Below are 56,259 nucleotides of genomic sequence, written 5' to 3' on the forward strand. Positions count from 1 at the left end.
TCAGTGGCAGCGGAGACAACACAGTGCGCTTGTGGAACCGCCAGGGGGAACAGATTGGGGTACTGCGCGGCCATCAGAATTATGTCAGCGCCGTAGCCATCAGCACCGATGGAAAGACGATTGTCAGTGGCAGCGGAGACAACACAGTGCGCTTGTGGAACCGCCAGGGGGAACAGATTGGGGTACTGCGCGGCCATCAGTCTAGGGTCAATGCTCTTGCTTTTAGCCCAAACGGGAAGTATATTGTCAGTGGCAGTGAGGACAAAACCCTGCGTTTATGGTCAGTAGGTTGGAAAAATTGGCTGCAAGTGGGCTGCAATCAGTTGCAGTATCATCCTGTACTGGTAGCACCAGAAACCGATGTTGCCAGCAAAGCAGGGGAAACTTGTCAAAAATATGTGTGGAATCAAACCGACTCGGCACAGTTTCTCGTCCGTCAAGGCAAGGCTTTAGCCCGCGAGGGAGATATCGAGGGGGCAGTTGCCAAGTTTAAACAAGCCAAAAAACTTGATGCCACTCTCGACCTAGAACCCGAAGCCGAAGCGAAACGCATTGCTGTTCCGGTTTTGCTGGCGCGGGGAGAACAAGGGGTTAAGGACCAAGAGTATCAAGCAGCGCTTGAGGCTTATACTGCTGCCCAGAATATCGATGCCACGGTGGAAATTTCTGCCCAAACTTGGAACGAAATCTGTGCGTTTGGCAGTTTGCGCGGTGAGGCGGCGGCGGTGCTTGAAGCCTGCGAAAAAGCGGTAATTTTGGAACCCGGATCTGTAGGAAATCGCGGGTTAGCGAAGGCATTGGCTGGGGATAACGAGGGAGCAATCCAAGATTTTCAGACCTTTATCCAAGGGAATGGTAATCCAGAGGCAAACAGACAGGTGCAGAGTTATATTAATTCCCTTCGCGCTGGGGAAAATCCCTTTACCGAGGCAGAGATTAAGCGGTTGTTAAGCGAATGAGCTTGACCTCACCCCTAAGCTCTAAATTTGCTAAAATAGCCACTCAGTTAAAAAAACTTACCTAAATTTATCGAACTATGTCTCTACCCCTCGAACAGTACACCGTGAATTTGGCAGAAACCGGCGAGTTAGTTATCCCCGAAACCGTGCGGAAGCAACTTAACCTGCAACCGGGGGATTCCCTGACCCTAATTCTCGAAAATGATGGGAGTCTGCGCCTGTTCAGCTTACGCAAATCCGTCCAAAAAATCCAAGGAATTTTTAAAGATATTGCCCCGGGTATTAGCCTTGCAGACGAACTCATTCAAGAACGGCGTGAGGAAGTCCATCGGGAGCGCGAAGCATGACTCAAAATCCTATTGCAGTATTGGATGCCTCAGCCTTACTTGCTTACCTGCAAGGCGAACCGGGTGCCGATGACGTTGCCGATGCTTTGCTTCAAAAAGCAACCATTAGTGCTATAAACTGGGCAGGAACTCTCTCCAAACTGGCGGAACGCGGTCAAGATCCTGATACGGTTACCACTCAGTTGAGGGAAGGCGGTTTGCTCGATAAGGCATTAATTATCTATCCAGCAGACGAAGAACTCGCACGCGACATTGCTAACCTAAGAGTTTCCACTCGTTCGTTCGGTCTTTCTCTGGGAGATAGAGCCTGTCTTGCTCTAGCATTGAAGCTACAGTTGCCTGCATTGACTAGCGATATCGCGCCTGGGAAAGTCTCAGTTTAGGTTTAGAAATTCGAGTAATTCGGTAATTAGAGGACAAGGCATTGCCCTGTCCCTAGGTATATTTTAAAGAACTTTCCCTCGTGTCATGGCTCTGCCGTGACACGGGCATTTTGCGGCTCTGCCGCCTGTGCGTGGGGAGGAGGCAGAGCCTCCAAGAGCGCATTACTTGGCTGAAGCCCAGTAACGAGATGTATAATTTATGTTACAATAAACTTAGAAAAATTCCCCAACAGCATCATCAGGAGGAATCAGGGTGAATACCCCAAATGCCAATTACGACCAGCCTTGGAAAGAAGCCTTAGACGAGTATCTCGAACCCTTCTTAGCCTTCTTTTTCCCGGAAGTTCATCAAGTAGTAGACTGGAGCCGAGGATATGAATCCCTGGACAAAGAACTGCAACAAATTACCCCCACGGGTAGCAGTGGAGAACGGGAAGGGGATAAACTTTTCAAGGTTTGGCAAAAAAACGGAGAAGAAGCCTATATCTTGATTCATATCGAAGTCCAGAGTCAAGAAGACAGCGAATTTCCCGAACGGATGTACATCTACCATTATCGGTCTTTTGATATCCATAAAAAAGTGATTAGCCTTGCCATATTAGGATGCGATCGCCCGTCATGGCGGCCCCACTCCTATAGTTATAACCTCGCAGGCTGTTCCGTCACTTTTGAATTTCCCACCGCCAAACTCCTGGACTATGAAAGTCAATGGGAGACCCTTGAAACCAGTCTCAATCCCTTAGCCTTTTTAGTGATGGCCCATTTAAAAACCCAAGCCAGCACCGGAAAGGCCGAAGAACGAGAACAGTACAAATGGGAGTTAGTGCAGAACCTCTATGAACGAGGTTATACTGAAACCGACATCATCAACTTATTTCGATTACTCGATTGGATGATGACCCTACCCGAAAGCCTGCAACAAAGTTTTGATACCAAACTCAAAAACTATCAGGAGGAAAGAAAAATGCCGATTCTAAGCAATATTGAACGTCGCGCAATGGAAGCCGGTCGCAAAGAAGGTCGTCAGGAAGGTCACCAGGAAGGGAGCTTAGAAAATGCCCGGAGTGCGGTGCTGTTAGTATTGAGCGCACGGTTCAATTCTGTGTCACCGGAACTGAGTGCGCGAGTGAATCAAATTGCTGATATCTTGATGCTAAGTCAACTGCTGCAACAGGCCAGTGTAATCAGTTCGGTTGCGGAATTTGAGGCACTGATTCCCTCGGACGAACCGGGATAGTAAAGATTAACTAGACTTTTCGGGACAAGGAATTGCCTTGTCCCGAGGCTAGTTTAAATCGGTAAAATCTTAGATTAATTGCCGATTTAAAAACCCAAGCTATACCGGAAATATCTTCTCGCTAGAACCGGATAAGTGGAAGGCAATTGCCGAATTTTCATGAACGCGGTTATGGTGAAGGTAACTCTTGGATTATAGGCCCATAAGAGACTCTTGCGATCGCCTGACTGAAGATGCTAGAACTGAGATGAAAAGTTTGAGGTTTGACTCGAATGAGGCTGCTAAAGCGTTTATCGGTTGTTGTGGCTAGTTTGCTCTTGTTTTCTGGTCCGAGTTTGGCGGTTCCGGCTACGAATGCGGATGGGGATTATTTGTTCCCGGGAAGGCGGGGGAATCGTCAGTTTAATTGGGAGGTGAGCGATCGCGATCCGAATGGGTTAAATTGTCGGATGCCTCGACAATTTCAGGGCGTTTTTATGGATAGTCTGGAGGTCCCGGAACTCTTACGCACGAATAACCGCCATGAAATTTCTGAGTGGGCTCTTGTGAGACGGTTTCAACGGGGGGACCGATTGGAGGCGGTGACGGGAAATCTAGCTAATCAGATTGTGTTGCTGGATAAGCGGGGGAAACCTTGGATTCCTGTCTCTATTGAGGGGGGGAATTGTTTTGTTCGTGCTAATAGTCGGTTTATTGTGCCGATCGCAGAAGATCCAGTGACGTTAGAACCACTGGAATAATGGCTGATATCGCCGTCAGGGGTAAGTTTTGGGGAACATTTCTCGGGAAAAATTGGCTAAAGCTGAAGAGAGGAACCCGGTTTCTAATTCAGGGTAAGAAACCGGGTTTCTTCAAAAGATTTTGCGTCAGTAGATGCAACGTTTACAATGTCATTGTGTTACAATTCGTCTATGGCATATTGTTTGAGTTCCTCTTCTGAGACATACTCTAAAGCCGATACATGAGTGGCAGACAGGACGACGGGGGGTGCGACTCCGGCATCGAGGGCTTCTTTCCAGCGAGAGGCGCACAAACACCAGCGATCGCCTGGTTTTAAGCCAGGAAAATTAAACAGGGGAACCGGGGAACTCAAATCATTTCCCCGCTGTTTGGTGAAGGTGAGAAACTCTTCTGTGACTTGTGCACAGACGACATGAGCACCGTAGTCTCCCCCTCCGGTGTTACATTTTCCATCCCGATAATATCCCGTCATGGGGGAGGTGCAGCAATTTTCCAGTTTTCCCCCCAGTACGTTGGTTGCTTCTGTCACGGCTGCCTATTCTCCAGTTGATTTGCATTGCTTCCTAGAATAGCTGGAACAACTAACCCTTGGCAAGGGTTCCGGTTATTCAAATTAGGAAACTTTACAAGTCTTCCAAGGAAGCTTGATAGATACTGTGCAGTAAATTTTCGAGTTTTTCCTCGGGACAGCATTCAATAAGGGCTTCATAAACGTCCCATAATTTAGCGGCGGTTTCTCCGAGGGTGGGACTCATTTCCCAGACATCTTGCACCCACTCTCGGGGGTGTTCTTCGTCAAAAATTAGCCGTTCTAATAACTGTTTGGCTTCAGTTCTAGTAATTGCCATCGGTTCGAGGGATAAATAACAGTAGAGTATAAGTTTACCAGAGTTTAGGGTCGCGGGATAAGATGGCGGATGGCGTTTTCCACCCGCCGAACGGTTGATTTAGGAATGACCCACGAGTTTATCCCGCAGTTTTTTGATGCGATCGCGAAATTTGGCCGCTTCCTCAAATTCCAGCTTTTTGGCTGCTTCTTTCATTTGCAGTTCCAGCTTAGAAATTGCTTCGGGAATATCTTCTAAAGGCAATTCCTGAAGGGCGAGGGTGAGGGAATCTACTCCATCGGCTGCGGCGGCATTTAAGCGGCGGGAAACGTCTAAAAAGGCCAAAATTGCATTGCTGGATTTCTTAATAATGGTTGTGGGGGTAATCCCATGCATCTGATTGTAGGCCATCTGAATTCCGCGACGGCGATCGGTTTCTTCGATCGCCAAGGTCATGCTGTCAGTCATGTTATCTGCATAAATGATAGCTTGTCCTCGAATATGACGGGCGGCGCGTCCGATGGTTTGGACGAGGGACCGATGCGATCGCAAAAATCCTTCTTTATCCCCATCTAAAATCGCCACGAGAGACACCTCCGGCAAGTCTAACCCTTCCCGCAACAAGTTAACCCCAATCAACACATCAAATTCCCCTTCCCGCAAGTCCTGGAGAATTTCAATGCGTTGGATGGAATTAATATCGGAGTGCAGATACCGCACGCGAATTCCCCGGTCCTGGAAATACTCGGTGAGGTCTTCTGCCATGCGTTTGGTTAAGGTGGTGATTAAGACTCGTTCATTGCGTTTCACTCGGTCTTTAATCTCACCTAACAAGTCATCCACTTGACCCTCGGTGGGACGGACATAGATTTCCGGGTCTACCACTCCCGTGGGTCGGATAATCTGTTCGATGACTTCCCCGGCAGATTGTTCGATTTCCCAGTCCCCTGGGGTGGCGGAGACGAAGATACATTGATTCATCTTGTCCCAAAATTCCTCGGCTTTTAAGGGTCGGTTGTCCGCAGCAGAGGGGAGACGGAATCCATGTTCGATTAAGACCATTTTTCGGGCGCGATCGCCATTGTACATTCCCCGAATTTGCGGGACAGTGACGTGAGATTCATCTACCACTAATAACCAATCTTTGGGGAAATAATCTAGTAAACATTCCGGGGGTTCTCCCGCTTGCCGTCCGGCCATGTGGCGGGAATAGTTTTCCACTCCGTTGCAATATCCCACTTCTCGCAGCAGTTCCAGGTCGTAGCGTGTGCGTTGTTCTATCCGTTGTGCTTCCACTAATTTTCCGGCTTTTTCCAGTTCCTGCAGGCGGTCTTCTAATTCCAGTTCGATCGCCTGACAAGCTGCTTCTAGGCGGTCATCGGGGGTAACAAAGTGACGCGCCGGATAGATACTTAGAGTATCCAGACTGGCGAGAATCCCTCCCGTGACCGGATCAACGTAGCGAATGGCCTCGATTTCATCCCCGAAGAACTCGACGCGGACGATCCGGTCTTCATAAGCGGGTCCGATTTCTAAAACATCCCCTTTGACTCGGAAGCGTCCTCGACCGATTTCTACGTCATTGCGATGATATTGGATACCGGCGAGGTCGCGCAAGAGTTGCCGGGGTTCGAGTTCCTGTCCGACTTGTAAAGGAATGGCGGCGTTGAGGTATTCTGAGGGCATTCCTAACCCGTAAATGCAGCTAATTGAGGCAACAACGATGACATCGCGCCGCTCAAAGAGCGATCGCGTTGCTGAATGTCGCAGCATATCGATTTCCTCGTTAATGGCTGAGGTTTTTTCGATATAGGTATCGGTGACGGCGATATAGGCTTCGGGTTGATAGTAGTCGTAATAGCTGATAAAGTATTCAACGGCATTATGGGGGAAAAATTGCCGCAATTCGTTACAAAGTTGGGCGGCGAGGGTTTTATTATGGGCGAGGACAAGGGTAGGTTTCCCCACTTGTGCGATCGTGGAGGCAATGGTAAAGGTTTTTCCGGTTCCCGTGGCACCTAAGAGGGTTTGATAGGGTTTTTCTCCTTGGATACCTTGGACCAGTTTGGCGATCGCTTGGGGTTGGTCCCCTGTCGGTTGATAGGGCGCTTCAAGACGAAAGGGTTGCATAGTCGGATTGAGGGTGAGTTCTTTCCTATTGTAGAAGGTTGTTGAGGCAAATATCTACTTAAAATTGCGATCGCTCTTGACATCTTTGGACTGGTGCAGGACTTAAACCCAGTTGGAGATGTCACCCGCCCCAATCTGTAGGTCCCATGAATGAAAGACATCGGGGTCTCTATTCCCGAGAATGAGTTAGACCGCTTCGGTTACTCCTTATTTTCTAGCTTTTTTTTTACATATATGTCGGAGGACAGAGGGCATTTTTGACACAGATTGCTACTATGAATTTAAGGCTAAGTATTTAATACTGTAACAATAGGTTAGCCCCTAAAAAACTAAAGATAAAGGGGAGACATTCAGATGAGTGTTGAAAATCGAATGAAAGCCACGGCTAAGAATATCGAAGGGAAAGCCCAAGAAGCCTTCGGTGATCTGACGGGCGACCCCAAGCAAAAAGCAGTGGGTATAGCCAAGCAAATCGAAGCGAATATTGAACATGGGGTCGAAAACTTAAAAGAAGAACTGGATATCAAGAAAGATCAAGTAGAAAAGTTGTAAGTTAGTCCCCAGCCAGGGCCAATGTATTGATACTCTGGCCCTTTTTTAGGAAAACAGAGAAGCTGGAAATTAGACAAAAGGGGATAGGAATTGGGGTAGATATCCGCGATCCCCGCTAGAAAGCCTTAAGGGGTAGGTGGAGAATATATCCAATGATAGATGCTCTTACTTCTTTATCCTTGCTAATCTTAATTCAGATAAAACAAGTTACATCACATCAAAACGGAGAATAAGATGAGCGCTGAAGATAGAGTTAATGCAACGATGAAGAATGTGGAAGGGAAAGCTCAAGAAGCGTTGGGAAACGTGACGGGAGACCCCAAGGATAAGGCTCAGGGCAAAATGAAGCAAGCTGAGGCTGAAACCCAACACGCCAAAGAAGATATCAAAGACAACTTAAAAGAGGCCCTCGACTAGAGGTTAATCTTTGAACCGAGGGAAGGGTGGGGATGCTCCCCGACCTTCCCTCAACTGTTACCACTTTTGCATGAGTGTGAAGGGAATCTTCACGATGCCCCTGGTTTAAGGGGGGAAGCGCAGAAGCAACCAATATTTTGTTTAAAGGTTTGTTGAAGGGGTCGGTTCAGAAATTGAAGAATGGGTCTATCAATTCACCCCTAAATAAACCGGCATTCCGTGATAACGGGCTGGTAAATTACTATAAATTTGGGAGGAAAATTCAGGTGAGTCTGTTTAAGCGAGTTCAGAAAGGGTTGACCGCTTTGGTTTTGGTATTAGTCCTGAGCGTGGTCACCGCTTGTAGTGGAGCAACACCGACGGCACAGCAACCCAACGGCCTCTCACCGTCGGTGACGACTTCGCACAATTACGCCCAACTGGAACGGGGTAATACTCAAACCGGGGAGAATTTTGGCAACTGGGTGGTGCGAAATGCCAAAGGACTGGTTCAAGATGCCTATGTGCGAGACAATGATAAACTCGGGGTGGTGATTACGCCGCAAGTTCGACCGAATGAAGTGCGAGAGTTAGCCCGATCGCTGGCTCAAGGATTTCATCACAACTTCCCCAATCGGAATTTAAAAGTGATGGTGTATGCACCGGATAAACAACTGATTCTGACAGCGGATTATGATGTGCAGTCCCAGCAGATTCAGTATAAAGCGGGATAGGGTGTGAGGCAAAATTGCACCCGTCTTGACGGTTTATCAATTTCAGTAAATTAGGAGAATAATATGGCGACGAGTGACGAATATAAACGGGAAATTATGGGCGATTTGGCAAGAGGCGATCGCGAGATGATGCCGAATGCTCCCCAGACCGACGATTATCAAAATTTTGATGATTTTGCCCAGCGCTCGACGCGGGAAGAGCGTAAGCGCTTATTTGGCGAGTCTCTGCAACACGATCGCATTCCTCCAGCCCAGATGGAACCGGAACTGAGGAAAGCGATCGCCCAAATTAAGCCGGATGAGCGGGATGATGTGGCGCAAGAGTTCTTCAAAGAACTGAAGAAACGCGGACTGAGCGATCGCGATTTAGAAAAACAACTGGGTCTTTCTAGTCATCATCCCAAGAAAATGTCGGCAGATGATGTTTCCAAATTAGCCTCATTTGCCTATCACTCTCATCCTGATATTTTCCGGGATGTTGTAGCCGATAAACCCTGGATGATGAAGTTTTTGAGTAATCCGTTAGTGGCGGCTATTTTAGGAATTGCTGCCGCCAAATGGCTGAGTAATCGCAAGTAAGGCGACGAACTTGCCCCGTTCATAAATTTAGGGCCAAGAGGTGATCCCAACCGATCGCCCCTTGGCCCTTTTGTCGGATCCCCCCCCTGCTGAATCGGCCCGAATCCTTGATTGACCGAGGAACGCCTATCCCCACTTATAATCCCGATAAGATTTTTTTTAAGATTTTTACAAAAATTTACAGTAATGTAGAGTGCGATCAACTCGTCTACAGATCCTTCAACCCGTATAATTAAGGCTTAAGTTAGAACCCTAAAAAAGATCTGACAGCGAAAGCTAGTCTCCGACTCATAAGATAAGGCCCCTATCGCCATCGATGAGGTAGAAATTTACCGATTCAACCGTGCTAAAACAGGGCGGAAACGAGACTGATTTTCAGGAGCAAAGGAAAACTAACCGAGTGTTTTTGGAGGAGAAGCCCGAGATGGCGGATAGCGCGATCGCTGAAGAGACTGAGAAAACCAACCCAGAAAACGAACCCCAAGATAGTATGAAGAAAATACAAGACAAATTACCTGAAGAAGCCACCCCTAAAGGCATTCAGCTTTATCGTCAAGGGGGTTTACCCGGAAACCGCCCCATCGGACTGAGCAACTTTGAGATTTCTGACAGTATCAACCTGTCCGGCAACCGTCCCGTGGAGGCGAGTAATTTTATCGTAGCTGATACCCTAAACTCCTCGGGAATTCGTCCCATTGGGGCGAGTATGATTCATGTAGCCCACTCCATGCAGGTGTCTGGAAATCGTCCGATTACAGAAAGCACCATCCTCATGAACTGCGATCATCTGATGGGAAATCGGCCCATTTCCTCAAATGAAGGGGATGACACCGATGGACTGATGGGTTTCCTGGATTAACCTTGATGGGCAAATCACGGCCTAATGCAGCTAACTAGGGCCGCTGTTTTCCCACCAGGAGTCCCCGGCGATCGCGTCCCAGGGACGGGGGAAAAATGGGGCATTCGCGGCGATCGCCCCCGTTGATAGGATCATTTAGATCGCACCATTGGTCGATTCTACCTGCCACAGGGCGATCGTCCGGTCCCAACTCCCCGAAACCAAAACCCGCCCATCGGGACTAAAGGCCAGCGATCGCACTGCATCAGAATGTCCCACCAGGGAAGCAATTTGTTCTCCCGTTTTCCCATTCCACAGGGCCAGGGTCTGATCCCAACTTCCAGAGGCGAGTCTCTCTCCATCGGGATGAAACCTCACCGCCGTCACCACATCGGAATGTCCCTCCAAAGAGGCCATTTGCTCTCCCGTCCTGGGATTCCACAGGGCCACGGTTTTATCCCAACTGCTAGAGGCCAAGACCCGTCCATCGGGACTAAATTCCACCCCCGTCACCCCCGCAGAATGGCCGGTGAGGGTCCGCACTTTTTCCCCAGTCTGCAAATTCCACAGGGCAATCTGACTATCGGTACTGCCACCGGCTAAAATTTTGTTATCGGGACTAATGGCCACGGACTGAATCTCCCCAAGTTTCTCCCCATTCAAGGTGAGCGTCCATTCATTTCTACCCGTCGCCATATTCCAGCCTTTGAGACGGCGATCGCCACTGGTACTCACCAGGGTTTTGCCATCGGGAGCCATTGCCAGGGCTAAAACAGGTTCCTGATGACCGCCAAACCATCGCCCCAACTGACGAATCGGCTTCAACTGTCCCAAATCCCAAACCTGAATCTTTTTATCTGTCCCGCAACTGACCAAACTTTGACCATCCGGGGAAAAACTCACCCCCAGAACTGCCCCAGAATGTCCGCAGAGGGTATGGAGTTTTTGACCCGTTCTGAGATCCCACAGGGCGATCGTCTGGTCCAAACTGCTGCTGGCGAGGGTTTTCCCGTCCGGGGTGACTGCGACGGAACTCACCCCTTCTAAATGGCCCGAGAGGGTCTCAACCCATTGCCATCTTTTAGGTTCAGGCATTATAATTTTTTGAATACAAGTGGTTTTGTTGATTATTTTACCGGCAATTGGAATCAGTGCCGACAATCAAGCTCAACCTTAAGCAGCCCGATTAATCTTAACCTTCCAGGCTGGTGTATTCTTGACCACCAAGGGTAAGGCAATCTCAAACACCGACCCTCGCCCCAGTTGGCTTTCCACCGCGATCGCCCCTCCCATCAGCTCGCAAAATTTTTTAACCAACGCTAAACCCAATCCCGTCCCGCCATACTTGCGCGTGGTCGAATCATCCCCCTGCACAAAGGGTTGAAACAGGTGGCCGATCTGGTCCGCACTCATGCCAATTCCCGTATCCCGGACTCGAAACAGAATCCAGGACGTTTCGCTTGGGGGGACAGGAGTAGAATTTAGCGTGACCTGTTCCCCGGGATTTTCTTCGGGATTGTTAATCCTCACCTCTAAAATAATGTGACCATTTTCTGTAAATTTAGCCGCATTACTCAGCAGGTTTAAGAGGATTTGTCGGACCTTAGTGAGATCTGCCGTCATCATTTCCATCTGTTCGGGATAATCTAAGCAGATAACATTACGATTCGCCACCATTAACGGTTCCAGGGTGGTGACTACCTCCTGAATCAACTGGGGGACATCGAAGGCATCCAGACATAGATCTAGTTTGCCTGCTTCAATTTTAGAAATATCTAAAATATCACTGACGATCGCCAAGAGATTTTTTCCAGCAATGTTAATTTTTTGGAGGTCACGGATCAACTTTTCATCGGCGAGAATCTCCTCTACCTCTTCTTGCAGCAGTTCGCTATAACCCACGATCGCATTCAGTGGCGTTCGCAATTCGTGACTCATATTGGCGAGAAAGGTACTTTTAGCCCGACTGGCTGCTTGTGCGGCATAAACCGCTGCCTGTAATTCTAAACTGTGTTCTTCCACCTGCCGCGAACGCACTTCTAACCCTTTGAGTAAGCAGTTTACCTGTTGTGCCATTGTATTCAGAGTGTTCGAGAGTACCCCGATTTCATCTCCAGAAACCAGAGGCGATCGCGCCGTTAAATCCCCAGACGCTAACCGTTGCGCGGTTTTAGTCACTCCATTTAATGCCCTTGTAATTCGGGAAATCACAAAAAAGGCCACGGCCATTGATACGATGCTCAACAGCAGCAGCATCACTAATAAATATTGACTGCGTTGCGCTGCCGCCATTACTGCATAGCCCCATTGCAACATTTCCTCCTGGGGTGTAGACATTTGCTCAACTCGCTCAATTAAGGCGGCGATATTCCTCTCAATTTCCGTTGCTGTCCGCCACTCTAAGCCGAAAGCAACCCAGGCACTCGCCACTAAAGTGCTAAATAAGCTCATCAGTTTGGCATTGATTCCCCAGCGGAATCCCCGTTGAGAGAGTCCTGCTGCCCAAGGATAGCGGGAGAGAAAGGGGTCTGGTGCCACAGCTTCCCGGGAGTTCCAAATTTCGGCGATCGCCCCATCGGGCTTGATTTGCCCAATACGGACCGTATTCCACAGATGCTGGGTTTTGGCATCCAGCTTGACTAATCCTTTTGGGGTGACCAATTCTATATTTTTCGCCGCTGCCTTCACCTTCGCTACTTGAGTAGACTGGGCTTTTTCCACCGCTTTCTTCCACAAATAGACCCCCAGATAGCCCGAAGCGATCGGGTCCGAGGTGACGCGATCGCTGCCATACTTGGCTTTATAGGCCCTCACGAATTTCTGGTTTTCCAGGGTATCGATGCTTTGAAAGTAATTCCACGCCACCAGATGTCCAGCGATCGCCTCTGGCCCTATTTCCCGGACTTCCGCCTCAGCAACACTCACGGACATCACCGGCAAGTTATCCGGGGTCAACCCCGCTTGCTTTAACTCTCGGAAAAATGCCACATTGGTATCGCCATTGAGGGTATTGAGCACCGCATCCGGTTGTACCGAAAGAATATGCGCGATCGCCGTACTCACCTCCCGGGAACCCAAGGGGATGTATTCTTCCCCGGCTAAAACCGCATCTTGGGCCACTAATTGCGCTTTAATAATTTGATTCGCCGTCCGGGGGAAAATATAATCTGACCCGAGTAAATAAATGTGGCGAAAGCCCCGATCCAGTAAATATTGCAGTGCTGGAACGATTTGCTGATTGGGTGCCGCACCCGTATAAAAAATATTGGGGGACTGTTCTAATCCTTCATATTGGACCGGATAAAACAATAATCCATTTAATTCCTCAAAGATGGGGAGTACCGCTTTGCGGGAGGCAGAGGTCCAACAGCCAAACACCACCTCAACTTGCTCCTGAGTGAGTAATTCTTTGGCTTTGTCCGCAAAGGTTTTTAAATTGCTTTCCCCGTCGGCAATCACCGCTTCTAGGGGGCGGCCCAGCACCCCACCGGCGGCATTAATTTCTTCAATCGCTAACAAGGTGGCATCTTTGACTGATACTTCTCCGATGGACATCGTACCTGTTAGGGAATGTAACACCCCAACTTTAATGGGTTTATTAGGGGATTTGACGCGATCATCCACTGAAAAATTCCGCTCATACATAGGGGATTGAGTAACGTTCGCGAGGGGTGGTTAGAGTCTAGTGATGGGTCAGATCCCCACAACAATGGTTCGCCATCAGCGCAATGCAACCGAGGGGCGATCGCCGTCCAGGGATAACCGGGGACCTCAACTTGGCATCCCTGCTTCCAGCTTGCTTCAAGGGCAAACGAAACACAGATGGGCCAAATTCGTTTGGATCTAATAACTGATAACTCCTTATCCCCAAACTGTACTGTAGGCTACCGAAATCTACCGACTTCCCCTGTTGCCCAGGGGCAGGGGAGTGCTGGAGATGATAGTAGCGTTACTCCTCTAATCTAGCAGCGATCGATATCACCAATGAAACCTGTCTTCTGCACCCCGGGGAAACTCGTCAAAATCCTGGGAAAGCGCCTATAGTAGTGATCTGCTGCTAATTTTTATCCCAGAGGTTATTCATGTCCCCGGTTCGCTTTTTTTCGTTGACTTTAGCCTGCTGTTTAATATTCGGTTTTGGATTGTTCGGTTGTACCAGTCCCCAGGGCACGAGTGCCAATTCCGACCTCGAAGCACAAGTTTTGGAGATTATTCGGAATAATCCCCAAGTCATTATTGAATCCGTACAAGCCTATCAGGAGGCTCAACAAAATGAGGTTCAGGAAGCAAGGCAGGCTTTCTTACAGCAGATGAGTACCAACCCGGGTGCAATTATCGGGAATTCTCCCGTTAAAGGTGCTCCCCAGAGAAATATCGTGATTGTCGAATTTTCCGACTTTCAATGTCCGTTTTGTGCCAAAGCTCACGAAACGGTGAATCAGTTTATGGCTAAACATCAGGCGGAGGTTACTTTGACCTACAAGCATTTGCCGTTGACTCAGATTCATACCCAAGCCCTTCCGGCAGCTAAAGCGGCTTGGGCCGCTGGACAACAGGGGAAATTCTGGGAATATCATGATTCCTTATTCCAACAGCAAGAGCAGTTGGCAGAATCGTTATATGGAACGATCGCCCAAAAGTTAAATTTAGATTTGGAGAAATTTAACAGTGATCGCCAGAGTGAAGCGGCTCAAGCTGCCATTGAGGAAGACCTCATCCTCGCCCGCAAATTAGGCATTAATGGAACCCCATTCTTTTTTATGAATGAAGAACCGTTCTCGGGGGCTGTAGAATTGTCGGAAATGGAAACAATTTTAGCTCGAATTAAAAGTGCCGGGAGATAAATTATTCCCCACTCCTATGGCGAGTCCCGTCAGTTTGTTCCCCAATTAGAACAACAACAATCCTCCAGGTCGCTTGCCAAATTGCTCCGCGATCGAGGCGACCTGGAACAAAATAACCCAACAGAGTGTCTTTAAGAATTTTTTGCCACAGATACTCGGTTTTATCCCTTCTAACCTTCCGTAAAATCTCCGGATCGGCTCTATGAAAGGTCAGCCACTGTTCAGATTTTCCCGCCGGTTGGGGTGATTTTTTGCACTCCCATTCCGGAACATCAGGGGGGTGAGGAGAATCCCAAATGTTTTCTAGGTGGCGTTCTCCGGAGGCAGGAAAGGGGCTGTTCCCGGGAAAGCGGGTGGGAAGATCTCCGCCCCAGAGAACCGGGGCAGCAGAGAAAACAGACCCCGGCGATCGCCGGGGCATCCCCCGCAATAGGGACAGTCCCGGGAACCCTCCCCCAGGGGCGATCGGCCTCTTTAAACAGCCAGTAGCCGCAGATCATCGGGCATGGCGATCGCTGTAGCGTTTCTCTACCATCCTATCCGCTGTGCTGTACTCCCGAGTCCAATGGCGATCGGATATCAACGTTTGGGGCAGTTTTTCCGCTATAATCCCATAACCTGAATTCTCTGTGGAGAGTGGGTTAAAGGCAGCATCCTACGAAATCGAGACCTGTCAATTATAATTGGAGATAATTCTCCGGTTGCCAAAAAATCTCCGGTGCGATCGCCAATCTTATAACCTGGAAAATCGATGAAATTGCCATTTATTCAGCTCAATCCACCCCCTAAAGTTGAGAATCTCCCCCTTGGGCAATGGCAACTTGCCCTTGCGCCAATTACCTCAACTCTTTAAAACTAGAGTCGTGGATATCGCCACCCCTAACCCCATGCACTGCCTGTGGAGTATCACCGAACCCCAAAGGAATACCCAGGCTTTCGGGGTCCGGTGATTTCGGCAGACTTGAACGGGTCAAAGGCGAGCGATCGGTTTAATCTCAACTTTAATTATTTCCCCCAATCCTTCCTCCTTAAACTCAATTTCAGCCGAGAATTCTAGTCTTTTTAACCCTATTCAAATCTGAAATAACATAACTTATGACCAGTGGCGCTTTACCCAATGGGCAGCAGCCAGATTCCCCCAATCTGGACGGGCAGCCCACACCCCTTTATAAAAATGAAGAAATTATTTATAGCTATTTCCTAGCCCTGGTGGCCACGACTTCTCCGGAAATCGTCACCATCGAGTTTAAAACCTTATTCATTGAATTTGTAAATACAGATAAAAACACCGATGCTTGGAATGTCCTATTTCGGATTATTTATGCTGAAGATGAAGACAAATTTCATAAAATCCTCAATCGCTGCTGTTACATTCTCGTCAATAATTGGCAATCGAGTCGCAACAATGCCGCCATTCAGGACCTGATCCAAATGTTTCAGGACAAAACGATTGGTTCCTATACGGCTTCGATGAGTTTGCACCGACTCCGCACGTGGTTAGGTAATTTTTCCAATAGCGACGATTACAAAGCCCTCGAACTTTTTGCCTCTCGGAGTGAAGACGGTCCTTGGAGCCATCGCTATTCTAGTTATTTATTAGCTCATCAATCCGTTTTTGGCAAGTCCAAGGAACAAAAAGAAGCCGCCAAAGCCCTCTCCCGCCAACTCAAAGAACGGTTTAAATTTGACCTAGCCATGTACACGGCGCGGTCCCAATCTCAACTGGTGTCTGCGGAAGTTCCGAACAAAAATCCCACGGGTTTGGGTAATGATGTTCTCCGACTGATTAAAACTGTGGTCGCTAAACGAGGCCCTTACAATTATCTCAATTTGGCCAATATTTTTATCAATCAAACTCAAGGAGTTACTTATAAATCTTTTAAAATTGCACTCAAAAAGTATTTAATATTTTCCGTAGAGCATCAGACTTTTGTTGATACGATTAATAACAAGCTTTCCCACAAGCTCTTAGAACTGGGCAAAAATCATGACTCAGAAATATTAAGTCCTATTTTACTGGAAAATACCTGTAAAAAAACGATTGATTTTTTAACCACTGAAACCGGCAAAGAGCCGTCGTTACTATTTATTCTATTATTGGCCAATGGCAATCCCATGACCTTAGCGATCGTCCTATTGAAGTTGGTTTTAATCTGTAAATCCTGTTCCCCTCACTTAGAAGCCTGTTTAGCTAATTTAATCCGCTACTATGAGGAACAGTCCCAAACTGAGTGCAAGTGGCTGATCAACTTTTTAGAAGTTGTGCGAATTACCTTCGCCATTTATGCCGACAACGTGGAATATAACGTAGTGAGATGGGATGGAGACTCTACCACGGGTTTCGCTGATAGTGAGAATGAAAGATACCGGATTTTTTCCTCGGTGAAGCGCCCGATCGCAGAAACCGAAGAGGAGCGATGAAGCACACTCCGGGAAGAAAAGCGTTACACTTTGGCGATACCTTGATGATTTAATATTCATGATTTCATCCGAAACCCAGATACCGAACCCGCCCTCACCTGTTGCCACCACTGCATTGGATGTGGGGGGCATGAAATGTGCCGGTTGTGTCCAAGCGGTAGAACGCCAACTCACACAACAACCCGGGGTAATTTCCGCCCGGGTCAATTTGGTCACGGAAGTGGCCGCAGTGGAGTATGAAGCGGACAAAATCGACCCGGAACAACTGGCCCAAAAGTTGACCGCATCGGGATTCCCCACGGAACTGCGTTGTACCACCCCCGATGGACAAGGAGAGAATGCCCAAACCACTCGCCACCGTGAATCCATTCGCGCCGCCATCTGGAATCTGGCAGTCGCCACCCTGTTAATCCTCCTCTCGGGTTTGGGACACCTCGGCCAACTGGGACTCCTCAACCACATCGGATTCCATTGGGCCTTAGCAACAGCGGCGATCGCCATTCCAGGCCGCCCCATCCTCGTCGAAGGGGTCCGCGCTTTATGGCGCAACAGTCCCAACATGAATACCTTAGTCGGATTAGGCGCACTCAGTGCCTATCTCGCCAGTTGCATTGCCTTGGTGTTTCCCCAACTCAAATGGGAATGCTTTTTCGATGAACCCGTGATGTTACTCGGATTTATCCTCCTCGGACGCACCTTAGAACAACTGGCAAGGCAGCGCGCTGCGGCATCCCTCCACGCCTTGATCTCCCTCAAACCCGCCACCGCCCGCTTAATTACAACCCCCATCTGTGCGGCAACTGATTCCGACTCCCCACCCTTCACCCTAGAAATCAGCGCCGATCGCGTCAAAGTCGGGGAATTTGTCCAAGTCCTCCCCGGAGAAAAAATCCCCGTGGATGGGGAAATCATCTCCGGCAGTACCACCATTGATCAGTCCATGTTGACCGGCGAATCCCTCCCGGTGCTCAAACAAAGCGGCGATCCCGTGGTTGGCGGAACCCTGAATCAGTCCGGCGTCATCGCCATCCGCGCCACCCGCATCGGTGGAGAAACCACCCTCGCACAAATTGTCGCCCTCGTGGAAGAGGCGCAAACCCGCAAAGCACCGATTCAACATCTCGCCGATACCGTTGCGGGATACTTTACCTACGGCGTCATTGCGATCGCCACCTTCACCTTTGCATTCTGGTACTTAATCGGCACTCACCTGTTCCCCCAAGTGCTACAACCGGCGATGCATTTGACCAACCTCTTACCGATGGGAGGTCACCTGCATTCCCTGATGGAACCGACTTCCCCCTTGTTACTCAGTTTGAAACTGGCGATCGCCGTCTTAGTCATTGCTTGTCCCTGTTCCCTGGGACTCGCCACCCCCACCGCCCTCCTCGTCGGCACCAGCATGGGTGCAGAACGGGGATTACTGATTCGTGGGGGAGACATTCTCGAAGGAGTGGCGCAAATTGATACAGTAATTTTTGATAAAACTGGCACTCTCACTACCGGGGAACCGGAAGTCACCGATTGTCTCTGCATTGACTCGGTTGATCCTGCCGAAATGCTGCAACTTGCCGCAACAGTGGAAAGCGGGACGAATCATCCCCTTGCTAAGGCAATTTTAATCGAGTCCAGAACCCGAAATCTCCCTCTTCTGCGTGGCGATTCCTTTCAGACGGAACCGGGATGCGGGGTTGCTGCAAGGGTGGAAAATGATTCTATCCTCTTGGGAACCGAGGACTGGTTTAGGCAACAGGGGATAGAGATTTCCCCAGACTGGAGTTCCCGGACCCGAGAACTTGCCGCAGCGGGAAAAACCGTGGTGTTAGTGGGGAAAGGGGGAGAATTGATTGGGTGCATCGCCGTGCGCGATCGCCTGCGAGAGGATGCTCAATCCACCTTGGATGCTTGCCGCAATATGGGATTACGGGTGATGATGGTGACTGGCGATCGCCCAGAAGCGGCCCAGGCGATCGGGCAATCCCTGGGACTCAACCCCACGGATATCCTCGCCGGAGTCTCCCCTGCCGGGAAAGCGGAGGCGATCGCTCACCTCCAATCCCAGGGTCAGTGCGTCGCAATGGTTGGAGATGGTATCAATGATGCCCCTGCCTTAGCGCAAGCGGATATTGGTATTAGTTTAAATGCCGCCACAGACGTCGCTGTAGAAACCGCAGGTATTGTTTTAATGCGGGATTCTCTCCTAGATGTGGTCAGTTCTATCCAACTGAGTCGCGCTACCTTTCGCAAAATTCGGCAAAACTTATTTTGGGCTTTCGCTTACAATATCCTGGGTATTCCCGTCGCTGCCGGTCTGCTATTGCCTCTATGGGGAATCTTATTAAATCCCGCCACTGCCGGTGCATTCATGGCCTTCAGTTCCGTGAGTGTCGTCACAAATTCCCTGCTGTTGCGGCGCACTCATTAGACTTTTGGCTGTCATTATAAAAAGCCCCCCTTCTTAAGGGGGGTTGGGGGGATCTCTCCGCAATTCTGCAAGCGGGCTATTCTAAATCGCTTCCCATTGCCCCTAATTGGGAACCGATACCCCGATTAACTCACGGCAGTTTCTAAAAGCTCCCAATAGCGATTTTCTGCGATCGCCTCCGATAACAGATTAAACATTTGCCGACAACGGTTATCTAAATGTAGGGGCAATTCTTCATTTTTCATTACCACATTCATCCGCACTTCATCTTCCACCCCAACTGTTTTATTTATTACCACTTCCACGGTCACTAATTTGGTAAATGGAACTTCTCCCGGTTGTTCCCGCGCCATAATATAGTCCAGGGTTTCATAAATAATATTCAAATTGGCAGCCTCTAAAATTTCTCCTAGCAAGGGCCGGAAATTTTCCAGGGGAACTGCAACGATAAATAAGCCAGTGTAGCGAGCCATTATGTAATTAGGGGCGTTCAAGGGTTTGATTCTCCTCATCATACTAAATCAAGACTCTGAATTCAGGATGATGAAGAGATGGACATTTTTAGGGGCTGTTTGCTCCCTTGCTCAACCGGACTGACCCCTTCTGTGCCTATTGGGTAGGGGCGATTCTCATATCACCTCAACCTTCAGAGTTAAATCGGCTTTCTTGGCATCAGTCCGGTCAATTCACCGCAGACAGCAATCTCCGGTGCTAATTTTGAGACCAATTCCCACTGATGACCCAAAGGCTCAACCGGATCAAGTCTCAAAAATTAGTTATTCGTGATGTTAAATGCTTTTTCCGATTTGGTCAACTGTACAGAGTCACGGGTCACAATCTTCACAACTGGGACCCGCAGTAACGGTTTATTCTTCCCCCTGGTATCCCTCCTCCTTGATGCTGATGGAGCGGGATTCTACTGATAAGATAGGGCTTAAAAAATTGGGGCTGACCGCAACGCCGTCTTACCTCAGCTTCTGACCTGGAAAAACCAGGTGGGCACCGCGGCTCATAGCTTAAGTTTCCGGATACAATGTCCGGTTTACGGCCACTAGAACTCTACGATTCCCTTATAAATTAAGGCATAGATCATAAAACACTATTGGCAGTCACCAACGTTGCAGTTCAGCTTCTTCATTGTAATCTATTTCACCGAAATGACAAGGGGTGGCTCGGGAATAATTTGGGGGAGATGGGGGAGATGGGGGAGATGGGGGAGATGGGGAGGATGGGGAGGATGGGGAGGATGGGGGAGATGGGGGAGATGGGGGAGATGGGGAGGATGGGGGAGATGCCTCAGTCCTGAATTTAAAGGGATCCGGGATACCAGATGGATTCTATCTGGTGGGCGAGTTCCTGACACTGCTGCTGTAAGGCATTTCCAGATACCCCCTGGACGATCGCCGTTACATGACCCATTTTTCGCCCCGGACGGGATTGAGTCTTGCCATACCAATACAGATGCACGCCGGGAATGGCCTGGAGTTGCTGCTGTTTGGCGCTATAGTCGTCCTCAGAGTCCTCATATCCCAGCAAATTGACCATGACGGCCCCCGCACAGTTGAGGGCGGGACTCGGCAAGGGTAAATCACAAACCGCCCTGAGATGCATTTCAAACTGAGAGGTGTTGCAGGCATTCAGGGTTAAGTGTCCGCTGTTGTGGGTCCGGGGGGCAATTTCATTGACTAGAACTTGACCCTGGGGAGTTAAAAACAGTTCGATGCCGAAGATGCCGACAACCTCTAAGGCGGATAAGAGACGCTGCGCGATCGCCTCCACTTGAGCATTCACCTCCGGGGTGACATCCCCAGGGGCGATCGCCCTGCGGCAAACTTGCGCTTCCTGCTGGGTTTCCACCACCGGATAAAAGACCACCTCACCGGCCTGATTTCGGGCTGCCATAACCGCCAATTCCCGCTCAAAGGGGATAAATTCTTCCAGGAGGACCGGAGGGCGACCCCAGCGTTCCCAGGTGGAGAGGAGGGTTTGGCGATCGCCACAAATAGCCGTTCCCTGACCATCATAGCCATGACGCCGCGCCTTCATGACCACCTTTTCCGTCGGCAGGTCCGGAGTCGGCGGCAGTTGGGTCCCATCAAAGGCCATAAATTTGGGTACTGGCAACCCCAGCGATCGCAAATAACACCGCTGTTCATACTTATCCAAAATTGGTGCTAAAACCGACAATTTCGGGCGGAAACAGACCCCTTGTCGTTCCAACTCCCCTAACGCAGTTAAATCCACAAACTCATTTTCAAACGTAATCACATCGCAGCGTTGAGCGAGTTGCGCCGTGGCCTGGGCATCATCAATCGGTGCTAAAATCACCTCAGAAGCTCGGGCCGCTGCCGGATCGCTATTTTTGGGGGTCTGAACCACGAGTTCGATCCCGAGTGCATCCGCCGCATCCGCCATCATCCAGGCCAGTTGACCCCCGCCTATTACCCCAACCCGGTTTATTTTTTCAGTGCGATCGATCTGGCTCATTGTCAAGTGCAGTTGTTCTGTTTCTGTTTATTTCTAGTGTTTCAGAAAAATTAGACATCTTGCAAAAAAATGGATTGATCCCCCCCAACCCCCCTTAGTAAGGGGGGCTTCAGAGAATTTTGCAAGATATCTATTCCTCTGGCCTCCCCCTTCTTAAGGGGGACGGGCGGGGGATCCCACGGGGAAAAAAGCGAATCAAACTGGTATTTTGTAAAAGGTCTATTGAATCCTAAACCCTTCCCCCGATTAATTTTATCGCCAAATGCTCAAACGTTTGTTTTTGTGGATATTGGGGACCCTTTTTACCCTCGGATTCATCCTCTGGGTGACCCCGGCCCGGTCTGAAAACAAGGTGGATGCGAACTGTACCTACAATGACATTTCCTTGTATGGCAAAGTGCAAATTGTCGAGAGTTTTCCCGACTTAAAGATTCAGATGGTGGCCTCATTTCCTGACCTCCGGGTAAAAATGGTTAATTCCTTTCCCGATGGTTGTGGCAAGTGGCAGGTGGTCGAGGCGTTCCCGGATTTTAAAATTCAGGTCGTGGACTCGTTTCCTGATCTCAAAATTAAATGGGTTGACTCATCTCCGGGACTTCCTTAACCGCTAGGGAATTGCAAAACATAAATCATCCAAACAAACGTTCAACGTCCCCCCTTCAGGGGTTTCTTTAAGATGACTCTTAAAGGAGTCACTACGAACGTTTTTGAAATTTTATGTTTTGGAGTTCCCTTACTTGTTTTCAATTCAGAATTTTCCCTCCCAAACCTACTGCGAACACTCCCCCTAAAACTGGGGAAATCCGCGTCCAGTGAGATCCCCTTCGGGAAAAAATAACCCGGATATCAGATAAAATCGGCCCCGGCAATGGCAAAATAAGAGCACGCGCAAGCGTATGGGGGCGCTTCAGCCATTGGTGCTGGTGCAATCCCGGTCATGAACTAAGGAGATTGCAGTGATGCTCAAACGAATTGCCACAATTATGGTGGTCATAGTTAGTCTGGTCCTCAGCAGTTGTGCGGTTTCAGCCGCCAGTGGACTCCAAAGCCATATCGATAGTACCGATGGGTATGAATTCCTGTATCCGAATGGATGGGTGCCGGTGAAGGTGAATAAGGGTCCCGATGTAGTCTATCACGATTTGATAGAAACCCGGGAAAATGTGAGCGTGGTGATTTCTCCAGTCCCGGATGGGAAAACGTTAAGCGAACTGGGGACACCGAGTGAGGTGGGTTATAAACTCTCCAAAAATGCGATCGCACCCCCAGGATCCGGGCGCGAAGCGGAATTAATTAATGCCGAACAGCGAGAAAAGGGTTCAAAGACTTACTATCTGTTAGAATATGCAGTAAAACTTCCCACCCAAGAGCGACATAATTTTGCCAGTGTTGCGATTAGTCGCGGGAAACTTTTTACTTTAAATGTATCAACCTCGGAAGCGCGCGCCCAAAAAATGAAACAGCAGTTTCAAACGGTGGTTAATAGTTTTTCGGTTTACTAAATCCGTAAACATCATCAAGCTGAAGATGGACCTCCCTCCCCCCAATTCTCTTTCCTAGGAATGGTGATTCCCCTTACTATTAATTGCACCTCCCTCCGGTCCCCTCCCCTTGCCAAGGGGAGGGTTAGGGTGGGGTTCTCTATGGTGATTCCCCCTACTATTAACTGCACCTCCGGTCCCCTCCCCTTGGCAAGGGGAGGGTTAGGGTGGGGTTCCCTCTTTGCGATCGCCAAGTCACGCACTCAAAAGAGGCGATCGCACCTCCCCGCCAACATCCTCCACCCACCGATTCCTAGTGAGGTGCGATCGCACCTCACTAAGACCCCACCCTAACCCTCCCCTTGCTAAGGGGAGGGGACCGGAAGTAAAAACCTACTCTTGTAAGGGAGGGCGGAAGGGGGTTAAGTCTTCTACTAACAAGCAAAAATAATAAGATTATGGGCATTCCTGCATTTGTATTAGCTTCAATTTCTCCGGCGCGTTTGCACCTGTTGCAAAGTGCGGGAATCGAACCGATTGTCTGTCGGAGTGACTTTGATGAATCAACGGTGACATCAACGGATCCGGTCACTCTGGTGAATACCCTGGCACAATGTAAGGCAGAGGCAGTGGTCGCTAAGTTTAGGAATCCGGGCGATCGCACTGTGACCCCAGAAAAACCCGACAACCCCTCCCGGGTGGTCGTCTTGGGGTGCGATTCAGTCTTGCAAGTGGATGGGGAAATCTATGGCAAACCAGAAACCCCAGCAGCAGCAATCCAACGATGGCAAAAAATGCGCGGCGGTGTGGGTGAACTTTATACAGGTCATGCTTTGTTTGATTTAAACAGCGATCGCCATGTAGTGCGCTGCCAAATGACGCGGGTGTACTTTGCCAATATTAGCGATCGGCAAATCGAAAACTATGTGGCAACAGAAGAACCCCTGCGCTGTGCCGGTTGCTTTGCGATCGATGGCCGAGGCGGACTCTTCGTGGAAAAATTGGAGGGATGTCATACCAATGTCATAGGCTTAAGTTTACCCTTATTGCGGAGTCTGCTGGAAGAATTGGGCTATGATGTCACCGACTTCTGGCCGGATTCAATTCATCGGTCCCTGTAATCCAGCAACCGCAGGGGGTTCAAACCCCCGCCGGGTGGGGATGAATCGCCCTCCAGAATTTCATCTAATTTAAAATTCCGGGTGAAATGACTGGAGAAAATTTATCCAGCGAGGAATCTTGTCCCCTGTAATATTCAAAATCGGAATTTCTTCAGTAGCTCGTGCACGATAATAGGTCATGTTCGTGGTTTCAGTTCTTCCTAATCCATATTCTCGTGCTATCTGACTTGCTAGACGGCAACTGATATCAAATGCCCCCATCTTAATGTCTCCATCCCCCGCTTCATAACGCCACATGATTCGTTGGTTTCCAGCCATTCCCCCATAAGGTCGGTTGCATTCAAAATGAGTGATTTCAAACATTTTGGCAAGATGAACGTCATATAGCCGTAGCTCTCCACCGTAAGCTGACTGAGTTGTGTCTGAATTGGGAACGATCAACACTCCAACACCCGCACTCATAAAAGTAATTCGAGTAATGGGTACTTCAGTTTGAGCGAGAAGAGTTTGGCGAGTATTTTGAGGAGTGGTAGAAACCATTGATAACGCCTGACGGGGTTTGAGCGGCAAGAAGCTATTCAACAGGATAAGACTAACTCCAGTGATTATCGAAAGCAAGTTAGCATTTTTCATATTTCTTGGCCTCATCGTTTGCAAACTATATGGGGGTTCTGAAAGTGTTAGGATGGAGAGTAGAGAAGATGATGCCAAGGTCGCCAGGTATCAAGGCTTCCGGATTCCGGATCAGTAATCAATTCCGCTAATTTCAATCCAAGCTTGCCGTGCTTCGCTAGAATCTCCTTGATCGGCCCATTTTTTAGCGACTTGAGCGGCTAAATATCCTCGATTAACTTGTCTTTGATAAGGCTCCGCGTCTTTAGGGGATATTGCTTCATTATAAAGGGCTTCGCTGGCTTCCTCAAAATGCAATAATGCCGAATTATAATCACCGGATCTTCCTGCCTCCATAGCCCTAACAACAATAGGCATAACATAAGGAGCTACATAACCTTTACCCCACGCATTTCCAGAAAAAATAGGAAAAGGAATACAACGCCCATCCGAGGCAGTTCTACCCTCAGTATCGGCTCTTTGATCATAGCAAGATTGGGCCATAACTCTGTCTGAGAGTAACAGATTAACACCGAGTAGCCCCGCAAGCAGAAGAACAAATATTATCTTTTTCATAACAAAAGAATATAGTCAATCTTTAAAAACACCCTTGTCATAGATACAAGTTTATGAATCAAGGATTTGATGGTGCGGTAAGCGCCGCTATGCCGAAGGCTTATCGCCTAACAGCATCCAGGGTCAGTCTGCCTCAAATAACTGTCGGTCCCGACACTTATCGGGTGGAAATCGCCTCCCAAGACTGGGTTAAAAAGGCTTAGGCAAAGGTCGAATCGGTCGGCATTGACGGTCTGGAACCACTCTTTCAAGCCAGGGGTAAAGTTCTCCAGAGAGAGGTTAAGGGGCTTACACAATGCCCGAATCAGTTATTAGGTCTGCAAGGTGGCTGGACTCATTGTTACTACAATAACCTGAACAAGGGATCTAAACATTCTGGAGATTTCCTTAAATTTCTGAATGTCTTGTTGTTGCAGCGTTTCAGCCCTTTCAGTCCCGTGGAACCCGGACAAGGGGCCTCGCTGAGATTGTCCAGGGATTGCAGTAGGAGGGTCAGAATAGGCACTCCAGCTTTTATGATGGGGCTGGGGTGAAGCGGCAAAGGGTGACCGTTTGGGGGCGTGATTTCTTCGAGGCGATCGCCTCTAAAACTTTGGTGATAGCTCTGCATCAATGCCTTCCCACATTTGTGAAAGGGGCATAATCTGTCCTGTCAAGGCTTCCCGTAAGCCCTGCCGAATACCTTCTATGGCGATTTCCGTAGGGGTCTCATCCGGGTCTTCCTCGCCTTCTTCAATCATCAAGACGATGACGCGGACTCGCTGAGGCTTGGTCACTTCCACAGAGCGATCGAGGGTGAGTTCTCCATTCTCGTTAATTGTGGCTGTGGTTTCAATTGCTTTCATAGTGGGTGATGGAGTTGTTGAATTGGGAGTTATTTCAAGCTATTTTTAGTTGAGTCTAGGGATTGACTTCACTCTTCGTTAAGTTTAGGGTCATTAAAAAGCCACCAAAGTAGGATATGAGTATCGAGGAGATAGCTTATTCCCATCGCTGCAATTCTTCTTCTGGTAAAGGTTCAAAAAAAGCGTCTGAGAGTTTTCCCGTGATTAAACCCGGGGTGCGCAATTCCACTTTGTTAACCGTCAGAGTTCCAGTTTTTTCTTGATTTAAACCTAAACGGAAGTAGTGAATCAGGTCATAAATTTCTGCAAGTTTCTCTTCTGGAATATCTTGTAATTCTTGGATGATTTTCTCTATTAACATAAATTCTCCTAGTTTTAAGGGTTGTACTAACTAAAAATATCAGAAATTCTTATGCGTTAATCTCCTTAGAATCATGTAAATTTTCGGTTAAGGCCACCACATCTAAAAGTTTCATCATTGCTGCCATGAAAATCCACTACAGAATCGATGCTTCATTTTTTCAGACTACCTCTAAAATTTGTGGTCGGGGTAAAGGTCTATTCTCGGCTTGATAACTTTCAATCAGCAGTTCCAGAACCTCCTGAGCATTTTTGAGGGCTTCCTCGTAGGTCTCTCCATCCGTAAAATAGCGCTGAATTTCTGTAGCAAATTCTGGCAATTCTACCAGATAAGCTCCATCTACTTCAGACCAAACAATATTAACCCGATACTTAAGTTGGTTCATCATCCGACTCCTGAGTTTCTAGCTGTTGCAAAGCATCCTTAACTAACTTTTCTAAATAGGGTTTAGCATCCTGACTATCTTTTCCGGCTAGGGTAATTGGCAATTCTGGTACATCTGGATGCATCCATCGCTCATGACTTCCTCGAATTCGGACACATTCAAAGCCTGCTTTACGCAGTATGGCCTTCAATTCTCTAATTTTCTTAGGCATCTTCTCTCTAACCGTTAGGGATTGGCAAGCCGAGGGTACAGCTTTGCTGGTTCCCGTTCATATCCTAACAGGACTTAGGCATAAACCCCTTATTAGGTTTAGCTCCATTTTTCACACCCTCCTAAGTTGGGATATTTCCGGAAAATCTCTCACTCATTCCTTGTAAAATTTGGGGTGGGGGTAAACATCTCATTAGTTCCAGCACCTATCGAGTATTGTTGAGTGCTTCATCAAGAGTCAGCCTGTTTATTCTTGAGTCGCCGATCGCAAAAACTCTCTCACTAAAATTATGCAATCAGGAAACGTAAGCGGCGCGATCGCATCTTGCTCGAATAGCTTTTGTTCCGAGCGATAGCCGTCTTGCTTTGGTTCTCGAAACACATACAGGCATCGTTCCTGCACATCCAAAATCCAATACTCTTGAATGCCAGAGCGGCCATACACCGGAACCTTGAGATCTCGGTCTCGCCGCAGGGTGCTATCTGCGACTTCTATTAACCAAAAGATTTCTGTTGGTGTTGGGTGATGGTCTTCATAGTCTAAAGGGTCAATGTGGGCGATCGCAATATCCGGCTCTGGCTCAGAAAAATCGCTCAACTGCACGGGGTCTTGAAACCGCAGCAGCGCCCGTCCGCTCAACCGTTGCGACAAAGCCCGAGCAATTCGGGTAACTGCCGCACTATGCGCCGTTCTATGCGCTGCCATTGTGTAAAGTTGCCCCTCAATCAATTCCACCCGCTCCGAAGCAGCCAAAATTCCTACTTCTACCATGCGGTGATAATCCCGCACGCTAAGGGATCGAAGTTCAGCGGCGATCGTCATAGCCTCAACCTCCTCAAATTTTCCCGAATCGTTACTTCTAGTTTGGCACTTTCGACTGTTTAAAAAACTAAATCTAGGCGATCGGCCTCGAATCCTGCACCTACTCGCTAAAATAAGCTGGACATCAAATCAGCAGAAAAGTTAAAGGGCTTACACCATGCCCGAATCAGTGATGAGGTCTGCAAGGTGGCTGGACTCATTGTTATATTACAATAACCTGAACAACGCAGCTAACATTGTGAATATTTTCTTAAATTTCTGAATGTCCTGTTGTTGAAACGTTTCAGCGCATTCAGTCCTGTGCAACTCAGACAAGCGACCTAGCTGAAATTGTCCAGGGATTGCCGTAGGGGGAGGTTGAAATTGGGGCGATATTAACCCGATACTTAAGGTGACTCATCATCCTGCTCCTGAGCTTCTAGCTGTTGCAAAGCACCCTTAACTAAAGTTTAGGTGAAGGGGAACAAGTCATGGCAGAAACCCGGTTTCTAGTCTCGTGAGCTAGAGAAACCGGGTTCCTTGGAAAAATTTAGATTAGTTGGCAAGCGTTATCAGGGGAGAGAGATAACTAGGGGACCGTTCTAATTGAGGTCAAGGTCAGGAGATTTATAAAACCCCTTGATTCAGAAAGCTATGAATTTTATTCTCAACCTCTAGGACATTTTTTTCTGCTTTCTCTTCATTGTAATTATTTCGGCGTGGGTCGTTTTGGGGATTCATTTTTCCAAATTTTTCTAGGCAATATTGGGATACTTCGGGAGAACCCAGACGGAGTAACATCCACTTTCCTAACAGCCTTTGAACTTTTTTATCTAATAAAATGGCCGGGTGCAATTGAATGGCTTTTTGCAAGTTTTCCCAGCCGGTTTTCAGTTTTTCGGCATCAGGAGTATGGGTGACGCAGATGCGAGCTAAATATTGATAGGTATTGGCTAAACTGTGTTTTTTCAATCGTTGGAGTTCTGCGGGTGCGTTGGCAAAGGCGCGATCGATGACCATGACGCTATATTTTTCCATGACATCAATTTTAGAGGCCATTGATGTTGCCGACTGTCGATACAGGATTTGATACTGGGGTACGACTACAAAGGGCCATTTTGCTGCAACTCGTAACCAATATTCCCAATCTTCAATGGATTTCAGGGTGCGATCGAACAGTCCCACGGATTCAATTGCGGATGCACGCAGCATCACATTAGACCCTGAGTTAATGAAATTACCGACTAACAATTGGGGATAAACATTCCCTTCAAGATAGGAAGGAAAATCTTTACTAAAGGATTTACCTTCGCTATCCATAAAGCAGGTCCAGCTATAAGCGAGTCCGGCTTTGGGGTTTTGTTGTAATGCCGCAAGCTGACTTTCTAATTTATCCGGCGTCCATAGATCGTCTGCATCGATAAAGGTAATAAATTCTCCGGTTGCGCGAGCAATTCCCCGATTTCGCGCTTCGGGTAATCCGCCATTTTCATAAGAAAAGACTTGGACTCTTGGGTCGCGGACCCCTTCGATAACCTGTAATGTATTATCGGTAGATCCGTCATTAATAATAATTAGTTCAAAATCGGAAAAAGTTTGTTTTAAAATCGAGTCGATGGTATCACGAATCGTTTTAGCAACATTGTAAGCCGGAACAACAACAGAAACTAATGGCATGGTCATTCACCCCTAATTAAAACTGAAATTCTCTTTAATTTATCCGTCTGGGAAACAAATAGGCAGGATTGATATTTTTATTATACATCCTTAGCCTATACAGGTTCTTCATGTTCTTTAGGTCTTAGACAATAGGACTGGATTAAGCCGTCAGCGGTATTTTCAGTAAGTGATTGTCTAAGCTAAAATGGCCTAATCCTATCAGATTTATTTGGTTAATTTTCAAATTTCTAACTCCTTTTATTACGAGAAGCCTAAGCCAAAACCTAATTCAATATTTGGCGCTTAATGAGGGTAGTGGGGGGTAAACCTGAGCTGGATGTTAGACGGAGGTTAGTTCCCACTGGTTTGACTTCCCTGGCCTTTTTTAACTGAGGCTCTATTCAGTAGACTTCTTGTAAAATAGGGGTTTTATCCCCCCCAACCCCCCTTATTAAGGGGGGATTTGTAGAATTTTGCAAGAAGTCTAGTTTGGCCTGTGCCAGGGGAGTGGAAAAGATGAAACGAGGCCATTGCCTAGGAGGTTTAAAGGCCAGTTTTTTAGCGAACCCCTGCCGGTTGATTAATTAAAGGTTTCCCTTGGCAAGAGTTGGGAATCGGGGCCTCTAATAATGCTAATAAAGTGGGGGCTAAATCTAAAGAATGGCCAAAAGGCAAGGTAGAACCGGGTTGAATATCGGGTCCTGCCAGGGCTAAAAAGCCATCTGAGCGGTGAGATCCGGTGCGATTAAATGGAATGGGTCCTATCCGGCCAATGGTAGGACTTTCTACGGTATCACTGGCGCATTTATCTTGCCAGATAATTACCAAATCGGCATCGGGTAGTTTGGGGTCGGAATCGGTAGCTTTTGTGCGAGTCCGCACTACAGTTTGTACCATTGTTTCCCCGGTGCGGGAATCTTTGAGTTGATACAATTGTTCGGTAATTTCATCACAAACGGCATCGTATTCCGAGGGGTCTACGATTCCATTGGGTTCCCGTCCTTTCAAGTTAATCCGGATGTATCCTTCAGAGAAACTCGGGAGGGCAAAGGCTTTCATGCGGGGCCATGCGGGTTGATACCAGCAGGGGGTTTGGAAGAATAAGCGATCGCCTTGTTTCTGCATTTCAAAGGGAGAAATCAAGTCCGGTTCAGGTTCGGACCCAAACAGGGGCTCAATCCGGCTAAAGATTTTAGTCGGGAGGGTTCGCCGCAAAAATCCTCGCAAGGGATTGCGATCGCCCTTCAGACTCCACAGGGTTCCCATAAAGCCCCGTTTCGCCCGTTCTCCCACCAGCGGTCCCCCAGGATTTTGACCCATTTTCCCCTCGGCTAATCCCACTTTTCCGGGGAAATTCCACCGATAGAGAAACTCGGGCAAAAATACCATACTCGGTAGATCCATATTGTTGAAGTCCATGCCATGTGCAGCAAAGACCACCACATTGGCATTGTCCGGCGCAGCGGTTAAAATCTCGCCAATGGCTACATCAATGGCTTCAAAAATCTCTAACAACGGGTCCCCCGGATAGCGATTCCCTATCACAGGATAGAGGGGATGATCTGGCTGACTTAAGTGCCAGAAATAATGTCCGGCAGAGTGGGTTTCTCCAAAAATGGTTAAGAAGAAATCCCAGTTATCCTGTTGGAGTAAATCTTTACAAATCTGACCGCGCCGCTCAATCCCGGTTTCTAATTTTTTCTGAAGTTCCTGGAGGGCAGGAATATCTAAGATACTAGCAAAATCTTTATGTAATGCGGGATGTTCCCCATGTTTGGCGATGATGTCTGATAGAAATGCTTCGGGTTTGGAATGGGTGGGGGTTTGGGGGGAATGTGCGCCCCAGGCTAATCCTTGGACTCCATTGACGCGATCGCTCAGGGGAGCTTGAGGCATATCAAAAACCGCTACTTTATAATCATCCCCAAGGGCATAGAAGGGTTCATATTCGGCAAAATCGTAGGCTTCTATGGGGTCTACATGATAGCTCCCTTCCCTGAGTTTCACGGGTGCCCAATAACCAGTTTTTTCCGGGGCGGCTCCGGTTAAAAAGGTGGTCCAAGGAGTTTCGGCTCGATAATAATCAAATGTTTTGAGTCGTCCGTAAGCTCCGCGATCGCGCAATTTTTTTAAGTTTTTTAAATGCCCTTGGGCCATCCATTTTTCCAGCAGATTCGGATCTCCGGCATCTAGTCCAATGGCGATAACAGGATTTCTCATGATTTTACCTTGATAGATACTACCTAAATTCGCACGACATCTGGCGATTGATTGAATCGCTGTTTTAAAAAGGAGTTTATTAATCTCCTGACGTTACTACATCCCAGGATTGTTAAAAGCTTCTGGGATTGGCTCAAGCTAAAATGCTCTAATTTGTTCTAAACTTCAATGCTCAATCTTCTGTATCTTTATAATGACTGTGTTTCACCCTTTGTAAATTAACGTGATTTCAGAACTCTGTGTTCCTCAATTCAGTGGCGATCGCCCAAGGTTCCTGATTTTAAAAACCGTTTGATGAGTCTCAGTCGAGTTCACCTAAAAACGGTTATCAATTTTAAGGGGACTATTTTGCGATCGCTCCTGCTTGACTTCAATCAGTCCGAAGGATAGCTGATTTATCCCAAGTTTATCATCGGTCAGAGTTAATTCCAGAAGTCTTATGTAAAGTTCTCTTAAAGATTTTCATCCCCCCTTACTTCATTCCCAGGTAGCCTTATGAGAGTTTTAAAATCTGTTCATTTCTTCCCTCAGAGTAAAACACTCCAGGAACCTGAGTCATATATCTTTAGGAGTACCTTAATCCAAATCAATCAAGGTTCTATAACTTAAGATACACCTAACATTATTTATTTAGTTTTACCTGTATCAGAAGACATAAAAGTTAAACTTACAATCTCTATCTATAGGCTTAGTCCGACTTAAAAAGCCTATTTCTACCCCATCTACCCCATCTACCCCATCTACCCCCTCTACCTCATCCCGCCTCCTTGAGAAGGAGTTCGCGAATAGCAGCAAGCAACATTACCGGATCGAAAGGTTTACTGAAATAGGCATTTGCACCTAATTCCATCCCTTTCTGAATATCCTCTGCACTGGCGCGGGAGGAAAGCATCACCATCGGGATGTGATGCCATTGGGGGTCCGATCGCACCGTCAGGAGTAATCCTAATCCGTCTAAATGGGGCATTTCCACATCGGAGAGGATGAGGTGGAATTGTCCCTGGGGCGATCGCGCCAGTTGAGTTAATGCCTCCCGTCCATCGGTACAGACTGTAGGTATAAATCCTGCACTCTCGAATAAATCCTGCAAAATCCGGCGCATGGTGAGGGAATCATCCACAATTAATAGATGAGGAGCAGAAGCATCGGAACTCAACAATGTATCCTGTGAGACATTGGCGACGGGTCTAAGGGGGGAACGGGGAAACAGTAACGGGTGAAAGTGATGCGGGGCGAGGACCGGCACTACTTCCCCGCTGCCTAGAACTGTACAACCGGCAACGTAGGGAGGAACCGGGACGGTGAGATCCAGGGGTTTGAGCATGACAGGACGTTCTTCGAGCACCGCATCCACCGCGATCGCCACCTGTTGACCCTTCACCTGCAAAATCAAACCAACTGAGGGCGGATTCACTTTTGAAACTGCTTCCCGAACCTGGGATCCGTAGGGAAGCAAATCCCATAATCTAAAGATGGGCAAGGGTTGCGTTTGTCCGCAAATTTCCTGATCGCGATCGCCAATTTCCCCCGCTGCGATCTGTGCCTCGGATAACTTCACCACAGCGATCGCCTTATCTGCGGGAATTGCTACCCGGTAGTCTTGACATTGGCACAAATAAATGGATAACCGGCTCAAGGTCAAGGGAACAGCAATGGTAAACTTAGTACCCTGCCCCAATACCGTCTCAACTTGCAAGGTTCCCCGTAGTCGCGCCACTTGATGTTGCACAATATCTAACCCCACCCCTCGCCCGGATAAATCCGTTACTTTCGAGGCAGTGGAAAATCCCGGAGTGAACAGAAATTGTAAAATCTCACTCGGGTTGGAATTCTCCGGGGATAGGGTTTTAGAAAACCCTTTTTCCGGATCAATCAGTCCCATTGCTAAGGCACGCTTATAAACCTTCTGCGGATCTATCCCTCGTCCATCATCTTCCACGGTAATCACCAGTTGCGACCCTTCGACGCTGGCAGAGAAGGTGATTTTAGCGGTGGGTGACTTGCCGAGTGCTTTGCGTTCCGTGGGTAATTCGATCCCGTGATCGAAGGCATTGCGAAACAGGTGGGTTAAGGGGGTTTGTAATTGTTCTAAAATCGGTTGATCCACCCGGCGATCTTTTCCCTGGATTACTAATTCGACTTGCTTGCCATACTGTCGTTGCAGGGTTTCCAAGGCGGTGAGAAATCGCTCGCCGATCGCCCCAAAGGGGATGAGTCGGGAATCGGTGAGGTCCTGGTTCAGTTGGTTTAAGGAGGTTTTGAGGCGATCGAGGGTTTGTTGGATGTCGGAGGCGATCGCCGCTAGGTTTGGGGAGGATGGGGGGGATGGGGTAGATGGGGAGAGGGTAGCGATCGCGGTTTGGAGTTTTTCTTGTTCCAGGGTGAGGCGATCGGATTCCATGATTAAATTCCCCAGGGTATCACTCATCCGATCTAAGCGACTGACGGGGACTCGTAGGGTGAGATTTGCTGGTGCGAGCTCAGGATTGGGATTGACAATCAGGTATTTTAAAAAGCGTTCCGGGATAGAGGACCGGGTTGCCTCCGACTGGGGAGATGGGGAGGATGGGGAGGATGGGAAAGATGGGGATTGGGGAGTGAGGGTTTCTGTTCGGAGGGTACGAATTCGGGCGATCGCCAGTTGTGCTAACTGTTCCGGTGGCGCTTGTTCCTGGCAGAAAAAGTCGGAAATTTCCCGACTGATGGTGGTTAACCCCTGCAACCCCAAGGTTTCCCCCAAGAGGGTGCATTCTTCTAAAAAAACGGTGAGACTCTTGCGGAGTGAGGGTTCTGCCGAGGCGGGATTATTGCTGAATTCAGCCAGCGATCGGCTTAGGCGTTGCAGACAATCCTCTAAATCAACCTCCAAGGCAGTTTTAACAAAAGAGTTCACCGGGGAATCGGTGACATTCGGGAATTCCTCCCCTGCGCTTTCTTCTTCCCAACTCTCCTGAAGCGCAGGGGGTAAATCTTGGACAAAGCGATCGAGAGTGACGATCAGGTTCTGGAGTCGGCGATCGGCGGTTTGGGAGTCGTTGCCATGCAAAGCTTGAACGAGTAAATCCCCGATGGGATCCAGACTCAGAGATAAGAGTTCGTAGGCGGAAGGTAAGTGAGGGACTCGTCCATCATTGAGGGCGATTAATAACTCTTCAATATAGTGTGCCAGATGGGAGAGTTGCTCTAACCCCACCATTCCCGCACCCCCTTTGAGGGTATGGGCGGCACGAATCAGCTCAGGGAAGGCAGCGCCGAGGTTCTCCTGAGTGGCGGCGTTGTTGCTTAAGCACTGGATACCTTGCTCTAAGGCGAGTAAGCATTCTGGTGCTTCTTCATGGAGGAAACCATAGCGAGCTTCTGGATCAATGTTGGCGATCGCAAGGGTGTCGAGGCGGCGATTTTCCCCCCCAGAGGTTTCGCGATTGGATACTATCATCGAAATTCTCCGGCAGTAGGGGTACTGTGCCGACTGAGGGCCTCAAATAGGGCGCTCACTTGGAGCAATCCCACGGGAAACCGACGCGGTGCAGCATCCCTGGGGGGTGAGATCCAGATTAAACCGGAAAATAGGGGACGGAGTAGGGCTCTCCAGGGATCGGGAATGGGGGTAACCTGGGTGGAGTTGAGAGTAAGGGTGACGAGGCGATCGCAAACGACACAAGCGAAGGGAGTAACGGTGGATTCTTCCTTCTCCGGGTCCGTTTCTGGCGTGGGGTCCTTGCGAATTACCACCAAGGTTAACTCATCCGAATGGGAGGGCGATCGGCGCATCAGTCCCAAAACCTCCGTCAGAAAATCAGCCAAATCAATCACCCATAGTAATTTCCCGGCGATATTCACCACCCCTAAAATAGCCTCGGGAACCCCAGGGATGGGACAAATTTGCCGTCGAGATAAGGTAATTTCCTCTACTACTTGCTCCATCGGGACCACGACTTGTACCTTGGGGCTTAATTGCAAACCTGCATACATTCTCAACATTTTCCCGGTTATCCTATCGCACTTTAGAATGGCTGGTTCCCATCCGCTTGCTATAGATAGGATAGTTTATTCCTCGGGGAAATGAGGTGAAATCAGCCGGTTTGCAGAATCGTTTCCCCTTCAGAATCCGCCGTGCCGAGTAACTGCATTTCGATCGCCTTTAAGAGTTGTTGGGCATCAAAAGGTTTGGTGATATAATCATTTGCCCCCACCATCCGCGATCGCATTTTGTCAATAATCCCATCCCGTCCCGTTAACATCACAATCGGGATTTCCTGCAACAAACTCGACTGACGCAACATCCGGCAGAGTTCATAGCCATTAATTTCAGGCATATTAATATCCATCAGCACCAACGCCGGTTTATGGCGCGCTAAAGTCGTTAAAGCTTTCGCCGGTTCCGTTAACATCAAGCAGCGGTATCCCGCCGCCTGCAAAATCGCACGAACGTGCCGCTGAGTGGTTTTACTATCATCAATACAGGCAATAATCGGCCCATTTTCTACCTTTTCCACCTGGTATGGCTTCACCCCTACCGCTTCCGCTTGCACCAAAGGTTGCAGTAACAGTGCCAAAGACAAGACATCAATTTTCAACCCTTGGGCTACTTCATACAGACATCCACCCCCATTTAAAACTTCAATCAGCCGTTTAATTCCTTCAACATTTTTAACCGTCGCCCAAAGCAGCTTAGGAATTTGCTCTAAATTCCTAATAAAAACTCTCTGAAACGGCGATGCAATTTCAGCCCTAATTTTTCCCCACTTCCCAATCGCTTCCCGCATCGGTAAAATTGTCTGCTTCAACGGCAGGGAAAGCAAAATTGGGTCTAATCCCACCGTCTTTTCAAATTGCAGTCCCGCTTGAGGTAAATTGAGGATCTGCACCAATGCTTCTTGGGTGAGTTTAAGTAACACTTCTCTAGCCTGTTGTAAGGAAAGTTTTCCGGCTTTCCAGTAATGGCAAATTGCCTGATAATCCGACTGAAACCCTTCTAGGGAAAGGTCTTTCAGTTCGGGGCAAAAGCGAGCCAGGTAATAACTGAGGCGCTCTTTGTATCCCGTTAAGCTGCTGGCAAAATGCACCTTGCCATTACCAAAATGGACTCGCCAAAAAACCGAAGGATCCGACGTATCTCGAATTGTCAGTCGCCCCGATAGATTGTTGGACACGATTTTTTGCAATGCCTTAGTCGGCGACCCGACAAGCTGTGCGGCTGCACTATGAACGTTCTCTTGTTTCTGCGCCTGACTGGTGGTATTGTCTACCATAACTCCCTCCTGTTTTTTCTATGTTTAAGATTAAAATTTGCCAAATTTTTTGACCTTCTCAGTCAATAGCCCCGTGAGTTTTTAATAAAAAAGTTATAATTTTCAAGATGTTTTAAAAATAAAATTTATCCGCTTATTCTAATTTTGATGAATTCTGATGGTAATTTTAAACGTTACTAGCCTCTATAGTTTATCAAACCCTTCAGCTTAAAGATGTTACCAGCATAACATTTAAGCCCCTCAGTCGCCGAATTTATCAGGATTTTTTAACAATTCGTGAGCGTGCATCCTCAGTACATTGGTATCTGAAATTACTTAATCCATGTCAATCTGCTCAGAGAGCATAGTTATATTCTGACCCTGTTACCTAGGGCGATCGCATCAGCCATCTAGCTGATTTTAAAATCAGTTCCTTCGGAGTTTACCAAACCAACTTTAAAAATAGGCCCCTCCTCTAACCTTGGCCTATTAAAGAGAAAATAAACTGTTTTTTTGATAAAATATCTGCAAAATAGTCGCCAACCACCACCCGGAAAACTAGGTTTCTTCTCCTATCAATTTACTTCCTACCCCGTCACCCTCAAATTCAGCCATTAACCAGGCTCACTAGACTCATTAAATGGACCAATCAGCGATATCCGATAAAATAATCAATGTTCTCAACTCCCTCTACAACTGAGGGGCGATTTCTGATGTTTTCACCCTATATAAAATCTAAGTTTCCCCATATCCTCTAGCTTAACGGTTCAACTGTTTTAGAACATCCGTATTTGTCATCAATCATTTCTCCGTAACGATACGGAGGGCTTTGGCGGTATTTATACGGAGGGATGGGGAGATGGGGAGGATGGGGAGGATGGGGGAGGTGGGGGAGATGGGGGAGATGGGGAGGGTGGGGAGGATGGGGGAGGTGGGGAGGATGGGGGAGGTGGGGAGGATGGGGGAGATGGGGAAGATGGGGAGGATGGGGAAGATGGGGGAGATGGGGAAGATGGGGAAGATGGGGAAGATGGGGGGAAACGGCAGCAAGTCGTGACGTTGAACATCTCCCCTATCTCCCTTATCTCCCTTATCTCCCCCATCCCCCCCATCTCCCCCATCTCCCCCATCCCCCCTATCCCCCCTATCTCCCCCATCCCCCCTATCTCCCCCATCCCCCCTATCTCCCCCATCCCCCCCATCTCCCCCATCCCCCCATCCCCCCACTCCCTGTAACCTAAGTCTTCTACAATCAAGAGAAAAGAAGCTAGGATTTCACGGCATGGACACTAAAGCTTTCAAACGCGCACTGCAAAAGTCTGATAACTACCATCGCAAGGGATTCGGTCACCAAGAAGAAGTCACTGGGGTGATGAACTCCGTTTACCAAAGTCCCCTGATTCAGCAAATCCGAGATAATAATTACACCTTGACTCGCGGCGAGGTGACGATTCGTCTGGCGCAAGCGTTTGGATTTTGCTGGGGGGTGGAACGCGCCGTGGCGATCGCCTACGAAACTCGTCAGCATTTTCCCACGGAACGCATCTGGATTACGAATGAAATTATCCATAATCCCAGTGTTAATCAACATATCCAAGAGATGAATGTTGAATTCATCCCGGTTGATGAAGGGAAAAAAGATTTTGAAGTGGTCCAAGCGGGAGATGTGGTGATTTTACCGGCCTTTGGGGCCACGGTTCAAGAAATGCAGTTGCTCAATGATAAAGGCTGCACAATTGTGGATACGACCTGCCCTTGGGTTTCTAAAGTTTGGAATAGTGTCGAGAAACACAAAAAAGGCAATTACACTTCGATTATTCATGGCAAATATAAGCATGAAGAAACTCTGGCAACCAGTTCTTTTGCTGGCACTTACTTAATTGTGCTAAATATGGCCGAGGCGGAATATGTGGCCAATTATATTCTCAATGGTGGAGATAAGGCGGAATTTATGGCTAAATTCAGTAAGGCTGTTTCCCCGGGATTTGACCCGGACCGGGATTTAGCACAAGTTGGCATTGCTAATCAGACGACGATGCTCAAAAGTGAGACGGAAGAAATGGGCAAGTTGTTTGAGCGGACGATGATGAAAAAATATGGTCCGGCAGAGTTAAATCAGCATTTCCTGGCTTTTAATACCATCTGCGATGCCACTCAAGAGCGGCAAGATGCTATGTTAGATTTGGTGGAGGATCAAGTGGATGTGATTGTGGTGATTGGGGGGTATAATTCCTCGAATACGACTCAGTTACAACAAATTGCGATCGACCGAGGCATTCCTTCTTATCATATTGATAGTGCTAGTCGGATTCTCCCCGGAAATCGCATCGAACATAAACCTTTGCATCAAGAGTTGGAAATCGCGGAAAATTGGCTACCTTCAGGACCCTTGGTGATTGGAGTGACGTCTGGTGCTTCAACGCCAGATAAGGTGGTGGAAGAGGCGATCGAGAAGATTTTTGCCAGTAAAGCTATGGCAGTGGTTTAAGAATCGGGAGCTTTCGGAAGTCGGGTTTAACCAGTGGAACCGTTAATTTGTGGGTTCCACTGGTTATCGGTTTGAACTGCATCTGACAACCGAGTTTGGCCCTCTTGTCGAATCTTCTAACTTTTGCCAGAATGAGAACATCAAACATTAAGTTCAAAATAGGGCTAATCCTGTATTAGACCCAATTTTTTTATATTATGATTCCCCGAAAAACGATTGTTGCGGATGCCGCTACGAGTATTGCTCAAATTGCTACCGATACTCTATTGGAAGATAAGAGCAAATTATTGGGGATTTTTCCCCGAACTCCGGATAAAAAAACCAAGGAAGCGATCGCTGCTGCGGCAGAAACTTATGTTAACCTCTACCTCCAACGGTATGCCACGGTTGATTTGTTAGGAACTGGCGATCCAGTGCCGTTAGAATCCCTCTATGTGGAGATGCAGGTGAGGGAGATGGAGACGCCTGGAATGACGAATCTGAATGCTTCTCCAGGCGAGTCTCCTCCCAAATCTCCGATCGCGGTTGTCAATGAGCGGGATGGGGTGATGTTCTGGGGTGCACCCGGTTCCGGAAAGTCTCTCTTACTGAGGAAAATCGGCCTAGAAGCCCTACGGGGAACCCGGTTCGGGGGGGTGGTTAGGCGCGGCTATATTCCAGTGTTTATGCCGGTTAAAACCCTCAGTGGTGGGGAGGGGGAAATTGAAAAAGCGATCGCTGATGAGTTTCGGCGCTGTAGTTTTCCCGCTGCGGATCGACTGGTTCGGGAGGCACTTGCTCAAGGTCGATTCTTAATTTTACTGGATGATTTGCATACTATCCCCTCGTTTGTGATTGCTGAGGCGATCGCCCGTCTGGAAGGGTTTATCGAAACTTATCCCAAAAATCGCTATATTGCTTGTTCCCGCTCCGGAGTCTTTAACCATCAGTGGCGTAGCTTTCATCCCGTGGCGATCGCACCGTTAGACGACGCACAACAAGTGAGCTTGATCCGACAATGGTATCACACTCCCGCTGCTACGACCCCCAGTGGCGACTTACTCTGGGAGGATTTACAACGCCCGGAAAATGCTCACGCCCGGTCTTTGGTAGAGCTACCTCTCTCACTTACTTTGCTCTGCCTAGTCTATGATAAATCTCACAATTTACCGGAGAATCGGGCAGGGCTTTATCTACAGACTTCTCACATTTTGCTAGAAGCAGCGGGAAACATTCCCACGGCTCCGGGAGCTGCGCCGAGTCCTGAAATGAACCGGGAATTGGCAAAATTGTGGCTGGCTCAATTAGCCTTCCGAAGTGCGATCGCTGAACGGTCGGTTTTTTCCGGAGCCGATTTGAGCAGCCGAATTCCGGTGCATTTGTTAGATTTACATAAAGATGAGTATTTCCCGTTTTCTGTGCCAACGAATGTCAATTCTGGCGCAACCGAAAATCTCAACAAAAATCCCCCCACTTTTAACCTGACGCAGAAAAACTCGTTGCCTACAGTTCCGACTAATCCGAATGAAAAGGCCAATCATCCCTCCAATAAAAATCCATCGGTATCCCTAACGCCTACAATTGGTGAAAACCGCTATCGGATCGAGAAAATGTTGGAAAAAATTGCGTTGGGTTCCGGGTTGTTGCTGCAAACTGGGCCGGATCGCTTTGCCTTCACCCAAGTGACTTGGCAAGAATATTTTACGGCAATTTATATCGAGACCTATTATTTAGCGGCTCAAATATCTGCTAAAAATCTGACCTTACGCCACTGGCAAGAAATCTTTTTATTTGTGGCCGGGATGCGCTATCCCACGGCAGATAAATTACTGATTTTAATGGAATCAGCGGCTCAAAAGTACCTGAAAACCAGTAAGTTGCGATCGCTGTTGCGATGGGCCTCGGAATCCACGGAGGACGACGGAGGTAAGCTATCTCTGGCCGCAAAACGCACGGCGGCACTGTTTTTAGTGGTGGGATTAAACGCAATATTAGAACCCGATTTATCTTTGGAAACACCTTATTCTAGGGATAGCCTCGTTCGACAATTGAAGGAGATGGGGGAAGTAGAATCTCCCGCGAATGTGGCTTTGAGTCTGTGTGACATTTTGGGGTTCAATTTGTCGGAACTGATCACTCGTGCCAGCAGGTTGGCGGAGGATTTTACTAAAAATCTGGCGTTTATTTCTGATCGCCCGTTGGATGTGGAAAAATCGGCAGGGGAACTGACTCAGGAACTGGCGCGAAAATTGGCCCGCGATCGCGCTCGTCAACTGGTTCTGGATTTGGATTATTTACTAGATGCACCCAGCAATTTAGCCCTGGCTCGCGCCCGAGATTTGGCGTTTGTCAGCATTCTAACTCGATTGGTGGAAGAGGCAGGAATTTTTAAAGATTGCCAGGAGGCGATCGCCGCTTTGCAGTCTCTGCAAACGGAAATTCCCGATACTAATGCCGCCTATCAAGTGCATTATGAATTTCGCGATCGCATCCGTCAAAGTTGGCTAACCGCCCTCAATTTGTCGAGCGATCGCCTCCAGCTATCCCCAGAAGAAAATCAGGCCTTAGGGGATTATTTTTATGCTAATGGCTTGATCGTCCGCTGCTATCATGCTGCATCGGAAGTCACCCCAGCCACCTGGAAAGTCATCCAAGGACGAATGCTACGGGGAAACTAAAAATCCCCATTTGTGTTGATAAGTTTGTCGTCCTTAAATTTTTCTTGGTTGTAAGAATATAGGGTACGAATGGGATAGGGAATATTGATATTTTCGCGATCGCAAGCCTCTTTTAAGGCGATCGCCACTTGGGTTTGAGTCCGTCGCACTGAGGGTCGCTCCGGTTCCGTCCAATATCGCACTATCATATTAATTGAACTCTCTCCAAACCCCTCAATATCAACTTCGGGTTCTGGTTCCGATAACACCCCCGGGACTTGGGAAACTGCCTTGAAAAGCGTATCAATTGCCTGCGGTAACGGCGTATTATAATCCACCCCTATTTCTAAATCCGTGCGGCGATGAGAAAACGCCGTTTTGACTTGCACCACATTCGTAAAAACCACCGCATTCGGAATGACAACTCGTTCCCCTGCATAGGTACGAATCTGGGTCGAACGAATCGCAATTTCCTCAACCGTTCCCTCATATCCTTCTACAACAATTTGGTCCCCAAGTCTAAAGGGTTCCTGCAATAACAGCAAAATTCCAGCTAGGAAATTTTTAAAAATATCTTGGAAAGCAAACCCAATAGCGACAGAACTTAACCCTAGTAACCCAATGATATCTCCCAAGCCTAAACCGGGAAATGCCAGCACACAGGCGACAATAATTCCCACGGACCACGCCGCTACATAAGCGGTTTGAACCATCAACATTCGGAGTGATCTATTCTTTACAACTCGCCGTCCTGCCGCCATCGTTAGACGACGGACCACATTGGCAGCATACCAAGTAATGCCCAAAACAACCAACGCAATCAAAATTGCTGGAGCCAGGGCCACCCCTTCACCAATCAGCTTAATTAAAGTCGCTTTTATTTCTTGCAGAACTGGGTTCATCTTAATTCTTGCTCTAACATCTCAGAATGCTTACTTTTTGACCGTTCCCCTCCAAAGTGTAGGTTCAAACCCACTGCTTCCATGAGGTTTACGATAGAATTCCGGGTCATTAATGAATTCCATCATCACGGTTTTATCCCCGTCACCCCAACTCGGGCATCTCCCCAACGATGGATTTTAATCTCGGAAAAGCCTGCTCGCTTCGCATAAGTTTCTAATTCCTCCCCCGTGGAACACATACTCAAGTAAGCCGGACGTTGGTCAATCGGATAAGAATACCCTGCCATAAATACGTCCCATCCGTGACTGGAGGTCAAATCCACATTATCAAAAAAGCAGCGTCCCCCGGACTTTAACACTCGAAATGCTTCTTTTAAATACTGATAGCGGTCCCACTCATACAGGTGCATAAACACCACAGTACAATAGATCAAATCAATAGAATTATCGACAATTTCCTGTAACCCTACCCCACTCAATTCGATTAAATCAATATTGTCCAAACCTTCCAAACGTTGGGCTGCATATTGAAGCATATTCGCTGAAATATCGGTCCCAATCCATTTTTTGCATTTTGGGCTTAAAAACTTGCCAACTCGACCCACACCGCAGCCAATTTCTAAACAAATATCTTCTGGTTGGATGCCGACAAAATTATCAATTCGATTCACCGTATTGAGTCCCGTGCGGTCTAATTCCGCCTCATCCGTATGTCCGGCGACATACAATTTAGCCTCATCCATATTGGCGGCGAGGTTGTCCCAAGTTTCTTTATATTGCGATCGCTCCTGAATCATAGGGTTCTGACTTCCATTCCTAGTGGGTAAAATTGACTGCAAGCTTTATAATAATAGTTTATGTTTGCATCCGAGTCATGGCTTTCCCCGGGGCGATCGCGGCCCATAGCCGGTCGAGTGCCAGACTGCCATAGACCCAAAAGGCCCGTTCATTTGCGAAAAATAGCACATTATGTCCTCTATCCCTCGTCGTTACCACATCACCACCTTCGGCTGTCAGATGAACAAAGCTGACTCCGAACGCATGGCAGGTATCCTGGAAAATATGGGGTTCCAGTTTTCCGAAGACCCCAACCAAGCCGATCTAATCCTCTACAATACCTGCTCAATTCGGGATAATGCCGAGCACAAAGTTTATTCCTACCTAGGCAGGCAAGCCAAACGCAAACTCCAACAACCCAACCTCACCCTCATCGTTGCCGGTTGCGTGGCACAACAGGAAGGAGAAGCACTCCTGCGCCGGGTCCCCGAATTAGATATGGTCATGGGACCCCAACACGCCAACCGCTTAGAGGATTTGCTCGAACAGGTGTTCGCCGGGAACCAAGTGGTAGCGACTGAGGCGGTGCATATCATGGAGGATATCACCAAACCGCGCCGGGAGAGCCAAGTTACTGCCTGGGTGAACGTAATTTACGGCTGTAACGAACGCTGCACCTATTGCATTGTCCCCTCCGTGCGTGGCATCGAACAATCTCGCACCCCAGAAGCGATCCGCGCCGAAATGGAAGAACTCGGACGCCAGGGATACAAAGAAGTGACCTTACTCGGTCAAAATATCGACGCCTACGGCAGAGATTTACCGGGAACCACACCGGAAGGACGAAATTTACATACCCTCACCGATTTGCTCTATTTCGTGCATGATGTCCCGGGAATTGAACGGATTCGCTTTGCCACCTCTCACCCCCGGTATTTCACGGAAAGATTAATTCGGGCTTGTCAGGAATTGCCCAAGGTTTGCGAACATTTTCATATCCCATTTCAATCGGGAGATAATGAGGTATTGAAGGCGATGGCGCGGGGTTATACCCATGAAAAATATCGCCGCATTATCGATATGATTCGCCACTATATGCCCGATGCTTCTATCAGTGCCGATGCGATCGTGGGGTTCCCTGGGGAAACCGAGGAACAGTTTGAAAATACCCTGAAACTGTTAGAAGAAATTAGTTTTGATATGCTCAATACGGCGGCCTATTCCCCACGTCCGGGGACACCGGCAGCGGTGTGGGAGAATCAGTTGAGTGAAGAAGTAAAAAGCGATCGCCTGCAACGGTTGAATCACTTAGTATCTATCAAAGCCGCCGAGCGATCGCAGCGGTATCTAGGGCGAATTGAAGAAGTCCTAGTCGAGGAGCAAAATGCCAAAGACCCCACGCAAGTCATGGGAAGGACACGCGGCAACCGCCTCACATTCTTCACCGGCGATATCAATCAGTTAAAGGGACAGTTAGTCCAGGTGAAGATTACCGAATCCCGCGCCTTCAGTTTATCCGGCGAGGCGATTTCCGTCCCTCAACCCGCCTTGGTTTAAGGGCGATCGCTGCCTAGGTCAGTGATGGAGAACCCCGGGAAAAAACCGGGGTTTTCTAGGTTGAATGGGCAGATATATTGCGAGTCTGGCTTCATGAGGTAGAGATATTTAGAGGACAGGTGTGCGAGCATCTTGCTCGCTCTATAAGTCCACCGAACCGCGATATCATATCCATGATTCCCAAGAAAATGCCTGAACTTGGTTGATGCGCTTAAAATCACTGTCGGCAGAAACAAGGATTAATCCGTGCTGAATTGCTGTAGCAACAATCCAAAGGTCATGGTCAGTCAATCCTAAGTTGCTGATACTGGTGCGACGCCGCTTATTTTTATCCTTGGGCGCAAACTGATTAAAAACTGCTGTTTTAATCTGGCTATAAAAAATGGCCGTTTCTTCATCTATAAAATATAAATCCACTTGACCCAAAAACTCTTCTACTGCTCTGAGGTTTTCGGATTTTTTCGCAGACTTATCCGCCATATATCGCAATTCTGCATAAGTAATAATGCTAATCCCTATTCCGTCATTTCCCTGATTATTTAAAGCATTAAGGACTTGAACATTGCCATTGATAATATAGCTACAATGGTTTGTATCCAGTAAATAAGGCATGATATTAAAACTGGGTTTCTGAGCGAGTTTCATGAACGGAATGAAGGCAGTCTTCCAGGTCATCTCCTTGCCAAGTCCCGGCAACTTTGAGTAAATCTTTGGCGGTTTTACCTCTTTTTAGCGGCGGCAATTTTCCCAAGGAAGATGCTTGAGTGGGTTCGGCGGCTTCTAAGGAGTCGAGAAACTCACTCACGAGGGCAAGTCTTTCCGGTGAGAGGTTGTTCAGTTGGCTGGCGACTTTTTGGCGTAATTGAGTTGTATTCATGGTTTTTTTTAGTAATTTAAGCTAATTATAGCCTTGTGATAGCGGTGCGGGGGACTGATGGGGTATAGATATTTAAAGGAGTGTGGTAAGCGTAGCCTGGGCTACGGGTCATGAAAAAACTGTCGGCAAGCGTTTGGGGCGTTGGGGTCGCTCGATTTCTTCAATATCTGGTAAGTCGAGGTGCAGGAGTTGGCGGTAAAGAAAGAGCAGGGCATTGAGGGCAATGTTTTGAGTGGAAGCGGCAATTTTCTTATTGAGAGCGAGGCGGGATAGGTAAGCGCGTACTTCTGGTGCTCCCATATCTTGGGGGTGGCGCTTCTGATGAAACAGCATGAAGTCTCGGAGGTAGTACAGGTAAGATTTTTCAGTTTTGCGACTGAGATGCCGAAAGCGGGCAGTCTGGCGCAGGCGATCGAGGAGTTTAGGTTGCTGTGGTCTTTCCATGACGCTGGCTGCGGTAAAAGTCTCTCAATTGGGGTATTATCGGGCAGTTACGGGATAACCCCATACATACTATCGGATAGACTGCAACTGCTTGACAACACCGCCTCAGAAGAAGTTATAATCTAGGTGTGGTCTAGTACACGGTTAGACAGATTAACGCCCTGGTAAAGACAGTACAAAAAGATGATCTATGGGAATGACTCATTTCAAGGAATATCTAAAACTGACCCACTCAAAAAATTCTATAGATTTTTGTTTCAGAAGGTGAAGGGCTTTATAGGTTCTAGCTACTGCGTTAGTCATCGTATAGGCCAGGGTACAATCCAGGTAGAATCTACGAAATTATTTAAGCGTTTATGCCATTACCTTTTGTTATTCCGATAATCATAGCCTTTTCAGTAGGCGTAGTAGGAACTGCGAGCGTTTGCAAGTGGGACGACATTAATTACGCCTTAAAAGGAAAAAATTTTGCAGTTTTAGGTGCAAGAGCAGTTGGGAAAACAACTCTTTTAAAGTATCTAGAGAAGGGGATTTTGATTGAGAGGTATAAACAAACTCTCGACAAAGAAGAAGTAGAAAGAACAAGAGTTAAACTGGGGGACTTAGACATTCGTCTAAGAAAAACCGACGACGTTTCAGGAGATCAATCTGCATATGGGGGATGGAAAAATTTGTTTGATGAATCTGATTTAATTCTCTATATTGTCCGAACCGATGAGTTGTTGAAGCGTGATCCAGCTACAGAGAAGCGTTGTGAGGATGATTTGAAGCAAATACAAGGGTGGATCAAAGAATCTAAAAAAAGAAAGCAATTCTTTATCGTTGGAAACCATTGGAATACTGATCCTGCATTTAAGCGTCTTGGTACTGACAAAATGGGAAATTATACGGATGAATTTAGGGCATTACCAGTAGTTAAGAAGATGACTCAACTTGCTGGTGGGTCAGCTACAGTCAAAGTGGCTCTTGGCAGTTTAGCAACAGAACGTGATGCAGACGTTTTGATTACAAGCATTTTTCAGAAGGTGGAGAAATGAAAAATTTATTTTTCTGGGCGCAAAGCCTGGATAATCAAGCTCCAGACTTAATTTTGAAAGATTCTGAAGAATTATCTGATCAACTGCTTCGGCAACAAGTTATTTCTGAAATCTATGAAGTTCCAGGCAGAAAAACAACGTTACCTTCAGCCACCTCAGAGATTACAGTTCGTTTTAGTGATCCTAAATTTGTTGTAGAAGCTTTGCCCATTGAAAAAGACCAGATCAATCGTTCTGCCCCTATTGTAATTTATGGGGAATTGCCGAAAGAATTCTCTAACGAATGGATCGAGAGTAGTTGTACCAAAATTAGTGATATTGTTTCTGATAAACTCAATCGTACTTTGAGTAAAGATGCAGTAACAGCGATACAAGGATGGTTTACTGAAATTTTGGAAGAAAAAAAAAAGAAGGTAGAGGTGCAACAGCAAACTATCAGTCTAGTCACGGTCTTTTTCGCTCCGTTGTTAATAGGCTGGCTGCTCCAAACCAAAGAGATTCAACCAAGTCTTTTACAGATGGCGGGATTAATCGCTTTAAACAATTTATTGGTGATGTCACTTCAGACCTTTTTAATCAACAGACCTCGCAGAAGAAACAGGACAATATAAATCAAGGACAGGACGAACAGAATTATTCCAAGCAAGAGTCTAAACAGATGAATCTTGATACCATTCAACCCAGAAAAAGAAGAGCTATTTTAGTTATTTCCCCGGATGAGTTAACTAGATTAGAGTACACCCCTCAAGGCAATGACCTTCTTCTCAATGAGCAAGTTCACCTTTTGGTTATTACAGATAAAGTAGAAGGTTCATTAGCTAATAAACTAGAAAGTAGTGGGCTGTTAGAATCAGGTAGCTTACTCATTCAAAACCCTTATGATCCTTCAGATTATGCCTCCCTTGATAAAGCATCTTCAACTTTTGCATTAGCAAAATACTTTCATTTCACTACTTTATGCGGTTTACTAGGTGCGCGGGAAGTTACGGTGGAACAAATTGAGGTAAAAACTTCAAAGGGTAAACAATTGTTCAGGGGATCTCTCGATAGCCTGTATGCTCAAGGAAATATTGAAGGAAAAAACAAAACCTTTGAGGAAATGCGTAACAATCTCAAAATTAAAAGTAGCTTTGATGGTGGACCACCAGATTTAGAGGCAGCCGATTTGCATCTTCGTCAATATAATCTGCTAAATGATATAGCAATGAAGTCGCTTATAGATCAAAGAAAGGGAAGTAATCCAATTAAGAGTCGGGAATTAACCTTAAGTCTTAGTGAGGAGTCTAGAAAAACTCTAAAAGTTATCTCTGACCTAAAAATACCCATTTATGGGGATCTACAGCCTCAAGTGGAACAAGCGAAGAAGGAAACATATGAGTTTACTTTAACAATTAAGGTTTATTTTTAGCTATTATAAACTAAGGAATTTTAATTCAGCCTAACTCCACTTTTATTCCCACAACCTTAAATGAAGTTGCCGAATGTTTGAAATATCAAGGTTCCCCCAAAACCCTAGAAGATATGGAAACTGCCATTCGCGAAGTATTCAGGAGCAATGGCATAATTAGCATGGATGTGAATTTTCTGCGGTGGGGGTGTGAGCAACGGGGTTTCTAATCTGTCGGTTGCCAGATTGAACTTTCCAGTAGCCTAGAGGCGATCGAAACACCCGATCCGACCGTCAACCCCTCTGCCCCCAGTCCCGTTTATATGAGCATTGATCATCAAAAAATTAAATATCGCAGCCGGATTCTCTGGATTGTTATCTAATTGAGCAAAACGGGATGCTCCCGCCCTGGGTGGGTTGCTGACTCCTGATCAAGGCAAAGTTACAAGGTTTGGAGTGATAACTTTAGCCATCATCGGGTAAGCATTGCCAAAGCGATGACCACAAACTTAGAGCGCTACTGTTTCAAAGGCAATGCGTATGGGATGATCAGAAGGGGGTAAAAAATTGAGCTTTTCAAACCCAATCACTTGCCCCTGTTGATCCTTCATTAAAATCACCTCATCCCCCGTTTCTTCGGCTTCGACCTCATCTTGAGGATTACCAAACCAGACAACAAGTGTATTGCCGGTGCGGTCATAGAATACTTTTACTTCTGCCATAATTGCTCTCCTTCCTTAATAGCACTGGTTCGATAGGCTGTGATTAAAAATCCTTCTCCATTTAAGCGTCTAGTCACCGCACAGACCCAACGTTTTGTACCATCATTACGGTAGAATAGGTAAACCTGAGCATCAGTGTTACTAAGACGAACTTCATCTGGGTCGCTTAATGTATTTTGTACCTCGGTCAAGCGGTTGATCATGATTGGATGCTTAACCGTGACAATAAACTGCCAATACTCGGTAGTTGTGCGAACGCAGAAGCCAAGAGGCGTGACGATTTCAAAGAGGATTTCAGGATTCGATGAGGAATCATCGTTCATAAACCGATTCCCCGATCGCCACATTCCTCGAAAAATTCGCCCCCACATCAAAGGTGGGGTCAATACCAATCAGATCCACCTTCGTCCGCCTCGGCTCATCAATCCCCTCAATCTCCTCCCACACCCACTCCCTCCGCAGCGTAGAAAGCAGATGCAGGTTGTGGGGGTCGGTGGGTTGCTGACTCATAAAAACACCAGAGAGCGCACACCCCATTATAGCCCCTTCCCCAATCCGAACCTGACCTCCAGCTAAAGCATCGGAATGACTGACAATTTCTTCCCAAGTCCCCTCGATTTCTAGCGGTTTTGCCGTCATAGAATATCTCGCTCAATACTAGGATTCAATTCATTATAGGCTGCTTCTAACGATCAGACGCTGGAACTGTGGAACTTAGCGACAAGTAAACCATTAGCCACCTTTACCGGGAAAGCTAAGATGCGTTTCTGTGCCGTTCCACCGGATGGGGTGACGGTGGTAGCGGGGGATAGTATGGGGCGGGTGTATTTCCTGCGGTTGGAGGGGTTGAGGGGTTGAGAAACCGGGTTGCTTAACCCGATTCGGGTGAGGAGGTAAAGGTTATGGCAGAAACCGGGTTTCTACAGCAGCAGGTTGCTGGGTGAAGCGTTATTGGATGGGCTAAAATCTTGATTAGATAGCCATTAGAAACAAACGATGAAAATTAAAGCAATGATTTGGCAAGAAGATGATGTTTGGTGCGGTTCAGTTCCTGCCCTTCCCGGTTGTCACACCTGGGCATCCAGTTATGAAGAGTTGTTAGAAATGCTTGCCGATGCGGTTCTTTCTTTGGCTCGAAGTAACGAGTGAACAACAGGAAGTCACCCCAGAAAAACTATTCATTGAGTTATCTTTATGAAATCGATTTCTGGGAAACCACTCTGCATCCCCTTACCGGGACTGGTAGAGTTAAATTATAAAATTACAGGTGCAATCAGATCCAGCCGGTATTCTTGCCTGCACGAATCTCGAATCTTGTAAACCTTCTAACTCGCTGACCCGAGGGGTTGTCAAAAACAGAGGGGATTCGTTATAGTTTAAAAAGGTCAGTTTCAACCCTGACCCCTCACTTGTATCTGGGCTATTACCCTTAAGAACATGAAAAATCTTTTGAGCTATATAACTGCAACTCGCCACAAACAGGTCATGAGCCAGAGGATTCAGTATGGAAAAAACGAGAAATATCAGAAATACGGTTGTTTTATGGGGTGAGAATTTAGGCTACACCGTTGAGCAAACCCGCACGCTGTTTTCGGGGGTGAATGTGACGGTGGAACAAGCCGATCGCATTGCCTTAGTCGGTGCGAACGGAAGCGGTAAGTCTACCCTCATGCAGCTATTAGTCGGACAGGTTCAACCCCCGAGGGGTTCTGTTGTGCGTCGGGGCTCTATCTATTACTTACCCCAAGTTGGCACTCTTCGCCAAATCGAGCAAGAACAGACCCTTTTTCAGTTCCTCAGCGCCCTCTATGAGGAATGGTGGCGCATTGATGAGCTTTTAGAGACTCAATTCAATACCCATTTTGACTTATCCTTGCCTCTACACCGCTTGAGTGGGGGAGAATTAACCAAGCTCTTTCTCGCGGTGGGTTTAGCCCAAGCGCCGGACGTTTTGCTGTTGGATGAACCGACGAATCACCTTGATTTACTCACTTTAGAGAGTCTGCGCGCCAGCCTAAATCAATTTCCGGGGGCTTTTGTTATTGTCTCTCACAAGCCCTTTTTTCTCGATCAGGTGGTGACAACGACTTGGGAATTAACGCCTCAAGGGGTGAATGTTTATGGGGGCGATTATTCCTTTTATCGAGAACAGAAACGGATTGCTCTAGCGGCTGCACGGCGATCGCATGAAGTGGCCAAAAAAGCCTTAAAACGTGCTCAAATCACCGCCCTAGCTGAACAAAAACGAGCCGCACAATCTCAGAAACGGGGTGAACAAAAAGCCGAGAGTGGGAGTATGGGTAAGATGGCAAAACACTATTTTGCCAATCGCGCTTCCTCCACCGCCGGCAAGGCAGCGGAAAAAAATGAAGCAACCCTTGCCCAAGCGGCGCAAAAGGTGGCTGAGACGAAAATTAAAACGGTCAGAGCGACGAATATCCAACTGGAAGAAAAAAGCCTGAAACGGAAAACTCTGGTTGAGATTGACAAAGCCTCGCTTAAAGTAGGCGATCGCCTGTTAATCGATAATTTTCGCTTGCATCTGTCTTCTGGCGATCGCGTCGTCATCGCCGGTCCCAATGGTTCGGGAAAATCAACCCTGATTAAAGCCCTGTTTAACCCGGACGGGGTGGGCGTTCTAGAAGCAGAACAAATGCGAATCGCCCCAGCCATGACGGTAGTTTATCTCGACCAAAGCTATGGATTTGTGAATCGTCAGCAAACGATTTTAGAAAATATGCAGTCTGCTAATCCCCAGTTATCCTATCAACTGTTACGGCAACAGTTAGGGCATTTTTTGTTCTTTAACGATGATGTGTATAAGTCGGCGGCTGTGTTAAGCGGGGGAGAGTTAGCCCGCTTGGCGATCGCCATGATCAGTATTTCTGAAATTGATTTACTGATTCTCGATGAACCCACCAACAATCTAGACATTGAAACCGTAGAACAAATGATTCAAGCTCTTAATGACTATCAAGGCGCAATCTGGGTGATTTCCCATGATCTGGACTTTTTGAGCCAAATCCAAATTAATCAAGCTTTTAAGATTAAGGAGAAATTCTTACAACCCACTACTTTTTTACCCCAAGAAACTGAGGCTTATTATCAAGAATTACTCTCTATGTAAGATTCTGACTTAACAATTAAGACGGGATTTTTACCGAAGTGATAAGCGGATTTGAGATAACCAGGGTCTAGTTTCATTGGGGGCAAATCATGGTCTTTTAAAACGGTTTGAATGCGATCGCAAGCTTCCGGAAGGTGGTAAAAGGGGATGCCGGGAAAGGCGTGATGAATAGCATGATAGGATAATCCTCCCATTAACCATCCGATGAGGGGGTGGGTAGCAATATTGCGTCCGCCATAGAGTTGAGTGAGGTGAGAGGTGGTCGATTTTCCCCAGAGTCCATAATGTTCTAAATGGTCTCGGGTTTGCATGACGAGTCCGATCGCCCGTTCTAAAATCAGCCACAACAACAGATAATGCAGCACTTTTCCCTGCAGATAAGCGCCGGTAAATAACAGGGTGTGAATGCTCACGCTACCGAGGATATCCCGGATTAATTGTTGTCGCAGTCGGGGAATTTGTTCTTGGAATTGGAGTCCTTTAACTAGGGTTTTGAAAATGAGTCCGATGCCGCCAAAGATAGCAATATCGATCGCCCATTGGTGGCGAATATAAAATTGCACCAAGGGATGAGCTTGTTGATACTCTACTTCAGTCCATTGCACTCGTTCTGGGTCCCGCAGATTGATACCATTCCAGGCATGATGCCAGGGATGCAGGGTGGCATAAACACCGTAAGGCCAAAATAGGGGCCAACTGATCACGTAGGGAAGCAGGCGATCGCAGTTTTTCCATCCCGTGAGGGTTTGATGAGTCATATCATGGGTGCAAATTAGCCAAAATCCCCAGAGGAAGCCGCCTAGGGTGGCAGTGGTGGCGAAGAAAATGGGGTTGGCAGTAGTCCAGGCTATCAGCAGGAGGCTGAGACTGAGGAATCCGAGAATAGTAAATCTCAGCAGTCCCGGGACTGGATCGATGGACTGTAAGTCAGCAGTGACTTGCTGGAGGGATTGGGTTAGAGAATGAGATTGCAAGAGGCGATCGCTCATGTTGGCAGAAGAATGTTTTTTATCGATGATAAATTAATTGAGGTGGGGGCTGCCGAAACGACTGAAGTCGTGACATTGAACTCATAAACTCAAGTCGTGACACCCAAATCAAACCAAAGCGAGTGTTTAAAAGCCTCTCTTCTCTTGAGCCTGCGGAGGCAGGCTTTGTCCGCAAACGCCGCACCCTTGAGGGTGTAGGACTTTGCCGATAAAAATGGGGTGATGATGACTCAAGGGGGTGGGGTGATTCCAGATCCGCTCTAGGTGGGTTAAACTGACAGACAGAATTGGCAATAACAACTCAGGCAAGGGTTATCTGTGTCGGAACCGATGGAAGACTGGGAATTTCTGATCCAGAAAGAAGGCGATCGCGCGTGGCTTTCCGTAGAATCTCCGGAAGTGGAAATTTTGGAAGGGCGCTATCGCATGGTGGCGCGTTGTAGCCGGAATAATGTGCCGGTGGAGATTCGGGCGATCTATCAATCGTCCGAAGAGTTTCCGCCGAAGCGTCGGATGCAGAAGCGGGGGACTCGCACCAATGGAGAAGGGTTGATGGTGGTGATCCCGTTTACTCGTCTTAAGCCCGGATTTTGGGATTTTACCTGCTTTCTGGACCAAACGACTCAAGGTTCGATTCGGGTTGAGGTGTTATCCATTGAGGAGGAAGGGGATAGCGATTTCTCCGGGGGTCTGACTTCGGCGGGTTTCCAGGAGGGAACGGAATCGGATCGGGAGGAAGAATTTTCGGACTTGGAAGGGGACGATCGCCTACAAGCTGCTGCCGAAGCTGTTGCCGAAGATGAGGCAGCAGGGGTGGCAGAAGAACAAAACCCAGGAACTCCGACACCTGCTGCGGACCCCTCCCTCCCCGGCAAATTGTACGCTTTTCCCGATCGCCTCCCCTCACTGGCAGAAGGGTCCAGGACCAGTCCTCCTCTAGTCCCCCCCTCGCCACCTCCGGCACAACCTCAAAAACTGCCGCCCTTGCAACTGGTGTTGCAGCGGGAAACCTATATGGTGAAATGGGGTAAAGTCTTAACCTTAGAGGGACGCATTGAAGCGGTTGATGGGAAAGCAGGCGATCGCATTTCCGGTTTAGAATTGCGGGTGATGCTGCAAAATCCCCAGACGGGCGCAAAAATTGTTGAGGTAGGACATCCGTTGTCTGAGGGAACCCTACCCATGACATTTTCTTGTCCCGTAGAGATTCCAGAACAGACAAAGAGTCATCTACTGTTAGGAGAGGTGAGTTTGTCTGATGCCAGTGGGACTCAGTTAAGACGGCGATCGTTTACGATTACAGCAGATTTAGATGACTTACTCGGGGCGATTTCCCCAGACTTGAGTGAGGAAAAGCTCTTAGAGCATTCCCGGGAATCGATTCATCAACAGAATGTTGAAGAAATCGATGCCTCGTTTGATGAAATTCTGGAAACGATTAAAAAGAGTCAACCGATTTCCTTTGAACCCTCGGGAAATCAGGTGTTGCCGCCACAGATTGTTAAACCCCAGGCAAAATCACCCCAAGCCGGGAAACCCCTGGATCTGCCTACTTTTAAGCGTCCCCAACCGCCAGCGCCAGCAGAGGAAGTGAAACTGCCCGATCCGGCGATCGCCATACCGGCAGAAGCGGAAACCCCGCCGCCGAGTGCGCCTGTTCCCCAGGAATTGCCCACTACACCAGCCGAAACTGAGGCAACGGCCCCCTCCTTGGAAGTGAAATCAGAACCGGATCAGGGCGCTAAAAAGGCTTCTCCGGTGGATCAAGCGTTTCAATCCTTGCATTTACAGGATCGGTTCTTTTCGCGGTTGAATGCCTTGGCGGGCGATCGCGAGTTGTCCGATTGGCTGAAAATTAGTTTTACTCCGGTTTCTGAGGAGTCGCAAGACAATCCATTTGAGATGGATGAGGC

56 protein-coding genes, 1 other RNA gene and 2 pseudogenes (1 of these 59 cut by a window edge) are annotated in these 56,259 nt (G+C 47.7%); 30 read left to right on the forward strand and 29 right to left on the reverse strand.

Annotated features, from left to right (window positions below):
- From NG792_RS12240 to NG792_RS12260, 5 genes and pseudogenes are all read left to right on the forward strand, one after another.
- A pseudogene (locus tag NG792_RS12240) lies at window positions 1-959 on the forward strand (hypothetical protein); the annotation flags it as partial.
- A 77-nt stretch (window positions 960-1,036) separates the two neighbouring features.
- The gene (locus NG792_RS12245) at window positions 1,037-1,306 is read left to right on the forward strand and encodes an AbrB/MazE/SpoVT family DNA-binding domain-containing protein (RefSeq protein WP_261235605.1); all 270 of its coding nucleotides are present in this window, start codon (window positions 1,037-1,039) and stop codon (window positions 1,304-1,306) included.
- Window positions 1,303-1,689, forward strand: coding sequence for a type II toxin-antitoxin system VapC family toxin (locus NG792_RS12250; RefSeq protein WP_261235606.1), 387 nt, complete (start codon window positions 1,303-1,305; stop codon window positions 1,687-1,689). Before NG792_RS12245 ends, NG792_RS12250 begins: the two co-directional genes overlap by 4 nt.
- A 253-nt stretch (window positions 1,690-1,942) precedes the next feature.
- Window positions 1,943-2,926, forward strand: a complete 984-nt coding sequence (locus NG792_RS12255; protein ID WP_261201015.1) for an RpnC/YadD family protein — start codon at window positions 1,943-1,945, stop codon at window positions 2,924-2,926.
- A gap of 272 nt (window positions 2,927-3,198) precedes the next feature.
- Window positions 3,199-3,666: a hypothetical protein gene (locus NG792_RS12260; protein ID WP_261201016.1), complete on the forward strand. Its 468-nt coding sequence runs from the start codon at window positions 3,199-3,201 to the stop codon at window positions 3,664-3,666.
- Window positions 3,667-3,824: 158 nt separating this feature from the next.
- Here the strand turns inward: NG792_RS12260 and NG792_RS12265 are convergent, their stop codons facing one another.
- The 3 genes from NG792_RS12265 to uvrB all read right to left on the reverse strand — a co-directional run bounded on the left by NG792_RS12265 (window position 3,825) and on the right by uvrB (window position 6,624).
- Complete coding sequence (locus NG792_RS12265) at window positions 3,825-4,196, reverse strand: DUF2237 family protein (protein WP_261201017.1); 372 nt, start codon at window positions 4,194-4,196, stop codon at window positions 3,825-3,827.
- A 94-nt stretch (window positions 4,197-4,290) separates the two neighbouring features.
- A complete protein-coding gene (locus NG792_RS12270) occupies window positions 4,291-4,515 on the reverse strand; it encodes a hypothetical protein (protein WP_261201018.1) in 225 nt (74 codons plus the stop codon).
- 99 nt (window positions 4,516-4,614) lie between these two features.
- Window positions 4,615-6,624: an excinuclease ABC subunit UvrB gene (gene uvrB / locus NG792_RS12275; protein ID WP_261201019.1), complete on the reverse strand. Its 2,010-nt coding sequence runs from the start codon at window positions 6,622-6,624 to the stop codon at window positions 4,615-4,617.
- Between the two features lie 354 nt (window positions 6,625-6,978).
- Between uvrB and NG792_RS12280 the strand changes: the two genes are divergently transcribed.
- From NG792_RS12280 to NG792_RS12300, 5 genes are all read left to right on the forward strand, one after another.
- Window positions 6,979-7,176 (forward strand): CsbD family protein, encoded by a 198-nt coding sequence (locus NG792_RS12280; protein ID WP_261201020.1) that lies wholly within the window; start codon window positions 6,979-6,981, stop codon window positions 7,174-7,176.
- A gap of 234 nt (window positions 7,177-7,410) precedes the next feature.
- Window positions 7,411-7,593 carry a CsbD family protein gene (locus tag NG792_RS12285; protein WP_261201021.1) on the forward strand — a complete coding sequence of 61 codons (183 nt, stop codon included), beginning with the start codon at window positions 7,411-7,413 and terminating at the stop codon, window positions 7,591-7,593.
- 266 nt (window positions 7,594-7,859) lie between these two features.
- Entirely contained in the window at window positions 7,860-8,306 is a 447-nt protein-coding gene (locus tag NG792_RS12290; RefSeq protein WP_261235607.1) for a hypothetical protein, read from the forward strand.
- A 63-nt stretch (window positions 8,307-8,369) separates the two neighbouring features.
- Complete coding sequence (locus NG792_RS12295) at window positions 8,370-8,885, forward strand: hypothetical protein (RefSeq protein ID WP_261201023.1); 516 nt, start codon at window positions 8,370-8,372, stop codon at window positions 8,883-8,885.
- Between the two features lie 343 nt (window positions 8,886-9,228).
- Complete coding sequence (locus NG792_RS12300) at window positions 9,229-9,744, forward strand: hypothetical protein (protein ID WP_261201024.1); 516 nt, start codon at window positions 9,229-9,231, stop codon at window positions 9,742-9,744.
- Window positions 9,745-9,879: 135 nt separating this feature from the next.
- Here the strand turns inward: NG792_RS12300 and NG792_RS12305 are convergent, their stop codons facing one another.
- Together NG792_RS12305 and urtA are read right to left on the reverse strand one after the other, a co-directional pair.
- The gene (locus tag NG792_RS12305) at window positions 9,880-10,818 is read right to left on the reverse strand and encodes a WD40 repeat domain-containing protein (RefSeq protein WP_261235608.1); all 939 of its coding nucleotides are present in this window, start codon (window positions 10,816-10,818) and stop codon (window positions 9,880-9,882) included.
- A 78-nt stretch (window positions 10,819-10,896) separates the two neighbouring features.
- Complete coding sequence (gene urtA / locus NG792_RS12310) at window positions 10,897-13,368, reverse strand: urea ABC transporter substrate-binding protein (RefSeq protein WP_261235609.1); 2,472 nt, start codon at window positions 13,366-13,368, stop codon at window positions 10,897-10,899.
- A 437-nt stretch (window positions 13,369-13,805) separates the two neighbouring features.
- On the opposite strand from urtA, the gene NG792_RS12315 reads away from it, so the two are divergent.
- The 4 genes from NG792_RS12315 to NG792_RS12330 all read left to right on the forward strand — a co-directional run bounded on the left by NG792_RS12315 (window position 13,806) and on the right by NG792_RS12330 (window position 19,413).
- Window positions 13,806-14,567 carry a DsbA family protein gene (locus NG792_RS12315; RefSeq protein ID WP_261201027.1) on the forward strand — a complete coding sequence of 254 codons (762 nt, stop codon included), beginning with the start codon at window positions 13,806-13,808 and terminating at the stop codon, window positions 14,565-14,567.
- Between the two features lie 353 nt (window positions 14,568-14,920).
- Complete coding sequence (locus NG792_RS12320; RefSeq protein WP_261201028.1) at window positions 14,921-15,088, forward strand: hypothetical protein; 168 nt, start codon at window positions 14,921-14,923, stop codon at window positions 15,086-15,088.
- A 574-nt stretch (window positions 15,089-15,662) separates the two neighbouring features.
- A complete protein-coding gene (locus tag NG792_RS12325; protein ID WP_261201029.1) occupies window positions 15,663-16,988 on the forward strand; it encodes a Sll1247 family protein in 1,326 nt (441 codons plus the stop codon).
- 58 nt (window positions 16,989-17,046) lie between these two features.
- Window positions 17,047-19,413: a heavy metal translocating P-type ATPase gene (locus tag NG792_RS12330; protein ID WP_261235610.1), complete on the forward strand. Its 2,367-nt coding sequence runs from the start codon at window positions 17,047-17,049 to the stop codon at window positions 19,411-19,413.
- Between the two features lie 125 nt (window positions 19,414-19,538).
- Here the strand turns inward: NG792_RS12330 and NG792_RS12335 are convergent, their stop codons facing one another.
- The 3 genes from NG792_RS12335 to NG792_RS12345 form a co-directional block, all read right to left on the reverse strand.
- Window positions 19,539-19,886: a hypothetical protein gene (locus NG792_RS12335; protein WP_261201031.1), complete on the reverse strand. Its 348-nt coding sequence runs from the start codon at window positions 19,884-19,886 to the stop codon at window positions 19,539-19,541.
- Window positions 19,887-20,359: 473 nt separating this feature from the next.
- Window positions 20,360-20,543, reverse strand: a non-coding RNA gene (gene ssrS / locus NG792_RS12340) — 6S RNA.
- Between the two features lie 178 nt (window positions 20,544-20,721).
- The gene (locus tag NG792_RS12345) at window positions 20,722-21,900 is read right to left on the reverse strand and encodes a 5-(carboxyamino)imidazole ribonucleotide synthase (protein WP_261201741.1); all 1,179 of its coding nucleotides are present in this window, start codon (window positions 21,898-21,900) and stop codon (window positions 20,722-20,724) included.
- A 262-nt stretch (window positions 21,901-22,162) separates the two neighbouring features.
- On the opposite strand from NG792_RS12345, the gene NG792_RS12350 reads away from it, so the two are divergent.
- The 4 genes from NG792_RS12350 (at window position 22,163) to NG792_RS12365 (ending at window position 24,502) form a co-directional block, all read left to right on the forward strand.
- Window positions 22,163-22,504 carry a 7(1) septoil knot domain-containing protein gene (locus NG792_RS12350; RefSeq protein ID WP_261201742.1) on the forward strand — a complete coding sequence of 114 codons (342 nt, stop codon included), beginning with the start codon at window positions 22,163-22,165 and terminating at the stop codon, window positions 22,502-22,504.
- 355 nt (window positions 22,505-22,859) lie between these two features.
- Complete coding sequence (psbP, locus tag NG792_RS12355; RefSeq protein ID WP_261201743.1) at window positions 22,860-23,402, forward strand: photosystem II reaction center PsbP; 543 nt, start codon at window positions 22,860-22,862, stop codon at window positions 23,400-23,402.
- A 141-nt stretch (window positions 23,403-23,543) separates the two neighbouring features.
- A complete protein-coding gene (locus NG792_RS12360; protein ID WP_261201744.1) occupies window positions 23,544-23,735 on the forward strand; it encodes a hypothetical protein in 192 nt (63 codons plus the stop codon).
- 104 nt (window positions 23,736-23,839) lie between these two features.
- Window positions 23,840-24,502 carry a nucleoside triphosphate pyrophosphatase gene (locus NG792_RS12365; protein ID WP_261201745.1) on the forward strand — a complete coding sequence of 221 codons (663 nt, stop codon included), beginning with the start codon at window positions 23,840-23,842 and terminating at the stop codon, window positions 24,500-24,502.
- 69 nt (window positions 24,503-24,571) lie between these two features.
- Here NG792_RS12365 and NG792_RS12370 read toward each other — a convergent pair whose 3' ends face one another.
- Window positions 24,572-25,042 carry a hypothetical protein gene (locus tag NG792_RS12370; RefSeq protein WP_261235611.1) on the reverse strand — a complete coding sequence of 157 codons (471 nt, stop codon included), beginning with the start codon at window positions 25,040-25,042 and terminating at the stop codon, window positions 24,572-24,574.
- A 204-nt stretch (window positions 25,043-25,246) separates the two neighbouring features.
- Complete coding sequence (locus NG792_RS12375) at window positions 25,247-25,690, reverse strand: hypothetical protein (RefSeq protein ID WP_261235612.1); 444 nt, start codon at window positions 25,688-25,690, stop codon at window positions 25,247-25,249.
- Window positions 25,691-25,743: 53 nt separating this feature from the next.
- On the opposite strand from NG792_RS12375, the gene NG792_RS12380 reads away from it, so the two are divergent.
- Complete coding sequence (locus NG792_RS12380; RefSeq protein WP_261235613.1) at window positions 25,744-25,893, forward strand: hypothetical protein; 150 nt, start codon at window positions 25,744-25,746, stop codon at window positions 25,891-25,893.
- Between the two features lie 381 nt (window positions 25,894-26,274).
- Here the strand turns inward: NG792_RS12380 and NG792_RS12385 are convergent, their stop codons facing one another.
- The 10 genes from NG792_RS12385 to NG792_RS12430 form a co-directional block, all read right to left on the reverse strand.
- Complete coding sequence (locus tag NG792_RS12385) at window positions 26,275-26,535, reverse strand: type II toxin-antitoxin system RelN family antitoxin (protein ID WP_261201748.1); 261 nt, start codon at window positions 26,533-26,535, stop codon at window positions 26,275-26,277.
- Window positions 26,536-26,671: 136 nt separating this feature from the next.
- Entirely contained in the window at window positions 26,672-26,896 is a 225-nt protein-coding gene (locus NG792_RS12390) for a hypothetical protein (protein ID WP_261201749.1), read from the reverse strand.
- A 160-nt stretch (window positions 26,897-27,056) separates the two neighbouring features.
- Entirely contained in the window at window positions 27,057-27,281 is a 225-nt protein-coding gene (locus NG792_RS12395) for a type II toxin-antitoxin system HicB family antitoxin (protein ID WP_261201764.1), read from the reverse strand.
- Window positions 27,268-27,492, reverse strand: coding sequence for a type II toxin-antitoxin system HicA family toxin (locus NG792_RS12400; RefSeq protein WP_261201750.1), 225 nt, complete (start codon window positions 27,490-27,492; stop codon window positions 27,268-27,270). Before NG792_RS12400 ends, NG792_RS12395 begins: the two co-directional genes overlap by 14 nt.
- Window positions 27,493-27,738: 246 nt before the next feature.
- The gene (locus NG792_RS12405) at window positions 27,739-28,314 is read right to left on the reverse strand and encodes a Uma2 family endonuclease (RefSeq protein ID WP_261235614.1); all 576 of its coding nucleotides are present in this window, start codon (window positions 28,312-28,314) and stop codon (window positions 27,739-27,741) included.
- Between the two features lie 606 nt (window positions 28,315-28,920).
- A complete protein-coding gene (locus tag NG792_RS12410; RefSeq protein WP_261201752.1) occupies window positions 28,921-29,970 on the reverse strand; it encodes a glycosyltransferase family 2 protein in 1,050 nt (349 codons plus the stop codon).
- Window positions 29,971-30,510: 540 nt separating this feature from the next.
- Complete coding sequence (locus tag NG792_RS12415) at window positions 30,511-32,172, reverse strand: alkaline phosphatase family protein (RefSeq protein ID WP_261235615.1); 1,662 nt, start codon at window positions 32,170-32,172, stop codon at window positions 30,511-30,513.
- A 754-nt stretch (window positions 32,173-32,926) separates the two neighbouring features.
- Complete coding sequence (locus NG792_RS12420; RefSeq protein WP_261235616.1) at window positions 32,927-35,608, reverse strand: hybrid sensor histidine kinase/response regulator; 2,682 nt, start codon at window positions 35,606-35,608, stop codon at window positions 32,927-32,929.
- Window positions 35,605-36,144, reverse strand: a complete 540-nt coding sequence (locus NG792_RS12425) for a chemotaxis protein CheW (protein WP_261235617.1) — start codon at window positions 36,142-36,144, stop codon at window positions 35,605-35,607. Before NG792_RS12425 ends, NG792_RS12420 begins: the two co-directional genes overlap by 4 nt.
- A 101-nt stretch (window positions 36,145-36,245) precedes the next feature.
- A complete protein-coding gene (locus NG792_RS12430; RefSeq protein WP_261235618.1) occupies window positions 36,246-37,424 on the reverse strand; it encodes a response regulator in 1,179 nt (392 codons plus the stop codon).
- Between the two features lie 838 nt (window positions 37,425-38,262).
- Here NG792_RS12430 and NG792_RS12435 point away from each other — a divergent pair.
- From NG792_RS12435 to NG792_RS12445, 3 genes are all read left to right on the forward strand, one after another.
- Entirely contained in the window at window positions 38,263-38,460 is a 198-nt protein-coding gene (locus NG792_RS12435; protein WP_261235619.1) for a hypothetical protein, read from the forward strand.
- Between the two features lie 225 nt (window positions 38,461-38,685).
- Window positions 38,686-39,891 carry a 4-hydroxy-3-methylbut-2-enyl diphosphate reductase gene (locus NG792_RS12440; RefSeq protein ID WP_261201299.1) on the forward strand — a complete coding sequence of 402 codons (1,206 nt, stop codon included), beginning with the start codon at window positions 38,686-38,688 and terminating at the stop codon, window positions 39,889-39,891.
- A 197-nt stretch (window positions 39,892-40,088) separates the two neighbouring features.
- Window positions 40,089-42,548 (forward strand): NACHT domain-containing protein, encoded by a 2,460-nt coding sequence (locus tag NG792_RS12445; RefSeq protein ID WP_261235620.1) that lies wholly within the window; start codon window positions 40,089-40,091, stop codon window positions 42,546-42,548.
- Here NG792_RS12445 and NG792_RS12450 read toward each other — a convergent pair.
- Together NG792_RS12450 and NG792_RS12455 are read right to left on the reverse strand one after the other, a co-directional pair.
- Window positions 42,545-43,429, reverse strand: coding sequence for a mechanosensitive ion channel family protein (locus tag NG792_RS12450; protein ID WP_261201256.1), 885 nt, complete (start codon window positions 43,427-43,429; stop codon window positions 42,545-42,547). The genes NG792_RS12445 and NG792_RS12450 overlap by 4 nt on opposite strands.
- A 125-nt stretch (window positions 43,430-43,554) precedes the next feature.
- A complete protein-coding gene (locus NG792_RS12455; protein WP_261201257.1) occupies window positions 43,555-44,268 on the reverse strand; it encodes a class I SAM-dependent methyltransferase in 714 nt (237 codons plus the stop codon).
- Between the two features lie 130 nt (window positions 44,269-44,398).
- Here NG792_RS12455 and miaB point away from each other — a divergent pair, with 130 nt between their 5' ends.
- Window positions 44,399-45,763 carry a tRNA (N6-isopentenyl adenosine(37)-C2)-methylthiotransferase MiaB gene (miaB, locus tag NG792_RS12460; protein ID WP_261201258.1) on the forward strand — a complete coding sequence of 455 codons (1,365 nt, stop codon included), beginning with the start codon at window positions 44,399-44,401 and terminating at the stop codon, window positions 45,761-45,763.
- 165 nt (window positions 45,764-45,928) lie between these two features.
- On the opposite strand, the gene NG792_RS12465 is transcribed toward miaB, so the two are convergent.
- From NG792_RS12465 to NG792_RS12475, 3 genes are all read right to left on the reverse strand, one after another.
- The gene (locus NG792_RS12465) at window positions 45,929-46,375 is read right to left on the reverse strand and encodes a type II toxin-antitoxin system VapC family toxin (protein ID WP_261201259.1); all 447 of its coding nucleotides are present in this window, start codon (window positions 46,373-46,375) and stop codon (window positions 45,929-45,931) included.
- A 4-nt stretch (window positions 46,376-46,379) separates the two neighbouring features.
- On the reverse strand, window positions 46,380-46,640 hold the full coding sequence (locus NG792_RS12470) for a hypothetical protein (protein WP_261201260.1): 261 nt from the start codon (window positions 46,638-46,640) through the stop codon (window positions 46,380-46,382).
- 108 nt (window positions 46,641-46,748) lie between these two features.
- On the reverse strand, window positions 46,749-47,084 hold the full coding sequence (locus NG792_RS12475; RefSeq protein WP_261201262.1) for a phage integrase N-terminal SAM-like domain-containing protein: 336 nt from the start codon (window positions 47,082-47,084) through the stop codon (window positions 46,749-46,751).
- Window positions 47,085-47,440: 356 nt separating this feature from the next.
- On the opposite strand from NG792_RS12475, the gene NG792_RS12480 reads away from it, so the two are divergent.
- From NG792_RS12480 to NG792_RS12490, 3 genes are read left to right on the forward strand one after another with little or no spacing between them, the layout of a single operon-like run.
- Complete coding sequence (locus tag NG792_RS12480) at window positions 47,441-48,121, forward strand: GTPase domain-containing protein (protein WP_261235621.1); 681 nt, start codon at window positions 47,441-47,443, stop codon at window positions 48,119-48,121.
- Window positions 48,118-48,732 carry a hypothetical protein gene (locus tag NG792_RS12485; protein WP_261235622.1) on the forward strand — a complete coding sequence of 205 codons (615 nt, stop codon included), beginning with the start codon at window positions 48,118-48,120 and terminating at the stop codon, window positions 48,730-48,732. The genes NG792_RS12480 and NG792_RS12485 overlap by 4 nt, the downstream gene beginning before the upstream one ends.
- A gap of 47 nt (window positions 48,733-48,779) precedes the next feature.
- Window positions 48,780-49,529, forward strand: a complete 750-nt coding sequence (locus NG792_RS12490) for a hypothetical protein (RefSeq protein ID WP_261235623.1) — start codon at window positions 48,780-48,782, stop codon at window positions 49,527-49,529.
- A gap of 488 nt (window positions 49,530-50,017) precedes the next feature.
- Here NG792_RS12490 and NG792_RS12495 read toward each other — a convergent pair whose 3' ends face one another.
- The 3 genes from NG792_RS12495 to NG792_RS12505 are packed head-to-tail and all read right to left on the reverse strand — an operon-like array spanning window position 50,018 to window position 50,869.
- Window positions 50,018-50,230 (reverse strand): DUF2283 domain-containing protein, encoded by a 213-nt coding sequence (locus tag NG792_RS12495; RefSeq protein WP_044195547.1) that lies wholly within the window; start codon window positions 50,228-50,230, stop codon window positions 50,018-50,020.
- Window positions 50,218-50,601, reverse strand: a complete 384-nt coding sequence (locus NG792_RS12500; protein WP_261201265.1) for a DUF4258 domain-containing protein — start codon at window positions 50,599-50,601, stop codon at window positions 50,218-50,220. The genes NG792_RS12495 and NG792_RS12500 overlap by 13 nt, the downstream gene beginning before the upstream one ends.
- The gene (locus NG792_RS12505) at window positions 50,543-50,869 is read right to left on the reverse strand and encodes a hypothetical protein (protein ID WP_261201266.1); all 327 of its coding nucleotides are present in this window, start codon (window positions 50,867-50,869) and stop codon (window positions 50,543-50,545) included. Before NG792_RS12505 ends, NG792_RS12500 begins: the two co-directional genes overlap by 59 nt.
- Window positions 50,870-50,923: 54 nt before the next feature.
- Between NG792_RS12505 and NG792_RS29140 the strand changes: the two are divergent.
- The 3 genes and pseudogenes from NG792_RS29140 to abc-f all read left to right on the forward strand — a co-directional run.
- Window positions 50,924-51,088 (forward strand): annotated as a pseudogene (locus NG792_RS29140) (WD40 repeat domain-containing protein); the annotation flags it as partial.
- 138 nt (window positions 51,089-51,226) lie between these two features.
- Window positions 51,227-51,379, forward strand: a complete 153-nt coding sequence (locus NG792_RS12510) for a type II toxin-antitoxin system HicB family antitoxin (protein WP_261201267.1) — start codon at window positions 51,227-51,229, stop codon at window positions 51,377-51,379.
- A gap of 355 nt (window positions 51,380-51,734) precedes the next feature.
- On the forward strand, window positions 51,735-53,357 hold the full coding sequence (abc-f, locus tag NG792_RS12515; RefSeq protein ID WP_261235624.1) for a ribosomal protection-like ABC-F family protein: 1,623 nt from the start codon (window positions 51,735-51,737) through the stop codon (window positions 53,355-53,357).
- Here abc-f and NG792_RS12520 read toward each other — a convergent pair.
- Window positions 53,336-54,346: a fatty acid desaturase family protein gene (locus NG792_RS12520; protein ID WP_261235625.1), complete on the reverse strand. Its 1,011-nt coding sequence runs from the start codon at window positions 54,344-54,346 to the stop codon at window positions 53,336-53,338. The genes abc-f and NG792_RS12520 overlap by 22 nt on opposite strands.
- Before the next feature lie 330 nt (window positions 54,347-54,676).
- Here NG792_RS12520 and NG792_RS12525 point away from each other — a divergent pair, with 330 nt between their 5' ends.
- A protein-coding gene (locus NG792_RS12525; RefSeq protein ID WP_261235626.1) for a hypothetical protein crosses the window boundary here: on the forward strand, window positions 54,677-56,259 show its 5' portion. 520 nt of this gene lie beyond the right edge of the window; 1,583 of the gene's 2,103 nt are visible here — the first part of the coding sequence; the start codon lies at window positions 54,677-54,679; its stop codon lies off the right edge, out of view.

This window comes from Laspinema olomoucense D3b (genome assembly GCF_025370785.1).
Taxonomy (GTDB): domain Bacteria; phylum Cyanobacteriota; class Cyanobacteriia; order Cyanobacteriales; family Laspinemataceae; genus Laspinema; species Laspinema olomoucense.

Excerpts from the sequence above, each read along its gene's own strand:
- NG792_RS12400 (WP_261201750.1), bottom strand. The coding sequence starts at position 27,492 with ATGCCTAAGAAAATTAGAGAATTGAAGGCCATACTGCGTAAAGCAGGC.
- NG792_RS12250 (WP_261235606.1), top strand. The coding sequence starts at position 1,303 with ATGACTCAAAATCCTATTGCAGTATTGGATGCCTCAGCCTTACTTGCT.
- NG792_RS12305 (WP_261235608.1), bottom strand. The coding sequence starts at position 10,818 with ATGCCTGAACCTAAAAGATGGCAATGGGTTGAGACCCTCTCGGGCCAT.
- uvrB (WP_261201019.1), bottom strand. The coding sequence starts at position 6,624 with ATGCAACCCTTTCGTCTTGAAGCGCCCTATCAACCGACAGGGGACCAA.
- NG792_RS12505 (WP_261201266.1), bottom strand. The coding sequence starts at position 50,869 with ATGACGGCAAAACCGCTAGAAATCGAGGGGACTTGGGAAGAAATTGTC.
- abc-f (WP_261235624.1), top strand. The coding sequence starts at position 51,735 with ATGGAAAAAACGAGAAATATCAGAAATACGGTTGTTTTATGGGGTGAG.
- NG792_RS12350 (WP_261201742.1), top strand. The coding sequence starts at position 22,163 with ATGCTCAAACGTTTGTTTTTGTGGATATTGGGGACCCTTTTTACCCTC.
- NG792_RS12385 (WP_261201748.1), bottom strand. The coding sequence starts at position 26,535 with ATGAAAGCAATTGAAACCACAGCCACAATTAACGAGAATGGAGAACTC.
- NG792_RS12425 (WP_261235617.1), bottom strand. The coding sequence starts at position 36,144 with ATGTATGCAGGTTTGCAATTAAGCCCCAAGGTACAAGTCGTGGTCCCG.
- NG792_RS12510 (WP_261201267.1), top strand. The coding sequence starts at position 51,227 with ATGAAAATTAAAGCAATGATTTGGCAAGAAGATGATGTTTGGTGCGGT.
- psbP (WP_261201743.1), top strand. The coding sequence starts at position 22,860 with ATGCTCAAACGAATTGCCACAATTATGGTGGTCATAGTTAGTCTGGTC.
- NG792_RS12475 (WP_261201262.1), bottom strand. The coding sequence starts at position 47,084 with ATGGAAAGACCACAGCAACCTAAACTCCTCGATCGCCTGCGCCAGACT.
- NG792_RS12390 (WP_261201749.1), bottom strand. The coding sequence starts at position 26,896 with ATGTTAATAGAGAAAATCATCCAAGAATTACAAGATATTCCAGAAGAG.
- urtA (WP_261235609.1), bottom strand. The coding sequence starts at position 13,368 with ATGTATGAGCGGAATTTTTCAGTGGATGATCGCGTCAAATCCCCTAAT.
- NG792_RS12465 (WP_261201259.1), bottom strand. The coding sequence starts at position 46,375 with ATGCCTTATTTACTGGATACAAACCATTGTAGCTATATTATCAATGGC.
- NG792_RS12470 (WP_261201260.1), bottom strand. The coding sequence starts at position 46,640 with ATGAATACAACTCAATTACGCCAAAAAGTCGCCAGCCAACTGAACAAC.
- NG792_RS12430 (WP_261235618.1), bottom strand. The coding sequence starts at position 37,424 with ATGGTAGACAATACCACCAGTCAGGCGCAGAAACAAGAGAACGTTCAT.
- NG792_RS12500 (WP_261201265.1), bottom strand. The coding sequence starts at position 50,601 with ATGTGGGGGCGAATTTTTCGAGGAATGTGGCGATCGGGGAATCGGTTT.
- NG792_RS12365 (WP_261201745.1), top strand. The coding sequence starts at position 23,840 with ATGGGCATTCCTGCATTTGTATTAGCTTCAATTTCTCCGGCGCGTTTG.
- NG792_RS12370 (WP_261235611.1), bottom strand. The coding sequence starts at position 25,042 with ATGGTTTCTACCACTCCTCAAAATACTCGCCAAACTCTTCTCGCTCAA.
- NG792_RS12360 (WP_261201744.1), top strand. The coding sequence starts at position 23,544 with ATGGTGATTCCCCCTACTATTAACTGCACCTCCGGTCCCCTCCCCTTG.
- NG792_RS12325 (WP_261201029.1), top strand. The coding sequence starts at position 15,663 with ATGACCAGTGGCGCTTTACCCAATGGGCAGCAGCCAGATTCCCCCAAT.
- NG792_RS12260 (WP_261201016.1), top strand. The coding sequence starts at position 3,199 with ATGAGGCTGCTAAAGCGTTTATCGGTTGTTGTGGCTAGTTTGCTCTTG.
- NG792_RS12345 (WP_261201741.1), bottom strand. The coding sequence starts at position 21,900 with ATGAGCCAGATCGATCGCACTGAAAAAATAAACCGGGTTGGGGTAATA.
- NG792_RS12415 (WP_261235615.1), bottom strand. The coding sequence starts at position 32,172 with ATGAGAAATCCTGTTATCGCCATTGGACTAGATGCCGGAGATCCGAAT.
- NG792_RS12330 (WP_261235610.1), top strand. The coding sequence starts at position 17,047 with ATGATTTCATCCGAAACCCAGATACCGAACCCGCCCTCACCTGTTGCC.
- NG792_RS12380 (WP_261235613.1), top strand. The coding sequence starts at position 25,744 with ATGAATCAAGGATTTGATGGTGCGGTAAGCGCCGCTATGCCGAAGGCT.
- NG792_RS12435 (WP_261235619.1), top strand. The coding sequence starts at position 38,263 with ATGGGGAGGATGGGGAGGATGGGGGAGGTGGGGGAGATGGGGGAGATG.
- NG792_RS12405 (WP_261235614.1), bottom strand. The coding sequence starts at position 28,314 with ATGACGATCGCCGCTGAACTTCGATCCCTTAGCGTGCGGGATTATCAC.
- NG792_RS12440 (WP_261201299.1), top strand. The coding sequence starts at position 38,686 with ATGGACACTAAAGCTTTCAAACGCGCACTGCAAAAGTCTGATAACTAC.
- NG792_RS12490 (WP_261235623.1), top strand. The coding sequence starts at position 48,780 with ATGAATCTTGATACCATTCAACCCAGAAAAAGAAGAGCTATTTTAGTT.
- NG792_RS12270 (WP_261201018.1), bottom strand. The coding sequence starts at position 4,515 with ATGGCAATTACTAGAACTGAAGCCAAACAGTTATTAGAACGGCTAATT.
- NG792_RS12450 (WP_261201256.1), bottom strand. The coding sequence starts at position 43,429 with ATGAACCCAGTTCTGCAAGAAATAAAAGCGACTTTAATTAAGCTGATT.
- miaB (WP_261201258.1), top strand. The coding sequence starts at position 44,399 with ATGTCCTCTATCCCTCGTCGTTACCACATCACCACCTTCGGCTGTCAG.
- NG792_RS12375 (WP_261235612.1), bottom strand. The coding sequence starts at position 25,690 with ATGAAAAAGATAATATTTGTTCTTCTGCTTGCGGGGCTACTCGGTGTT.
- NG792_RS12495 (WP_044195547.1), bottom strand. The coding sequence starts at position 50,230 with ATGGCAGAAGTAAAAGTATTCTATGACCGCACCGGCAATACACTTGTT.
- NG792_RS12285 (WP_261201021.1), top strand. The coding sequence starts at position 7,411 with ATGAGCGCTGAAGATAGAGTTAATGCAACGATGAAGAATGTGGAAGGG.
- NG792_RS12520 (WP_261235625.1), bottom strand. The coding sequence starts at position 54,346 with ATGAGCGATCGCCTCTTGCAATCTCATTCTCTAACCCAATCCCTCCAG.
- NG792_RS12280 (WP_261201020.1), top strand. The coding sequence starts at position 6,979 with ATGAGTGTTGAAAATCGAATGAAAGCCACGGCTAAGAATATCGAAGGG.
- NG792_RS12410 (WP_261201752.1), bottom strand. The coding sequence starts at position 29,970 with ATGCCATTAGTTTCTGTTGTTGTTCCGGCTTACAATGTTGCTAAAACG.
- NG792_RS12480 (WP_261235621.1), top strand. The coding sequence starts at position 47,441 with ATGCCATTACCTTTTGTTATTCCGATAATCATAGCCTTTTCAGTAGGC.
- NG792_RS12315 (WP_261201027.1), top strand. The coding sequence starts at position 13,806 with ATGTCCCCGGTTCGCTTTTTTTCGTTGACTTTAGCCTGCTGTTTAATA.
- NG792_RS12420 (WP_261235616.1), bottom strand. The coding sequence starts at position 35,608 with ATGATAGTATCCAATCGCGAAACCTCTGGGGGGGAAAATCGCCGCCTC.
- NG792_RS12245 (WP_261235605.1), top strand. The coding sequence starts at position 1,037 with ATGTCTCTACCCCTCGAACAGTACACCGTGAATTTGGCAGAAACCGGC.
- NG792_RS12485 (WP_261235622.1), top strand. The coding sequence starts at position 48,118 with ATGAAAAATTTATTTTTCTGGGCGCAAAGCCTGGATAATCAAGCTCCA.
- NG792_RS12335 (WP_261201031.1), bottom strand. The coding sequence starts at position 19,886 with ATGGCTCGCTACACTGGCTTATTTATCGTTGCAGTTCCCCTGGAAAAT.
- NG792_RS12445 (WP_261235620.1), top strand. The coding sequence starts at position 40,089 with ATGATTCCCCGAAAAACGATTGTTGCGGATGCCGCTACGAGTATTGCT.
- NG792_RS12395 (WP_261201764.1), bottom strand. The coding sequence starts at position 27,281 with ATGAACCAACTTAAGTATCGGGTTAATATTGTTTGGTCTGAAGTAGAT.
- NG792_RS12295 (WP_261201023.1), top strand. The coding sequence starts at position 8,370 with ATGGCGACGAGTGACGAATATAAACGGGAAATTATGGGCGATTTGGCA.